Source organism: Actinokineospora sp. UTMC 2448 (assembly GCF_024760565.1).
Classification (GTDB): Bacteria; Actinomycetota; Actinomycetes; order Mycobacteriales; family Pseudonocardiaceae; genus Actinokineospora; species Actinokineospora fastidiosa.
Window position 1 is genome coordinate 1 of the sequence record NZ_CP031087.1, and the last position, 55,868, is coordinate 55,868.

Below are 55,868 nucleotides of genomic sequence, written 5' to 3' on the forward strand. Positions count from 1 at the left end.
ATGTCCGACCACCAGATGAATCTGGGCGTGGTCTGGGAGCAGGTCGTGCGCGAGCTGTCCGCCGGAACACTGTCTCCCTCACAGCGCGCCTGGATGCGGATGACCCGCCCCATCGGCCTGCTCGACGAGACGGCGCTGCTGTCGGCGCCCAGCGAGTTCGCCAAGGAGGCGATCGAGCGCGCGCTGCGCGAGCCGATCACCTCCGCGCTCTCCCGCAGGCTCGGCCGGGTCGTGTCGCTGGCCGTCAAGGTCGACACCGCGCCCGCCCCCGTCCCGCAGCCGGTGCCCGCCCCGATCGAGGTCCCCGTCGCCGAGCCGGTCGCGCTGCCGGTCGACGCGCCCGTCGTGGCGCCCCCGGGCGCCGCGGCCGACGACGACGGCGAGGAGGTGGACGAGGAGGGCGACGCGCTCGCCGCCGTCCACGAGATCTGGCCGACGTTCAACGGCAGCCGCCCGGCGACCGGCCAGCCCTACACCGCGCCCGCGCAGCCGCAGACGTCCAAGACCCGGCTGAACGAGAAGTACACCTTCGACACGTTCGTCATCGGCGCGTCCAACCGCTTCGCGCACGCGGCGTCGGTCGCGGTGGCCGAGGCGCCCGCCCGCGCGTACAACCCGCTGTTCATCTGGGGCGAGTCCGGGCTGGGCAAGACGCACCTGCTGCACGCGGTGGGCCACTACGCGCAGCGCCTGTTCCCGGGGATGCGCGTGCGGTACGTGTCCACCGAGGAGTTCACCAACGACTTCATCAACTCGCTGCGCGACGACCGCAAGGTGGCCTTCCAGCGCCGCTACCGCGATATCGACGTGCTGCTGGTGGACGACATCCAGTTCCTGGAGGGCAAGGAAGGCACCCAGGAGGAGTTCTTCCACACCTTCAACACGCTGCACAACGCCAACAAGCAGATCGTGGTGTCCTCCGACCGGCCGCCCAAGCGGCTGGAGACCCTGGAGGACCGGCTGCGCACGCGGTTCGAGTGGGGCCTGATCACCGACATCCAGCCGCCGGAGCTGGAGACCCGCATCGCCATCCTGCGGAAGAAGGCGGCCCAGGACCGCCTGGCCGTCCCCGGCGAGGTGCTGGAGTTCATCGCCGCCCGGGTCGAGGCCAACATCCGCGAGCTGGAGGGCGCCCTGATCCGGGTGACCGCGTTCGCCTCGCTCAACCGCCAGCCGGTCGAGGTCGGCCTGGCCGAGATCGTGCTGCGCGACCTCATCCCGGACTCCCAGGCCCCGGAGATCTCCGCGGCCACGATCATGGCCGTCACTGCCGAGTACTTCGGCGTCTCCATCGACGACCTCTGCGGCCCCGGCAAGACGAAAGCGCTTGCGGCCGCCCGGCAGATCTCCATGTACCTGTGCCGGGAGCTGACCGACCTGTCGCTCCCCAAAATCGGCCAGACCTTCGGCGGCCGCGACCACACCACGGTCATGCACGCCGACAAGAAGATCCGCAAGGAAATGGCCGAGCGCCGCCGCGTCTACGACCAGGTGCAGGAACTCACCACCCGCATCAAGCAGCGCGCCCGCGGCTGACCCCCGACACGAGCGACGGCCCCCGAGCGGATCCGTCCATCCGCTCGGGGGCCGTCGGTCAGGGGTTACGGCTTGTCGGTCTTCAGCGTGTAGCTGCCCGAGCCGCTGTAGGCGTGCACGCGCCAGCGGTAGTAACCGGCCGTGCCGTTGTACTCGACCTCTTCACTGGCAGCGGGCGTGGTGCCCGACTGCACGTTGGCCCAGGTCGACCCGTTCCACTTCTGCAGGTACAGGTCGTAGTCGGCGCCCGAGGGGCCCGCGAGGCAGCCGCGGTGGGTGCCGGAGGCGCTGCTGTAGTAGTAGCTGCCGTTGGGCTGGTAGACCGAGCCGCCCGCGTTCAGCGAGCCGGTGAAGGTCTCCTCGGAGCAGTTGCCCGGCTCCGGGTCGGGGTCGGGGCCGCCGCCGTCGAGGTCGCCGGTGTAGCCCTCGATCCACGACTTGAACGCCGGGACCTTCATGTAGATGGACGGCGCCTGGGCGCAGGTCGGCTGGCCCTGGCCCGCGCGGCTGGTGGCGCCGCCGAGCTCCCAGCGGTTGTTCGCCCGCACGACCAGCGGGCCGCCGGAGTCGCCGTAGCAGGCGCCCGCGCCGTAGGAGTCGCCGACGCACAGCTCGTAGTTCGGCTGGTAGCCCGCGGTGCAGCCGCTGGAGAGCAGCGTGGTGTCGAGCTGCATCAGCTGGTTCGGGGCGCTGCCGCAGCCGCGGGTCGGGCAGGTCTGCCCGTGGCCCATGATCCGCACGGCGGTGCCCGCGGTCAGCGCGGTGTCGGTGATCTTGATGGGGGTCTGCGTCGACGCGCTGCCGAGCTTCAGCAGGGCGATGTCGTAGCCGCTCGGGCCGCCGATCTGCTGCACGACCGTGCGCGACTCGCCCGAGGACAGGGTGGTCCCGCCGATGCGCACGGAGGTGACGCTGCCGATGCAGTGGTCGGCGGTGACGACCCACAGCGGCGCGATCAGCGAGCCGCCGCAGCCGAAGCGGCCGTTGGACAGCAGCTTGGTGTAGAAGGGGTAGTTCTCCGACGCGGGGTCGCCGCCGATGATGTACGGCTGCACATCACCTGTTGTGGAGCTCGGCGGCGCGGCCTGGGCCGGGCCTGTCAGTGCGATCAACCCGCCGGTACAGGTCGCCGCCGCGGCGAAGGCCGCCGCGATCTTCCGAAGCCGCATTCCGGCTTCTCCTTCCATATGCAGGGATCGCCCCGCGCGCAGGGTTGCGCGAGGCGCACCGTCACTATGCGGTCACGCGACGCGGCGGGAACAATCACACTTGGCCATAGCTTCACTGGATGGCCGGAGGTTTTATTGCGGCCGTGGAGGGCCGGAGCGGAGATCTGTGTCACCGATCGGGTGCGGTTCGGCCATCCACAGCCCTGTGGGTGGCGTCGGGACAGCCTGGGGGCTACTCGGTGCACAACTGGGGATCGCGCTGTGGACAACCGGGCCGGTCTGTGGAGCGCTCGTCCACAGGCTCGAGCTGTCCACGGGCGGGCCGAGTTGTCCACGGGCTCCATGCCCCGGTCGTCCACATCGATCCGCGCCGGGTGACCTGCGAGGACGGGCGTTGTCCACACAACCCACAGCCCTTACTACTACTGCTGTCTTTGCTCTTCCTCCACAAGAACAAAAAGAAGAAACAGGGGATCGCCGAATCTGGGGACAGCGGGCCGGGACCGCCCCTCCCGCTCGCCCGCCCCGACATGACGACCACGCCGTGAACGCTCTACGGTTGGGCCCTACAGCGTGGACAGCCCACCCGGGTCACGCCCCCGGCGTGGTCGACCCGCACGGGCGGTGGAAAGGACTCCCATGAAGATCCGCGTCGAGCGCGACAGCCTCGCCGACGCTGTCGCCTGGGTGGCGCGCAGCCTTCCTTCTCGGCCTCCGGTGCCCGTCCTCGGCGGTGTGCTGCTGGACGCCACGGCGGCCGACGGCGCCGACAGCGCGTCCGGCCTGACCGTCTCCGGCTTCGACTACGAGGTCTCCGCGACGGTCAACGTGCCCGCCACGATCGCCGACGAGGGCCGCACCCTCGTCTCCGGGCGGCTGCTCGCCGACATCACCAAGGCGCTGCCCGCCCAGCCGGTGGAGATCTCCGTCGACGGCGCGCGCGTCGCCATCACCTGCGGTAGCGCCAAGTTCAGCCTGCCGACCATGCCCGTCGAGGACTACCCGTCGCTGCCCGCCATGCCCCAGCACGCCGGTGAGGCCGCGGGCGAGGTCTTCGGCCAGGCCGTCAGCCAGGTCGCCGTGGCCGCGGGCAAGGACGACACGCTCCCGATGCTGACCGGCGTGCGGGTGGAGATCGCGGGCGACAAGCTCACCCTCGTCGCCACCGACCGCTTCCGCCTCGCCATGCGCGAGTTCGAGTGGAAGCCCAGCGGCGACGTCGAGGACGCCGCCGTGCTCGTCCCGGCCCGCACCCTGGCCGACGCCGCCAAGGCGCTCGGCTCCTCCGGGCGCACCGTCGAGCTGGCGCTGTCCTCCGGCGACGGCCTGCTCGGCCTGTCCGGCTCCGGCCGCCGCGCGACCACCCGGCTGCTCGACGCGGAGTTCCCGCGCTACCGCCAGCTGCTGCCCAACGAGCAGAGCTCCAGCGCGATCATCGCCGTCGCCCCGCTGGTCGAGGCGATCAAGCGCGTGTCGCTGGTGGCCGAGCGCGGCACCCAGGTCCGGCTGGAGTTCGCCGACGGCGGCCTGCGCCTGTCCGCGGGCGGCGACGACGAGGGCAGCGCGGAGGAGGAGCTGCCGGTGGAGTTCACCGGCGACCCGGTCACCATCGCGTTCAACCCCGCCTACCTGCAGGACGGCCTGGCCGCCCTGCACGCCGACCGCGCGGAGCTGTCGTTCACCACGCCGAACCGGCCTGCGTTGATCAAGCCGGTCGGGGAGGATGGGGAGGTCACCCCCGGGTACCTCTACCTGCTCATGCCGGTCCGCCTTCCCGGCTGACCCGGCTCCAACCGAGAGGAGCACCGTGCAGCTCGGACTCGTCGGCCTCGGCAAGATGGGCTTCAACATGCGCGAGCGGCTGCGCGCCGCCGGGCACGAGGTCGTCGGCTACGACCGCAACCCCGAGGTCAGCGACGCCGAGTCGCTGGCCGACATGGTCGGCAAGCTGGAAGCGCCGCGGACGGTGTGGGTCATGGTCCCCGCGGGCCAGCCGACCCGCACCGTCGTCGCCGAGCTGGGCGACCTGCTCAGCGAGGACGACCTCGTCATCGACGGCGGCAACTCCCGCTACACCGACGACCGCGGCAACGCCGACCTGCTCGCCGCCGACGGCGTCGGCTACCTCGACGTCGGCGTGTCCGGCGGGGTCTGGGGCCGGGAGAACGGCTACGGCCTGATGGTCGGCGGCGACGCGAAGTTCGTCGAGCGGGCCATGCCGATCTTCGACGCGCTGCGCCCGGAGGGTCCCCGCGAGGAGGGCTTCGTGCACGCCGGGGCCACCGGCGCGGGCCACTACGCGAAGATGGTGCACAACGGCATCGAGTACGGCCTGATGCAGGCCTACGCCGAGGGCTACGAGCTGCTCGACGCGGCCAGCGAGGTCACCGACGTGCGCGGCGTGCTCAAGGCGTGGACGCGCGGCACCGTGGTCCGGTCGTGGCTGCTCGACCTGCTGGTCAAGGCGCTGGACGAGGACCCGAGGCTCAGTGGGATCAGCGGGTACGTCGAGGACTCCGGCGAGGGCCGGTGGACCGTCGAGGAGGCCGTGCGCCACGCCGTGCCCGCCCCGGTGATCTCCGCGGCGCTGTTCGCCCGGTTCGGCTCCCGCCAGCCCGACTCGCCCGCGATGAAGGCGGTATCCGCGCTGCGCAACCAGTTCGGCGGCCACGCGGTGCACAAGGCGGGCCCCACCTCTGGGGCAGGCGAAACACACTAGATGCACGTCCGGCACTTACAGGTGGCCGACTTCCGCTCGTGGGAGCGCGCCGACCTGGACCTGGAGCCGGGCCCCTCGGTGCTCGTCGGCCGCAACGGCCAGGGCAAGACCAACCTGGTCGAGGCGGTCGGCTATGTGGCGACCCTGTCATCGCACCGGGTCGCCGCCGACGCGCCGCTGGTCCGGCACGGCGCGCAGCGCGCCATCGTGCGGCTGGCCGTGGTCAACGACGACCGCGAGCTGACCGTGGAACTGGAGATCACCCCGGGCAAGGCCAACCGGGCGCGGGTCAACCGCGGCGCGGTCGGCAGGCCCCGCGACGTCCTGGGCATCCTGCGCACGGTGCTGTTCGCGCCCGAGGACCTGGCCCTCGTCCGCGGCGACCCGGGCGAGCGGCGCCGGTTCCTCGACGACCTGCTCGTCCAGCGCGCCCCGCGCTACGCGGGGGTGCGCGCCGACTACGACAAGGTGCTGCGCCAGCGCAACGCCCTGCTCAAGAGCGCGGCCGCGAACCGGCGCGCGCGCCGCGCCGACCCGGAGGCGCTGTCCACCCTCGACGTGTGGGACGGCCACCTCGCCGCGCACGGCGCGCAGCTGCTCGCGGCCCGGCTCGACCTCGTCGCCGCGCTGCGGCCGAGGGTCGCCGAGGCCTACGCCGGGGTCGCGCCGGAATCCGCGCCCGCCCGCATCGCCTACCGCGCCGGTGTCGGGCTGCCCTCGGGATACGGCGACGACATGCCCGCGGACCTCGCCGTCGTGTCCGACGCGCTGCTGACCGCCATGGCCGAGCGCCGCGACGCCGAGCTGGAGCGCGGCGTCAGCCTGGTCGGCCCGCACCGCGACGAGCTGGAGCTCGCGCTCGGCGACCTCCCGGCGAAGGGGTACGCCAGCCACGGCGAGTCCTGGTCCTTCGCGCTCGCCCTGCGCCTAGGCTCCTACGAACTGCTGCGCGCCGAGGGCAGCGAGCCGGTGCTCATCCTCGACGACGTCTTCGCCGAGCTCGACCGGGCCCGGCGGGAGCGCCTCGCCGAGACCGCGCTCGCCGCCGAGCAGGTGATCGTCACCGCCGCGGTCGCCGAGGACGTGCCCGAGGAGCTGGACGGCGCGCGGTACCGGGTGGCCGACGGGGAGGTGCAGCGTGTCCGATGACCTCTTCGGCGGCGCGCTGTTCGCCGAACCCGATCGGACTAGCGCCGGACCACAACCGGTGACGAGATCCGGCCGGAAGAACCCCACATCTGGGGACAACCCTGTGGATAGTGTGGATAACACGGTCACCGAGCGAGCGTTCGGCCTAGCGGGCGCGACCGGATCCGGTGAGTCATCCACACCCGGGCGTGAGCCCGGCACAGAGCGTGACGAGGCGTTGCGCGGACCGGACCTCGCCCGCGCCGCCCTCGAGGCGGCCCGCAAGCAGGCCCGCGCCAAGCCGAGGCGCGGTGTTCCACGTGGAACAGCGACCGGCGCGCGCAGGCGTCGCCGCTGGTCGGGGCCCGGCGCCGACGAGCGCGATCCGCAGCCGTTGGGCAGACTTGCCTCCAGGCTGGCCGCCGACCGCGGCTGGTCCGACCAGCTCGCGGGCGGCCGCGTGTTCGGCAGGTGGGCCGCCCTGGTCGGCGCGGAGGTCGCCGAGCACGCCAAGCCGCTGTCGCTCAAGGACGGCGAGCTGACCGTGCAGGCGGAGAGCACCGCGTGGGCCACGCAGCTGCGGCTGCTCCAGCGCCAGCTGCTCGCCCGGATCGCCGCGGGCGTGGGCGCTGGCGTGGTCCGCAGGCTGAAGGTGCAGGGCCCCGCGGCGCCGAGTTGGCGCTACGGCCCCCGGCACGTCCCCGGGCGCGGGCCTCGCGATACCTACGGTTGAAAATCGCGGCTTGAAGTGCCGTGACCGGCGTCCGGACCCGCGCCGCTCTCGATCGGGGCGTCTGTGAGCAAAACAGGCGGGTCCTTGGGCCGCTTCTGAAACGGCGCACCAGTAGTATGGGCGACAGGCACGCGCGGGCCCCCAGACCAACGGCCGCCGCCCACGAAGCAGACCGATCGCCTGAGGAGACACCGCCACGTGGCTGACAAGCAGGAGAACACCTACGGTGCCGGTTCCATCGGGGTCCTCAAGGGTCTGGAGGCCGTCCGACTCCGCCCCGGCATGTACATCGGTTCCACGGCAGAGCCAGGCCTGCACCACCTGATCTGGGAGGTCGTCGACAACAGCGTCGACGAGGCCATGGCAGGCCACGCGACCAGGGTCGAGGTCACGCTGCTGGCCGACGGCGGCGTCCGGGTCGACGACGACGGCCGCGGCATCCCCGTCGACGAGCACCCCGAGGAGAAGCGCTCCGCGCTCGAGGTCGTCATGACCGTCCTGCACGCGGGCGGCAAGTTCGACAGCGACAGCTACGCCGTCTCCGGCGGTCTGCACGGTGTCGGCATCTCCGTGGTCAACGCGCTGTCCACCCGGCTGTACGCCGAGGTCAAGCGCCAGGGCCACGTGTGGCGCCAGGAGTACCGCGACTCCGAGCCGGTCACCCCCGTGCAGCGCGGCGAGGAGACCGAGGAGACCGGCACCTCGATCAGCTTCTGGCCGGACGGCAAGATCTTCGAGACCACCACCTTCAACGCCGAGACCGTCGCCCGGCGCCTGCAGGAGATGGCCTTCCTCAACAAGGGCCTGACGATCTCCCTGCGCGACGAGCGCGTCTCCGACGAGGAGGCGGCCGAGGACGTGGTCGGCCAGGCCGCGCGGGTCAAGGAGCGCACGTTCCACTACCCGGGCGGGCTCGAGGACTTCGTCAAGCACATCAACCACGCCCGCGAGCCCCTGCACCGCAACGTCATCGCCTTCGAGGCCGAGGACAAGGACAAGGGCATCCAGGTCGAGGTCGCGATGCAGTGGAACACCGGCTACAGCGAGTCGGTGCACACCTTCGCCAACACGATCAACACCCCCGAGGGCGGCACCCACGAGGAGGGCTTCCGCGCGGCGCTGACCCGGGTGGTCAACCTCTACGCGCGCGACAAGAAGCTGCTCAAGGAGAAGGACGCCAACCTCGGCGGCGACGACGTGCGCGAGGGCCTGGCCGCGATCGTGTCGGTGAAGCTGTCCGAGCCGCAGTTCGAGGGCCAGACCAAGCAGAAGCTGGGCAACAGCGAGGCCAAGACGTTCGTCCAGGCCACCTGCAACGAGTGGCTGGCCGACTGGTTCGAGCGCAACCCGACCGAGGCCAAGCTGATCGTCACCAAGGCGGTGTCCTCCGCGCAGGCCAGGATGGCCGCGCGCAAGGCCCGCGAGCTGGTCCGCCGCAAGGGCGCGCTGGACATCGGCGGCCTGCCCGGCAAGCTGCGCGACTGCCGCTCGACCAACCCCGAGGAGTGCGAGCTCTACATCGTCGAGGGCGACTCGGCGGGCGGCTCGGCCAAGGACGGGCGCGACTCGCGGTTCCAGGCGATCCTGCCGATCCGCGGGAAGATCATCAACGTGGAGAAGGCGCGCATCGACCGCGTGCTGAAGAACACCGAGGTGCAGAGCCTGATCACCGCGCTGGGCACGGGCATCCAGGAGGACTTCGACCTCGCCAAGCTGCGCTACCACAAGATCGTGCTGATGGCCGACGCCGACGTCGACGGCAAGCACATCACGACCCTGCTGCTCACCCTGCTGTTCCGGTTCATGCGCCCGCTCATCGAGCACGGGCACGTGTACCTGTCGCAGCCGCCCCTCTACAAGATCAAGTGGCAGCGCTCCGAGCCCGAGTACGCCTACTCCGACCCCGAGCGCGACGGCCTGCTCGAGGCGGGCATCGCCGCGGGCAAGAAGATCAACAAAGAGGACGGCATCCAGCGCTACAAGGGTCTCGGCGAGATGAACGCCGAGGAGCTGTGGGAGACCACGATGGACCCGGCCAACCGGCTGTTCCTGCGGGTCAACCTCGAGGACGCCGCCCAGGCCGACGAGCTGTTCAGCGTGCTCATGGGCGAGGACGTCGACGCCCGGCGCTCCTTCATCACCCGCAACGCCAAGGACGTCCGCTTCCTCGATGTCTGATCGATCGATGGCTGATCCGGCGTCCGCACGCCGCGCCGACACACCGCTCGAAGGGATTCACCTGCCGTGACCGAGACCTTGCCGCCGCCAGGCGATCGCATCGAGCCGGTCGACATCCAGCAGCAGATGCAGAGCTCGTACATCGACTACGCGATGAGCGTGATCGTGTCCCGGGCCCTGCCGGACGTCCGCGACGGCCTCAAGCCGGTCCACCGCCGCGTCCTGTACTCCATGTACGACACGGGCCTGCGCCCCGAACGCAGCTACGTCAAGTGCTCCCGCGTCGTCGGCGACGTCATGGGCAACTACCACCCCCACGGCGACTCGTCGATCTACGACACCCTCGTCCGCCTGGCCCAGCCCTGGTCCATGCGCTACCCCCTGGTCGACGGCCAGGGCAACTTCGGCTCCCCGGGCAACGACCCGGCAGCCGCCATGAGGTACACCGAGGCCAGGCTCATGCCGCTGGCCATGGACATGCTGCGCGACATCGGCGAGGACACCGTCGACTTCGCGCCGAACTACGACGGCAAAACCAGTGAGCCCAAGGTCCTGCCCGCGCGCATCCCGAACCTGCTGGTCAACGGCGGCAGCGGCATCGCCGTCGGCATGGCGACCAACATCCCGCCGCACAACCTGCGCGAGGTCGCCGACGGTGTCGTCTGGGCGCTGGACAACCCCGACGCCGACGACGAGGAGACGCTGGCGCAGCTCATGCTGCGGGTCAAGGGGCCGGACTTCCCGACGCACGGGCTGATCCTGGGGACCGCGGGCATCGAGGAGGCCTACCGGACCGGCCGGGGGTCGGTGCGGATGCGGGCGGTCGTCGAGGTCGAGGAGGACGCCAAGGGGCGCACGATCCTCGTCGTCACCGAGCTGCCCTACCAGGTCAACCCGGACAACCTGATCGAGAACATGGCGCAGCTGGTGCGCGACGGCAAGCTCACCGGCATCTCCGAGATCGCCGACGAGTCCAACCGGCGCAGCGGCATGCGCATCGTCATCGGGCTCAAGCGCGACGCCGTCGCCAAGGTCGTGCTGAACAACCTCTACAAGCACACCCAGCTGCAGCACACGTTCGGCGTCAACATGCTGGCCCTGGTCGACGGCGTGCCGCGCACGCTGCGGCTGGACCAGATCGTGCGCCACTACGTGAAGCACCAGATCGAGGTCATCGTCCGGCGCACGCGCTACCGGCTGCGCAAGGCCGAGGAGCGCGCCCACATCCTGCGCGGCTACCACAAGGCGCTCGACCAGCTCGACGAGGTCATCGCCCTGATCCGCCGGTCGCCGTCGGCCGACGAGGCGCGCGTGGGCCTGATGTCGCTGCTCGAGGTCGACGAGATCCAGGCGACCGCGATCCTGGAGCTGCAGCTGCGCCGCCTCGCCGCCCTGGAGCGGCAGCGGATCATCGACGAGCTCGGCGAGATCGAGCGCTACATCGGCGAGCTGAACGCGATCCTGGCCAGCGACGAGCGCCAGCGCCACATCGTGCGCGACGAGCTGATGGAGATCGTCGAGAAGCACGGCGACGACCGGCGCACCCGGATCGTGCCGTTCGACGGCGACGTGTCGGTCGAGGACCTGATCGCGGTCGAGGACGTCGTCGTCACCATCACCCGGACCGGGTACGCCAAGCGCACCAAGACCGACCTGTACCGGGCGCAGAAGCGCGGCGGCAAGGGCGTGCAGGGCGCGGGGCTCAAGCAGGACGACATCGTGGCGCACTTCTTCGTGTGCTCCACCCACGACTGGATCCTGTTCTTCACCAACCAGGGTCGTGTCTACCGCGCGAAGGCGTACGAGTTGCCCGAGGCCAACCGGGCCGCGCGCGGGCAGCACGTGGCGAACCTGCTGGCGTTCCAGCCCGACGAGACCATCGCCCAGGTCATCCAGATCAAGGACTACCAGGTCGCGCCGTACCTGGTGCTGGCCACGAAGAACGGCCTGGTGAAGAAGTCGCGCCTGGCCGACTTCGACAGCAACCGATCAGGTGGTCTCATCGGTATCAACCTGCGTGAGGACGACGAGCTGGTCGGCGCGGTGCTGTGCGCGGCCGACGACGACCTGCTGCTCATCTCCGCGGGCGGCCAGTCCATCCGCTTCCACGCCGACGACGACGCGCTGCGCCCGATGGGCCGGGCGACCTCCGGCGTCACCGGCATGCGGTTCAACTCCGGCGACGAGCTGCTCACCGTGGGCGTGGTCCGAGAGGACACGTTTGTTTTGGTCGCGACCCGGGGTGGGTACGCCAAGCGCACGCCGATCGGGGACTACACGGCCCAGGGTCGCGGCGGCAAGGGCGTGCTCACCATCCAGCACGACGAGCGGCGTGGGAGGCTGGTGGGAGCGCTGATCGTCGACGAGAGCGACGAGCTGTACGCGATCACGTCCTCGGGCGGCGTCATCCGGACCAGCGCCCGCGAGGTGCGCAAGGCGGGCCGCCAGACGAAGGGCGTGCGGTTGATGAACCTGGGAGAGGGGACCACCCTGGTAGCCATCGCCCGCAGCGCCGAGGAGCCCGACGACGCCATCGCCGACGGCGGTGTCGTGGAGGGCGCCGAGGGCGGTGTCGTCGAAGGCGGCGGCGAGATCGATGGCGGTGTCGAGACCGATGGCACAGAGGCGCAGACCGACGCAGGCAGCGAGACGTAGGGGATTTCGCAGGTGACAGCACCCGACAAGCCGGAAGGCACCGAGCCGGAGGGCCCCGCAGAGCGCACCTCGGTCATCGCCGCCGGGCAGACGGACAACGAGGCCGACGACCGCGCCGACGACCAGGCGGCGGTGGCCACCCCGCCGCCCTGGCAGCGGGTCAACGCCGACGAGCAGGCCGGGACGGCGCAGGACGCCACCCAGCACCTGCCGGTCAACGGCGACTCCCCGAGCTGGCCGACGGCGGGCGACAACCACGACGCGGCCACCGTCACGGTGCAGCGCCCCGTGGTCAGCGGCTCCGCGGCGCCCCGGCTTTTCGGGGGCGCACCGGCGCCGAACGAGGTGCAGGACAGCGGCGTGCGCACGGGCGGCTTCGGCACCGGCGGCCTCAGCGGCCTCGGCGCGAGCAGCAGTCCCCCCTCGGCCCTGCGCAGGCCCGGCCGCGGCCCGCGCCGGGCCAACCTGCAGATCAAGCGCTTCGACCCGTGGTCGGTGCTCAAGCTGTCGCTGGTCCTGGGCGTGGCCCTGTTCTTCGTCTGGCTGGTCGCCGTCGGCGCGCTGTACGCGGTGCTCGACGGCATGGGCGTCTGGGACAAGGTCAACGGCATCTCCGACGAACTGCTCAACGCCAACACCGCGGGCGGCGGCGACCCGCTGATCAGCGCGGGCCGCGTGTTCGGCATCGCGGCGATCATCGGCGCGATCAACATCGTGCTGTTCAGCGCCCTGGCGACGGTCGGCGCGTTCGTCTACAACGTGTCCGCCGACCTGGCGGGCGGCCTGGAGGTCACCCTCGCCGAGCGCGAGTGACCACCCGGTTTGGGGCCGGGCGGCGGGCTGCTGTAGCCTTTCGTTCGTTCCCACGGGCCTATAGCTCAGGCGGTTAGAGCACTTCGCTGATAACGAAGGGGTCGGAGGTTCAAGTCCTCCTAGGCCCACCCGGGATGAGGGCGATCCGAGCACACGGGTCGCCCTTCATCATTCCCGGCATCGCCCGACCAGGTGACCGGGCCGGTGGCTAGACTGGGGCGAGCGCCCTTCCCGGGCGGTCCAGAGGTTATGAGGAGGCAGGGGTCGTGAAGAAGGTTCTCGCGCTGGCCGCCATCGTCGGTGGGGTGCTGTTCGTCGTGCGTCGCAAGAGCGCGGCCAAGGCAGAGGCCAACCTGTGGCGTGAGGCCACCGCGCCCGCCAAGTGAGGCTTGTCGGACACGACCCCTCGTGTCCGATTCGGGGACGTAGCTCAATTGGCAGAGCACTGCCTTTGCAAGGCAGGGGTTAGGGGTTCGATTCCCCTCGTCTCCACGTCCGTCTGAACGACAGAAGGCCCAGGTCAGCAGGGTTGTCCCGCTGCCTGGGCCTTCGTCGTCAGCCCGCAAGATCACCCGGCGTGCCCCTCGCGTGCCCCTTCGGCTTGGCCGCCTTCCTGGCCTTCCGCACGGCCTTGCTCATCGAGTCCGCGATCTTCCGATCCGCTTCCCGGGAAGCGTGCTGGTAGATCAGCGCGGCCCGCACCGATGAGTGCCCCATCCGTGCCATGAGTTCGCGCGTGGTCGCCCCCGCCCTGGCCGCGAGGTTGTTGCCGGTGTGGCGCAGGTCATGAAAGTGCACGTCGGTCTTCCCGATCTTCGATTCGGCCAACGCCTTCACCCAGACCTTCCGGAAGTTGTGCCGACTCAGCTTGCCGCCCAGCGGACCGACGAACACGCGGCCGTCGGCTCCCGGTTCCGAGAACTGCTCCACATGCGCTCGAACGTCATCGAGGATCGCCTTCGGAATAGCGACAATCCGGACGCCCGCCTTACTCTTGGGACCTTTGACCAGGCGCCGCCCGCCACGCAGTTCGGCCTGCGACTTCCGCACATGGACCTCGCCCTCCACCAGGTCGACAGAGGTCACCGTCAGCGCCGCCAACTCCCCGAAGCGAAGGCTGGTGAACGCGCCGAGCAGCACCAGGGCGCGATAGCGCGGCGGAACAGCGTCGGCGAGCGCGAACACCTCATCGAGCGTGGGTGCATCGCGTTCCGCGGACCCGTCATCACCGGCCTTCGGAATCCGGCACGGGTTGCGGCGGATCAGCCGGTCATCTACCGCCGTGTTCAGGATCGCCCGAAGAACTCGGTATGCCTTCGCAGTCGAAGCCTTGCCCACGCCCTCGTCTTCGAGCGTCTTCCGCCAGGTCCGGACGCGGCCTTCCTTGAGCTTCGCCAGCTCCACGTCACCGAGGTAGGGCACCACGTGCACCCGAAACGCGATCTCGTACCGCTCCCGAGTCGTCTCTTCCAGCCGTCGCTCAGCGATCCACCGCGACCCGAACTCGGCGAGCTTGATCTTCCCTGCGTCGGGGTCAATCCACTCATCCCGGTTGATCTCTGATTGCTTGTCCGCCAGCCAAGCCGCCGCGTCGGCCTTGGTGTCGAAGGTCTTGTCGGCAGGCCGAAGACGGCCATCTGGCCCGGGGTAACGAGCCTGCCAGCGTCCGGACGGCAGCTTTCGGATACGCCCCCAATCCCGTTTGCCCATCAGGCTGCCCTCCGCGCTTCCACCCGACCAGCGGCGACGAACGCATCTAGGTCGGCTCGGTTGATCCGGACATGTCGCCCGATGTGGTGAAACGCGATCCGTCGTTCCTCGATCAACCGCCGCACGAACCGGATCGTCGTGTTTAGCTCAGCCGCGACTTCGTCCACTGTCAGATACTTCGGTCCCATCTCGTTCCCCCAGGTCAAGCCGCTATCGGTCGAGTTGCTGAAACATCGGTGCCCGCTGCGAGGAGGGCTTTGTCGTATTCGGCGCGCCATCGGATGCGTTCGGAGATGGCGTGCATGAGCAGGTGCGCCCGTGGCGGGGCGTGGGTGTCGCCGGGTGCGAGCTTGCGCCAGATCAGGCGCGAGGTGTCCTGCTCGGGTGGGCGGATGCCGACGCCTTCGAGCATGGAGAGCACGAAGGCGCGTCGGTCGGCCTTGTGTTCGGCGACGGTCTTGCCGGACCACTTGCGTGAGACCAGGACCCGCCGCCCTGGCAGGCCGAGGGTGGAGCGTCGGTGTGCTCGCCCCTTGCAGTGCCCCGGCACCGTCTTGGAGGTCACCCCGAGCGGTTGGATGCCGTAGAGCAGCCAGACCGCGCAGCGCGGCGAGCAGGGCGTCACCGCCAGTTCGGCGTGCAGGCGTTCGTGATGCTCGCGCTGCCGGTCGGTCGTGGCGGTGACGACTTCCCCGGTGGACTTGGTGAGGTATTTGGTCAGGTAGCCGATGTGGCGTCCGGCTTCCTCGGTGCCGCCGAGGATGCCCTTGGAGTGCACCTGTGCCCCGAAGCGCGCGACGTGCGCTGGTTCCTCCACCTGGTCGAGCGCGTCGGCCCAGGCCGTCAGAGGGCGCCGGGTGTCCGGGTCCACGAACCGGCCGTCGTCCCATACCGGTAGGTGTTCGCCGCCGTAGACGAGCTGGTCATGGGCAGGCCACCACACCTGCAAGTAGGTGGCGGCCGTGACCTGCCGGATGGCCTCATGCGGGGTCGAGCCGCGGATCGCCGCGTGCAGGTGCGGAGCCGTCCGCTTCTGCGGCTCGACGGTCGCGAAGTACTGCACGTCCCAACCGACGACCCGGCGGAGGTTTTGCCACCAGCGGTCGACCAGGGAGGCGAAGTGCACCGCGTCCCGGGCCGCGCGCCGGTAGTCGTAGGTGGCGAAGTCGCGCGGAGCGCCGTCAGCTCCGACTGGCCCGTAGGTGTCGCAGGTGAGCGTGACGAACATCGAAGGCCGGTAGCCGCCCGCGTACTCCCGCCCGAGCGTGCGTTTCTCGACTCGCCGTCGAGGCAGGTTCGGGGCGTCCTGCCGCCGCCGCGTGGACCGGACGGGAGCCGTCTTGCGCCCAGGGCCGTCCGGGTTGGGCAGCCTGCCGGTCACTCCCGAGGCGCGTAGTTCCTCATCCACGGCGCGGATGTCCTCGCGGAGGTCGTCCGCATCGACGTCCCCGGCAGCGTCAGCCCGCCGGTACTGGGCCACGAGGTCGGCCCGCAGCTCCAGCAACGCCCGCTCATCCGCCGAGGGTTCCCGACGCCGGTCCACCGGTTCGTCGGTCAGGTGCCAGCCTTCGCGGCACTGGGTCATCCGCAGCGCCCGCGCCTTCCGTGCACACGGCCCGCACACGCTCTCCACGGTGGAGCCGCACGGGACGCCGACGTAGCGCAGGGCCCCGGTGTCCGGGTCGCCGACCTCCATGGTGAACGGCCGTACGCAGACGCCGTGTTGTTCGGCGGTGGCGGTGACGACCTCCAGCGCCAGCGGAGCCCGTACCTTCGTGACCTGTTCGCTGGTCATGCGGCCACCTCCGCGAGGGAGGCCCAGGCCCGCAGAAGGCCGGGGTCGATCTCCGTGCGCCAGGTGTCGCAGCCCTGGACCGGTCGCACGCCGGGAGGCAGGTCCGCGCCGCCCCACACCTGGATCATCAGGCCGTCGGTCAGCCGTCCGAACACGTAGAGGTGCAGGCTGTCCGGGTTGGCGTACCAGGCGCGGGCGGTGACGTCGGTGAGGGTGTCGGCCCAGCCGAGCAGCAGTGCGGACAGCGAGGCCAGCTCTCCACGGCCGCTCAGTTGCAGGGACACGACTGTGCCCACGGACTTCGGGGACAGCGACACCTGCAGCGGCACGGCCAAGCCGCCGAACACGGTCAGGTGCTCCCGCACCGAGTCGAGGACGTCGACCAGGCCGCCCAGCGCGGTCTCGTTCAGCGAGTCGTTGATCATGCTGCGGCACCGCCGTCCGAGTCGAGCGTGAACGGCAGCACGGTCGCCGAGGAGCCGGTGACGTAGTGCCGCAGTTCGGTGATGTTGGTGTCTGTCACGTGGAACGCCCGCGCTCGGACCGGATCCCGCTTGCCGTCCTCCTTCACCCACGCCACGCCGGGTGTCGCTTCCGGAATCTCGTGCGCGTTGCCGCCGCGCGCCCGTACCCCGTCGCCGAGGACCATGTCGACCTGGGCGGCCTCATCGAGGCGCATGGCGATGCGGGTGGTGAACAGGTTGCGGAAGGGCACGATCTCCTTGCGCGGGTCTTGGACCAGGGCCACGACAGCGACCCCGGGCGCGCGGCCTTGCGAGGTGATCGTCTGCAGGGCGAGCTGTGCGCGTTCCTTGAGCTTGCGATCGGTCTGATAGGCGATCACGTCGGCGAGTTCATCGAGCACCAGCAGCAGGAACGGCTCCCCACTGTCGGCCGACCAGCCCCGCCGAATGCCCCGGAACCGTGCCGCCCGCTCCCGCACCTGTTCGGCCACCGACTCCAGCAGCTCAACGGCTTTCGCCCCGTTGCTGTAGACCGGGCCGCCGTGAAACAGCTCCGGGGCCTGCCCCAGCTCCATCCCGCCCTTGGGGTCGATTCCCAGCACCCGCACCGAGCCGGACCGGATCGCAGGCGCCAGAGCCCACAGCAGCGACCACAACACGGATGCCTTGCCCGCGCCCTGCACACCAACGGTGAGGTACTGGCCGCCGAGCAGCCGCAGCGCCCAGGGCTTGCCGGTCTCGGTCCGGCCGATCACGACCCGCCGCAGGTCCACCGTCGAATCCGTGGCCGCCAGCTCAGGCACCGGCAACGCCGAGGCCAGCGGATCAGCGTGCACCAGGTCCAGCTCGATCACACCAGGCTTGACCGCCCTCACCCGACACGAGCGAGCCCGGAACGAGTGCGCCAACCCGGAAGCGCGTAGCTCCCATTGCTCCGGTGCCTGCCCCGGGATCATGCGGACCCGTACCCGGTCGCGCCACCACTCCGAGCGGGTGCGCTTGAGCTTCGGACGCCACTCCCGCCCCCTGGCCTCACCGCACAGCCCGGCCAGCCGGGTCACCGTCCGCCACTGCCAGGCGTACAGCGACGCCCGCCGCAGCTCGGTGCGCATCCACCGCACCCGCCGGTAGAACCCGTGGGGGTCTTGCCGCCACCACACGAACGTTCCGGCCGCGAGCACGAGCACCAGGCCGCCGAGCCACCAGCCGCCGACGAGCCCGTAGAGCGCCAAGCCGACCAGGCCGAGGACTGTCGAGGCTGGGTAGTACCAGATCGACCGCGCGGCCTTGGCCGTCAGCCAGACCAGCACCCAGGCCGCTGCGATGGGCGAGAGCAGCAGTTTCGCCTTCCAGGGCAGCAGCGTCCACCACGGAAGCCGAGGCCGCGCTACCTCAAGCGGAGCCGGGTCAACCCACCGGCTGCCCTTCACCCCGCCCATCACCAACCACCCCGAGCGTTGGCGTCCGAGGGGTTCGTGATCGTTCCGAACTCCAGCCCCAGCGCCCCCGAGCAGCGGGCACACCGGTCGTCACCGGGCAGCAGCCGAGCGAACCGCCTGCACTTGGCGCAGCGGGAGTTTCCAGTCCGGGCCGTACCCCTTGCCGAGGGTGCCCCCGAGTGTTCTACGCTTGCCATTGTCTGACTCCACGTTGGGTTGGACAGACAGAAGCGGCCCGCTTGGCAGCCAACCGATGAGGCCGCTTCTGTCGTTGGTTTGATTGCAGCGCAAGGAGAGCGCGCGGCATCGCCGCACCGCCCTGTGTGCGTTAAGCGTGTTGTAGACAGTCCTATTTGGTGTGTTGGTTCACCACCCAGGTAGGTCCAGAGACGACGTAGGAACCACCCCCGTCTCGGCGATGTAGTCCGCATACCGCCGTTCCCGAATGGCCCAGTAGCCCCGCGCTTCGTGGTGGTGACCGCGATCTACCTCGCTCACCTCCGCATAGACGCGAGCGGCCAGCCGGTGGAACGCTTCCCACTCGGCGGCCGAGGCCGATAGCGACGGGCGCAGCCGTGAGATCGCGTCGTGTGCCTGAGCAAGCGTGGCGATCTCACCCTTGCCGGTGCCCACCCGCAGCTCCACGGTGCTCACGCCGATCCCTGTCCGTCGTCGTCCGAGATCAGCGTGTGCCGCCCGGTCGACTCGCCCGCCTGACGCTTCTCCAAGGCATCGGCGACCTTGGTGGCTTCACGGGCCAGCTCCCGGCAGAACTTGGCCAGGAACCGGGGACCGCCTGGGAACGGCGGAACCCGTAGCGCGAGGTCCCCCGGGTCGAGGAACAGCACGAGGCCCGGAGCCCCGCACACCGGCATCGACACAGCCCCGGCCTGTGGTCCAGGCGTGCTGGTCAGCTTGAGACTCATCCGTCGGTCTCCTGAACTGGTCGGTTGACCCGCCGCGTCTCCACGTCCGCGCGACGGTCGAACTCCTCAGCGGCGATCGAGGCGGCGTGACGAGCCCACAAGGGCACCGCCGACTCAGCGGCAAGGACTCGCCACGCCGCCGCGACCTCCGCATATCCCCGAGCCAGCCGCAGCGCCGCCATGTCGTCAGCACCAGGCTCAGCCGCCGCGAACAGCGCGACCGTTTGCTCGGAGTACGCCACGTTCCAGCGGGCGACAGCCTCACGAGACGCCCGCCCAGGCATCACGCGGCCGTCTTCTGCTCGCCCGAGGAAGCCGCGGACCTACCCCCGCGCGCACCACTAGGAGCCCGCATCCCCGAGGCGCGGAAGCTGTGCGCGATCCGTCCCTTGGCGTTGGCGTACGGCGTGATCGTCAGGTTCTCGAACTCCACCGCCGCGAACGGGAACCCGTTGGCCTTCGGCGGAGGAACCGGCTGGTGATCCGCCACGATCTTCACCTTGAACTCCGCGCCGAACCGTGCCGCTTCCTCGTTCGCGTCCAGCGCCCGCACGACCCACACGAGCCGCCCGGTCTCCTTGTCCCTCTCCTGCTGCTTGGGCGCACCCTGGTTGTCCGAGAACGCCATCGACGGCTCCACACCCAGCACGAACGCACCGAGCGGAAACACCTCCCCGAACTCCACGACGAACCGCGTCGGGATGACGGGCATCACTACCACCTGCCTAACCGGACTAGACGACCTGTACAAGTTCGAACGGTACGACAGCTTGGCTAGACATGTCAAGCAACGCTAGCTCACTAGGTGACCTAGGCAAGTGTGCTTGCGCACCTTCATACTTGGTTGCGACCAAGCGAACCGCAAAGCTCCGCAAAGCGCGCTCGCGGTGTTGCGTCCGCGCACGCAACGCGCCGCCGTGCACGCCACAGAGAGGACAGCCGAGATGGCGTTGGACCCGGACGACCCGCGCCCGCCCTACGTACAGGTGGCGAACGCCCTGAGAGCCGCCATCCTCACCAAGAAGTTCGCACCGGGGGACAAGCTCCCCTCACGCAACGAGCTGGCTCGCACCTACAACGTCGCCCCCATGACCGTCCAGAACGCGCTTCGCGAACTCCGCGACGAGGGCCTGATCGTCTCCCGCCAGGGCAGCGGCGTCTTCGTCCGCGACCGCACCGAGCGCCCCGTCGGCCTACGCCCCCACATCGAACGCGCCTTCGAGGCCGAACACGTCACCATCGACTTCGCAGGCTTCTCCGGCGAAACCCTTCACGGCGCCATGCAGGAACCCCTAGACAAGATCCGCGCAGGCCGCCTACGCCCCGAGTCGATCCACGTTCGCATCCTCATCCCCGACACAACGGCACCTCTGGCCATCCCGTGTCGCGTCGAGGACTTGGCCGACTCACCAGAGTTCCGCGCCCGCGCAACCGCGATCATGCACCGTCACGTAGGAGCAATCACAGACACCGTGAAGGAGTTGGGCGCACTCGGCCTGGTCAGGGAGGCCACCGCCACCGTGCGCGTGCACCACGCGGCCCCGCTCTTCAAGCTCTACGTCATCAACGGCGACGAAGCATTCTTCGGCTTCTACCCGGTCCGCGAACACGTCATCACCTTCGGCGAGAAGCCCACTGCGATCTACGACCTCATGGGCAAGGACGCCATCCTGTTCTACCACTCCGTCACCGACGACGACACCAGCACCGGCAGTCAGTACGTAGAGCAGGCCCGGACTTGGTTCGACAGCATGTGGAACACCGTCTCGGCCGAGTTCACCCCATGAGCCGCGACGTGGACGACTGGGCCGCGGTTCACGCCTGCCTAGCTAAGGCCGATGCCCTATTACTCGACTTCGACGGGCCGGTCTGCTCCGTATTCTCCGGCTTTCCCGCATACACTGTGGCCGACCAACTTCGTGACACCCTCATTCAAGGCGGCCATCGACCCTTGCCAATTGAGGTTCGCCAATCCCCGGACCCGTTCGAGGTCTTGTACTACGCCGCCACTCTTGGCGAGGAAGAAACACGTTACGTCGAGGCAGCGTTCACGGCGCATGAGTGCGAGGCGATCCAGACAGCCCAGCCGACACCTGGAGCGCATCATTTTATTCGAACCTGGCATAACTCGGGTCGCCCGTTGGCGATCGTAAGCAACAACAGCCGGGCCGCCATCGAAACTTACATCTCGCTCCACAACCTTGGAGCTCAGGTAACCGCCGTAGCGGCCCGCGACTTCATTGACCTGAGTCATCTCAAGCCATCGCCCTATCTCCTGGTAGAGGCACTGGCCCGTATGAAGGTCGAGGCTGATAACGCTGTCTTTCTCGGCGACTCGGCCACTGATATTCAGGCGGGACGAGGAGCGGGAGTCAAATGCATTGCGTTCGCTAATCGTCCACATAAAGTTGATAGTTTGGGCAGACTCACTCGCATTACAATTACCCGCTTCCCTCTCGCGGGCCCTTATTGGGTGGAAAGTAGGTACGAAGTCGAATGATGAGACCTAGCTTCTACGCGATTCTCTTCATCGCGTCCATTGTCGCTCTAACCATTGTACCCGCGAACAACAACGTAATGGTAGGACTGGTTTCAGGGGTGGCCACGACGTTGATTGTTCCAATCATCGATCTGGTACTCACAAATCGACGCGAGCTCTCAATCGCGTTGCGAACGAAAGTTAAGTGGAAACAACGTGTAAGGGTGTCGGCATCCTACTTGCTAAGAATCCGCATCGATGATCGGTATCTTCTTGTGCGAGGTTCACGTTATCGTTCCCAAGCTCAGCCGGTGGGAGGCGTGTATAAGTACTTGAAGTCGGCCGAAAAAGTATTAAGCGGCTTTTCAGCAGTTAGTGACGACTTGATACCAATCGACAGCGTGAGTAAAGCGGACCTCAGAGTGAAGATTCCTGCCACCAACGTCACCAAGTTCATCAAATGGTTTGAAAGTCGGGATGATCGCGAATACGGGTTCTGGCGAGAGTTCTACGAGGAGCTAGTCGAGCCTGGGTACCTACGACAAGTTGACTTTCCATACGTGACCGGCACCTTCGTCCGCCAGAAACGCCTTTTCCGATTTAGCGAGTTTGCTCAATGCTATGAGCTTCTGATTGCCGACGTATTCGAAACTGACCTCACCGAGCGTCAGCGTGATCTCATCAAGCAGGCTGTGAGCGACCACCCCGATGAACTGTTCTTGGCGACTGCAGATCAGATACACCGCCGCGGAGCAGTACCGGGAAAAGCGAGCCAACTTCTGGACATCCCGCCAACGGCACAGTGGACACTCTAAGGCATCAGTCAGCGAACAACTCACGATGAAGGTTAACGAGCGACGGGAGCTTCGTCACTGAGGTGAGATACCCGATGACGCGCGCCAAGGACGGTCCACGTTTCGCGTAACGGTTGACCGTTGACAGATCTAGTTGACCCGCCCTTTTCAATGCGACCAAGTAACCGCGGATCATCGCGTGATCATTATCATTTTGGGCGGAAGTACGAATCCAGGCCAGGTCGACCGAGTCGCGCTTCCTAGCTAGTACGTTTGTGGCAATTATTCGCAGGTAGTCATGCTTGTTTCGGTCTCGGGCCACACTGCGGGCTGCATCTACCCAAGCCGTACTGATGCTTTCGCGAGGACACGCCAACATAAGCGCGAAGAGATAGTACATCACGTATGGGTCGAGACTGCTTTCCTCGTTCGTCAAGTACGCATCAATGGCCTGTCGTACCTCAATCTGGTCAACAAAATGACTCAGGTACTCAGCCACAACGTGCGCCACCGGGCTGAGTGCGTCGAGACGGCCGAGGACCTCCTCTATGAGCTTCGAATCTCGTATTCGAGACAACCTGTAGAGGCTAAACTTGGTTGCGCGGAGATCCAAGCCTTCACTTTTCTTTAGTTCCTGATTCAGCATTGCCCGAAGCAAGGGTCTGGCTTGTCGATATCGTCTGGTGTCGAACAGATACGTTATGTGGTCGCGCATACTATTCAGGTCGGCATTAAGGGCATCCTTGCCCATAAGCAAACTTGTCTTCTGGGAGCTAGCGATCAACCCTCGCTTCTTGCACTCCCGCTCGAACAATCGCATTGCGGCAATGGATTGGCTTCGAGTGGCCGCCACGATACGGACATCATCCATGTAGCGGGAATAGTTGAATCCTGCCTCAAGCATGGCTCGGTCAACTGGAAGCATGTAGAAATTGCCGAGTACCCGCGAGACATCTGGCCCTTGTACCAAACCGTGGCCGGGAGAGGTCTCCCACTGGCTAAGCATGGCCTCAAGGGGTGTAAGCCAGTCTGCAGATACGCCCAAAGCGCGTAAGTCGTTCAACAAGTACTCATGTGTGACAGTGTCGAAATATGAAGCTAAGTCAGTCTTTATGAGCCATTCGTTACCTTGCTTGACCTGCCTTCTTACGTATCGACCCCATTTTTGCCATTGGTTGACACCCCTCTTGAGAAGGTATGAGCTGACGGCGTCATCGATCCTTGATGAGAAGACGACGCTGGGCAGTAATCTGTCGATTGCGATGGCGAATCGACGTACAGCTACGTGGTAACTCAGCCTATCGTGCAGTGATAGGAGATGCCCCGTCCTGGCGAAGAACGGTGTCTTCGGGACTTCAACACTGGTGACGGAGTCGAACCGAAGGTCACGTAACCGCTCGATTGACTCCGATATGAGGACAAACCTGTTCTGTAGAAGGTCTGCGTGGCGGACTATGTCAGGGATCCAAACCTCTTTAAGATCCTGTGCCTCTATCTCAGTTAACGCTGTCGCAAACTCCAAGCGTTGGGGAGAGATGCTTTTCCCGCCTTCTGTAAGCGCGCTTGATAGGAGCATCTCATCCACATAGATGTGACCGCCGTAACTAAGTGATGGAAGAACACCTGTTTCGCACCACCGACGGACCATGTGCAGCGGAATGTCGAGCATCCTTGCTACGACCCGTAGTTCGACTGGCCGCACTCCGCTGCTCCTGTCCACTAGAAGGCGGGTTGATTGCTTGCTGAAGATACCTCTAGAGGATCAAGGCCGCGCCGCCTGCGCGACGCGGCGCGGTGTGCCTGTCCCGCTGGCGGCGTGGTCCGTATCCATCGCGCCACGGCGCGGGCTCCCGCTTCGCTCCGCCCGCGCGGACGCGCGGCACGGCCTGGGTGCCCAGTCCAGTACGCGCCGCGCCACGCAGGCGACACGGCATCAAGAGCCGAACGAGCAGGCAAGGCGCTTCCACGTCGCCGCGATCGTCTAACGCCGTGAGCACGGCATCAAGAGCGCCTGCGGCGTCGCTACGCGATGGAGCGCAGCTCCACTCTTGACACCGCACTCCCAGCGCTAGGAGCGGCCTGTACGAAGAAGCGGGGGCGAGTAAGCCCCGCGGTTCTGACCCAGCTTGTCGTCTCACCTCAAGGAGCCCGCAAGGCGCCAGAGCCGGTTTCACCCAGGCCCGAACCAGGGGGTCATGTGGACCAGGCACGCCCTTATCGAGGACCGGACGACCTACGAGGAGACGAAGCGAGCCAGCCGCCGGAAGGCCAGCGAGCCGCGGAAGCGGCCAGCGCCCCGCCCGATCAGCACGACAAGGCTGCGCCTGGTCACCCGCTACGGACATGTGCGAGCAGCCCACGAGTCGGCGTGCCCCCAGCGTGCCCCTTGCGTGCCCGGAGCAGGGGGAACTCGCGGGGAACAGCAGGAAGCGATCCAGGGCGGATAGCTCACCGTGGCCGCATGAACGCCCGCAGGTAACATCCAGTAGCCGTCCGGACATTTGCAAGGCAGGGGTTAGGGGTTCGATTCCCCTCGTCTCCACACCTGAACGACCGAAGGCCCAGTAGCCGGGATCGCCCCGCCTGCTGGGCCTTCGTCGATCACCGGGCCGCCTGCTCGACGTCCTGCAGCGCCCGACTGCCGAGGATGCTCAGTCGTTCGAGGGCGGGTCCGTCGCCGTTCCTGGGCCCACCAACTGACCCGGGGCGGGATCACACGTCGACGGCCAGGCGGTCGGCGAGGTGTTGCACGGGTGTTTGGCGGCGCTTGGCGCGTTCTGCCAGTTCGCGGACTGTTTGGCGGCCCAAGGTGTGGTAGCGCAGCCACTCCGGGGCGGTGCGCTCGGCTGCCAGGAGTTGGTCGACCGCGGCTTCGTCGTGGTCGAGTTCGCTGTGGGCGATGGCGAGGTCGAGCAGGTGGCGGGCTCGCCAGGTCGGGGAGACCCAGCCCTGTCGCGGCACCTCCTCGGCGAGGGTCAGCGCCTTGTCGAACTGTTCGCTCTCCACCGCGGCGTTGACCGCCGCGATACCGGCGTTGGTCGGACCGAACGGGGTGGCGTAGAGGTTGAGGTCGCTGCCGATCCGGGCGGCCGCGGCGCGTGCCAGGCTCAGGTGTTCGTCGCTGCGCCCGACCCGCTTGTCGCGCACGGCGGCGCTGGCGGCGCGCAGCAGGAGAATGCCCCAGACGGCCAGGCGTTCGGGCGGGTCGCGGACGAAGTCCGGACCCATCCGCTCGGCTTGGCGCAGTGCAGCGGTCTCGGCGTCGGCGAGCCGACCTTGCTTGAAGAAGACCCAGGACAGGGCCGAGACGTTCATGGCGTGGAGCAGCTCGTCGTCGGACTTCTCGGCTGCTTCCTGAGCGCGGATGAGGCCGATATAGCCGATGTCGGCCTTGCCGAGCCCGGTCATCATGGTCGAGGCGATCTGGAGGACTTCGGACAACAAGCCGTATGCCGCCACCTGGTCCTGACCGGAGAGCGCCCGGGTGGCGGCCCGGGTTTCGGCCATCAGTCCGGGCAGCATGGCCCCGAGCTGCGCGAAGCTGCCGTGCTGGCGGACGTGCTCGGCTTCCTTGAGCGCGCTGCGCAGGTGCTCGATGGCGGGCGGCTCATCGTCGAAGACGTTGTCGTCGCCGAGTCCGGGAAAGTGGTCGAGGGCGCTCAGCTCGTCCCGGATCGCGAGGATGCCCACCGCTGCCTCGTCGACCGTCGCCTGGATCGTGCCTGCCTGCCCGAGGAGCCTGGGAAGCTCGATGTCCAACGCCCGTGCCAGGCGGGTCAGCGAACTCATGCTCGCCGTGTGCCGCACCTCCTGCTCCAGCTTCCGCACCAGGTCGACGCTGACCTGCGCTTTCTCGGCCAACTGCTCCTGGGTGAGCAGGCGGCGGGTCCGCGCCCGCTTGACGCGCGCGCCCAGGCTCACGTCGTTGCTGGTCAAGAGGCCATCACCTCCGGTCGGATGGTTCCACGGTACGGCCGATCGCGGCGCCGATGAAGGCAGGGAATCTCGTGGCCCGCTTCCGGGTCGTCTTCGGGGTAAACCCCGATTCCGCGCGGCGGTCGCGCGCTTACGTTGGGGTGTATGCAGAACGCGATTGTGTCTACTGTGGCCGTTCTTGGGTTGACCGCCGGGTTGCCCGCTCCGTCCGGGGAACTGCCGGTGGGGGTCGGCTCGCTACGGGTCGTCGATCGGGAGCGCGGGGATCCGTTGGGGGGTGTGGACTATCGGGAGCTGATGGTCGACATCCGGTATCCGGCGCGGTGGGAGGCGGGGGAGGCGGCGGCGCAGTTCGGGGCCGGGGAGGCGGCGGCGTTCGGGGAGTTGGCCGGGCGGTTCAACTACGGGGTCGAGCCGGGGGGTTTCGACTGGGCCGCGACGCGCACGCACGCCTACCGGGACGTGCCGGTCAGGGAGGGGCGGTGGCCGGTCGTCATCTACTCGCCGGGGTTGGGGGACGCGCGGGCCTGGAACACCGGGTTGGTGGACGACCTGGTCAGCCGCGGCCACGTCGTCATCACCATCGACCACACCTACGACTCCTCCGGCGTGCAGTTCCCGGACGGGCGGGTCGTGCGGAGCGTGTTGTTCGACGCGGAGCCGTCCCGCGAGCTGATCAAGACCGTGCTCGACACCCGGGTGGCCGACCTGCGGTTCGTGCTCGACCAGCTGCCGCACGTGGCGGCGCGGTTCCGGATGGATCTGCGCCGGGTCGCCGTGGTCGGGCACTCGGCGGGCGGGGCCGCCGGACTGCAGGCCATGTACGAGGACGCGCGCATCAAGGCGGCGGTCAACTTCGACGGGCAGCTGTCCTACGCGTTCACCGACGACGGCAGCGACCTCATCCAGGTCGCCCAGGCGGGCCTCTGCCGCCCGTTCCTCCTCGTCGGCGCCGGACCGCCCAAGCCGTCGTGGCGGGCGCTCATGGCGCACTCGGAGGGCCCGCACAGCGCCCTCAGCGCGCCGCACGCCACGCACGCGTCGTTCACCGACGCGGAGGCGCTGCTGCGGGGCGACCCGCACGGGCTCGTCGAGTGGAACCGCCGGGTCGTGGCCGACTTCCTCGACCGCGCCATCGGCTAGCGCTGGTTCCACGTGGAACCAAGGCGGCCTGCGCCGGTCCCCGCGCAGGCCGCCTGACGGTCACGCGGGGATGAGGAAGCCGTCGTTGGCCTGCTCCGCCGACGACGCCGTCCGGATCTTCGCCAGCGCCGTGTCCAGCGCCCAGCGGCCGGGGCCGATGACGGCGATGACCAGGAACGCCCAGCAGAACAGCGCCGAGAGCTCACCGCCGTTGGTCAGCGGGGAGAGGTCCTTCGGCTGGTGCGCGACGAAGTACGCGTAGGCCATCGAGCCCGAGCACAGCAGCGCCGCGATTCGGGTGGTGAGGCCGACGAGCACGAGCGCGCCCGCCACCAGCTGGATCACCGCCGCCCACCAGGTGGGCCACTGTCCGATCTCCGGGGTGACACCGCTGCGCGGCGTGCCCATGAAGCTGAACAGGGTCGCGGTGCCGTGGAACGTGAACAGCAGCGCGATGACGATGCGGAACATCTCCAGCACGTGGGGTTTCGATCGCTCGATCAGGTCCATTGTCGGTTGCCCTCTCTGGTCAATCGGCAGGGTGCTCACTTTCTGGTGGCGTAGGCCACACTTGGAGTAATGCCTATCGCGATCGTGCGGTTCAATGAGTGGCGTGGATCACACTCGACTGGGTCTGGTTGACTGCACCCGCCATGAACCGAGTCCTCCTCGTGCTCCCGCTGGTCGCGGTCGCCGCCTGCACGGCGAACCCGGCGCCGGGACCCGCGCCCACGACCCCGCCGGAGACCACGACCACCGCGAGCCCGCCCGCCGAGGCGCCGCCCGCGCCGGAGCCGTCGGCCGACGGACCGTGCCCGTACCTGGAGACCGAGGAGGTGGCGAACGCCAACGGCCAGCGGGTCGGGAGCGTGAAGACCTCCGACGGCGACCCGCCGAGCTGCTTCTTCTACCGCCCCGACGGCAGCGTGCAGCTCACCGTGCGGATCTACAGCGGTGACGAGGCGGCCGCCAAGGCCGTCGTCGACGAGGCCGCGCCGGTGGACAGCTCCAACCCGGCCAACGCCCCCGCCGGGTGGAAGGGCGGCTCGCTCGCCGGGGACGACGGCGCGCTGTACGCGGTCGCCAAGGACGGCACCGCCGTCGTCGTCAGCACCAACCAGGAGCAGACGATCAAGGCGCGCCGGATCACCGAGACGGTCATCAAGAATCTGGGCCTCTGACGCAAAACGGGCCGCGCCCCCCACTGGGGGAGCGCGGCCCGTTTCCGTGATCGGGCTAGTTCTGCTTCTCCGCCGTGATCCGCACCTCGGGCTTGGCCTGCCCGTTGCGCTCGGCCGAGGTCTGCTCGGGCATCGGCGTCGGGACGACCGGCGTGACGACCTCCTCCTCGGTCCGCTTCTTCCCGCGCAGCGCCACGACGGCGCCCGCCGCCATCGCGACGGCGGCGATCAGCCACGGCCAGCGCCGGGGCCCTCGGTTCTCCTTCGCCGCGGCCTTGGCAGCGGCCCGCGCCGCCTTGACCTGCTCGCGCAGTTCCGCGCGGTAGGCCTCGACCTGCGGCTTCAGGTCCTTCTTCAACTGCTTGGCCTGGGCGCGCAGCGGCTTCACCGCGCCTGCCGCGCCCCGCCCCGCCCGGCTGTTCCCGGCGTTCTTGCGGGCCTGCTTCGCGGCCTTGGCCAGGTCCTTGCGGGTGCGCGCGGCCGTCTTCGCCAGGCGCTTGCGGGCCCGCTTCCCGGACTCCTGCAGCTCCTCGCGGGCGACCAGGGCGCTCTCGGCGAGCGCCTCGGCCACCTGCTGCGGGGCCAGGCCCCTGGCCGCCAGCCTGTGCTCGGCGGCCTGCGCCGCCTCGGCACCCGCCGCGCGGGCCTGGGCGGCACCCTGGCGCACAGCGCGCCAGCCGGTGCCGACGGCCTTGCCCACCGTCTCTCCGGCCCGGGTCATCGCTTCACCTCATCTGTCAAGAAGGGTCGGTAACGGATAAGTGACGCGCTCAATCCTGCCCCTAACCGACCGATCCCGCTGAAGATGGCACGATGGGGCGGTGGCAGACAGCAACGAATCGCTCGTCGGGACCAAAGTGACCGCCACCCTGCACACCTCGCTGGGTGACATCCGGGTCAACCTTTTCCCCGACCACGCCCCCAAGACCGTGGCCAACTTCGTCGGCCTCGCGGAGGGCACCAAGCAGTACACGGACAAGAACGCCAAGGGGGGCACGTCCGGCCCGTTCTACGACGGGTCCATCTTCCACCGGGTGATCTCCGGCTTCATGATCCAGGGCGGTGACCCGACCGGCACCGGCCGAGGCGGCCCCGGCTACAAGTTCGCCGACGAGTTCCACCCCGAGCTGCAGTTCAACCGGCCCTACCTGCTGGCGATGGCCAACGCGGGCCCGAACACCAACGGCTCGCAGTTCTTCCTCACGGTGGGCCCGACCACCTGGCTGAACTTCAAGCACACGATCTTCGGCGAGGCCGCCGACCAGCAGTCCCGCGACGTCATCGACGCGATCGGCCGGACCACCACCGGCCCCGGCGACCGCCCGGTCGAGGACATCGTGATCAACAGCATCACCATCGAGCGCGCCTAGCCTCGTGGCGACCCCGCACGGGGCGCAGGCGGGCCTGCCCGTCTGCGCCCGGCACCGCGACCGGCCGACCGGCCTGTCCTGCACCCGCTGCGGCCGACCGGCCTGCCCGGAGTGCCTGGTGGACGCGTCGGTCGGCTACCAGTGCGTGGACTGCGTCGAGCAGGGCCGCCGGACCACCCGGCAGGCCACCACGGTCGCTGGCGCGCGCACCGACGGCAAGGTCGTGCTGGTCCCGATCCTCATCGCGGTCAACGTCGCGGTCTTCCTGCTGACCGCGGTCCTGGCGCAGAGCGTCACCGAGAACGGCGACTCGCCCTTCTTCCGCGCGCTCGTCGGGTTCGACCCGTCGATCACCGATGGCCAGCCGTGGCGGCTGCTCACCGCGGGGTTCCTGCACTTCGGGCCGTTCCACGTGCTGGTCAACATGATGTCGCTGTGGTTCCTGCGCGACACCGAGCTCGTGCTGGGCAGGGCGCGCTTCCTGGCGCTGTACCTGCTGGCGCTGCTGGGCGGCAGCGTGGCCGAGTACGTCTTCGGCGACATCGGCGGCCAGCTCGCGGGTGCCTCCGGCGCTGTCTACGGCGTGCTGGGCGCGCTGGTGGTGCTGGTCATCCGGCTCCGGCGCGGACAGGCGACGCAGCTCATCGTCTACGTGCTGGCGCTGACCCTCATCACCTGGTGGGTGATCCCGAACGTCTCGCTGCTCGGGCACCTCGGCGGGCTCGTCGTCGGCGCGGCGCTGGCGGTCGCGTTCGTCTACGCCCCGCCAGCGAACCGGCTCGCGCTGCACATCGGGGCGTGCGCGCTGGTGGTCGTGGCGCTCGCGAGCCTGTACGTGCTGCGCCAGGGCCAGCTGGCCGAGCTGGTGTTCTGCACCGACCCGACCGCCATGATCTGCTACATCACGCGCTAGACGACGTCAGGTGCGCAGGCGGACCAGGGCGTCGGCGACGTCCTCCGGGTCCGCGCCGAGGTCGAGCCGCCCGAGCAGGACCAGGGCGGGCGGCTCGGCGTTGTCGGCGTCCAGCTCCACCGCGGTCGACACGCGCCCGAGCCTGCGCGTGCGGACGAGCCGCACGTTCACCTCGGCCCACCGCCAGTGCCTGCTGCCCGTCAGCCCGCGCACGGTGAGGCCGTCGCGGTCTGCCGACAGCCGCGGCCGCGCCACCGTGCCGAACAGGGCGATCAGGCCCAGCATGACGGCGGCGACGAGCAGCATGAGTCCGCCGCGCCGGTCGTCGACCAGCAGCGCGGCTGCCACCGCCCCGGCGCACAGCGCCCAGCCCACCGCCACCGCGGCGGGGTCCGGGGCCCAGGACGACCGGTGCTCATCCATGGTTGTCCACAGCAGTTATCCACACTGGGGATGACTTACATCCATGTGGTTCAGCCGGTAGGGGCCGAACGGCGCAGTCCTTGAGACCCCGAACGGGGGTACGGGGCGACGGACTGTGGATGGCCGCCTACCGCCAGCGCATCGTCATCAGCAGGCCCGCGATCATCAGCGCGAACCCGATGGCGAAGTTCCAGTTGCCGAGGTCGGCCATGAAGGGGATCTTCTCCCCGGCGATGTAATTCACGACCAGCCACGCCAGGCCGAGCACCATGATGCCCAGCATGATGGTGATGTAGAGCGGGTGGGACGGTCCGGCGGGCTTGACCTTCACCGCTGTCCGGCGGTCGGCCGGAGGGGTGTAGGCGGCCTTCTTGCGGACCTTCGACTTCGGCATGCTGTCCTCGCCTGGCTGGGAACTTCGGGTGCGCGCGGCATGGGCGCAACTCGCGCCGATGCAACACGTTAACGTAACGGAGCAGGTGGCCGGATCACCAGTCGCCAACAATCCTGCGGAGGAATTCGGATGAGCACGGTCGCGCCCACGGCGCCGGAGGGCGGCGGTGCGCGCTCGGTGGTGCGCGGGGTCGGCGAGGTGTTCATCACACTCGGCCTGGTGATCCTGCTGTTCGTGGTCTACGAGGTCTACGTCACCGACATTTTCTCCGCGGCCAAGCAGCGCGAGGCCACCTCCGCGCTGGACGACCGCTGGGGCACCCCGGCCGACCCCGAGCGGGTCGAGCGGTTCGACGGCCTCGACGAGGGCGCGGGCTTCGCGAAGATGTTCATCCCCGCCTTCGGCGCGGACTACTCCTTCACGATCCTGGAAGGCATCACCGAGAAGACCCTGGAGATCGGCCCCGGCCACTACCCGGACACCGCCTACCCCGGCGAGCCCGGCAACTTCGCCGTCGCGGGCCACCGGGTGGGCAAGGGCGCGCCGTTCAACGACATCGACCTGCTGAACTCCTGTGACGCCATCGTCGTGGAGACCCGCTACAACTGGTTCGTCTACCGCGTGCTGCCCAAGGCCGACGAGGTCGCCGACTGGGCGGGCACGCGCGCCGCCGACCCGAGGTGCGCGGGCGTCTCGCCGCTGGGCGCGCCGTACGACAACGTCGTCGGCCAGCGGATCGTCAGCCCGGGGCAGGGCGAGGTCGTGGCTCCCGTGCCCGGGCTGCCGGGCGCGGAGAACAGCGTCGGCGAGCAGGTCACCCTGATGACGCTGACCACCTGCCACCCGCGCTTCTCCGACCGCGAGCGGCTCATCGTGCACGCGGTGCTGGTCAAGCAGTGGGAGAAGGACCCGAACAACCCGGGCGCGCTGCCGCCGGAGCTGAAGGAGACCGTCTGATGTACGGCTGGATCTGGCGGCACCTGCCCGGCCCGTTCGCGGTCCGGGTCCTGACCGCGGTGCTGCTGATCGCGGGCGTGGTGGCGCTGCTGATGTTCGTGGTGTTCCCGTGGATCGAGCCGAAGCTGCCGTTCAACGAGGTGACGACCGAATAGCCAGCCGCCCGAGCAGGCCGACGGCGAACACGGCGACACCCGTGACCACCGACCAGGTCGGCAGGGTGACCACCAGCAGGACGCAGCCCGCCAGCCCGGCCGCGGGCAGCGGGCCGCGCCACTTCCGGTACGCGCAGGCGTTGGCGACGGCGTAGTAGACGAGCACGCCGAACGACGAGAAGCCGACCACCCCGCGCAGGTCCGCGACGAGCACGAGCCCGCACACCACCGCGCCGACGGCGACCTGCGCGACCCTGGGCACCGAACCGTGGACGGCGGCCAGCCCGCCCGGCAGGTCCCGCTCGCGGGCCATGGCCAGCGTCGTGCGGCCGATCCCCGCGATGAGCCCGAGCAGTGCGCCCAGGCAGGCAGCCGCCGCGCCGACCCGGACGACCGCGGCCCACCCCGGCAGCCCGGCCGCGCCGACCAGGTCCACCAGCGGCGCGGCCGACGCCGCCAGCCGGGCCGGGCCGAGCACCAGCAGCAGGGTCGACCCGACGATGAGGTAGATGAGCACGGCCGCGCTCAACGCGGCCAGCACCGCGCGCGGGATGGTGCGGGCGGGGTCGCGGACCTCCTCGCCGAGGGTGGCGATCCGGGCGTACCCGGCGAAGGCGAAGAACAGCAGCCCGGCGGCCTGGAGGACGCCGAGCGGGCCCGAGGGCGCCCACTCGATCGCGCCGACGGCGGGCACGGACACCGCGACGGCGCCCAGCAGGACCACCAGCACGATCGCCAACAGCACCTTGGTGACCGCGGCCGTGCGGGTGATGCCGAGGCAGGTCACCGCCGTCAGCACGACGACCGCGCCCACCGCGGCGGGCCGCTCGAACCCGGGCGCGGCGTACGCGGCGAACGTCATCGCCATGGCCGCGCAGCTGGCCGTCTTCCCGACCACGAAACCCCAGCCCGCGACGAACCCCCACCACGGCCCGAGCACCTCGCGCCCATACAGGTAGGTGCCGCCCGACGCGGGATAGACGGCCGCCAGGCGCGCGGACGCGTTCGCGTTGCAGTACGCGACGAACCCGGCGATCCCCAGCGCGACGAGCAGCAGACCGCCCGCCGCCGCTGCGGCCGGGGCGAACACCGCGAAGACGCCAGCGCCCAGCATCGAGCCGAGCCCGATGGCGGTGGCGTCCACAACCCCCAGTTCGCGGCGCATACGAGGATGCTTCCATCCGCATGTGGCCGGTAGGTTGACGGCATGCGCGTCCTCGTGGTCGACAACTACGACAGCTTCGTCTACAACCTGGTCCAGTACCTGGCCCAGCTCGGCGCCGACTGCACGGTCTGGCGCAACGACGCGCCCGAACTCGCCGCCCCCGGCGCCCTCGACGGCTTCGACGCCGTGCTCGTCAGCCCCGGCCCGAGCACGCCGGAGCGCGCGGGCCACAGCATCGACACCGTCCGCCGCTGCGCCGAGCGCGCGCTGCCGGTCCTCGGCGTCTGCCTCGGCCACCAGGCCATCGGCGTGGCGTGGGGCGCCACCGTCGACCGCGCCCCGGAGCTGCTGCACGGCAAGACCAGCCAGGTCGAGCACACCGGCGGCGGCGTGCTGGCCGGGCTGCCCAGCCCGTTCACCGCCACCCGCTACCACTCGCTGACGGTGCTGCCGGAGACGATCCCGGACGCGGAGTTCGAGGTCACCGGCCGCACCGCGACGGGCATCGTCATGGCCATGCGCCACCGCACGCTGCCGGTCGAGGGCGTCCAGTTCCACCCGGAGTCCGTGCTGACCGACGGCGGCCACCGCATGCTCGCCAACTGGATGGCGGCGGCGGGCTTCCCGGTCCCCGAGCACCGGGTCGTGGAGCTGGAGAAGCAGATGCGCGCCCTCACCGCAGCGCTGTCCTGAGCGCACACCCTCCCCCGAACAGAAGACTGTGGCCCCCGTCCGAGGACGGGGGCCACAGGTCGTCAGGGGCTAATTGCCGTTGCCGCCGCCGGGCAGGCAGCCGAACTGCTGCTCCTCGTGGACGAACACCTGGATCGTGCGGTCCTTGTCGATCTCCTCGCCCGGATTCGGGCTCTGGTTGAAGATCTTGCCGATCTCCTCCTCGTCACAGGTGTCGCGCACCTTGTTGACGTTGAACCGGCCGGTCCAGCCGCCGCCCCGCAGGGCCTGCTCGGCCTCGTCCACGGTCATGCCGGAGAGGTCGGGCATCTCTAGCGGCTGGTCGACCTGGTCGCCGTTGGAGACGTCGAGCACGACGGTGAAGCCGGGCGCGACCTCGCCGTCCTTGGGCGCCTGGTTGACGACCGTGCCCGCGGGCTGGTCGGAGGAGACGTCGCGGCGCTGCGGCTCGAGACCGGCCTCCTTGAGGTTGCGGGCCGCGGTCTCGTAGTCCTGGCCGATCACGTTCGGGACGGAGACCTTCGCCTTGGCCTTGCCGATCGTCAGCGTGACCGAGGTGCCGACGTCGACCTGCTGGTTGGCGGCCGGGTTGGTCTTGACGACCTTGCCGACCTTGCTCTCGTCGTCGACCTCTTCCTCGGCGACGGTCGGCGAGACCTGCAGCTTCGCCTCTTCCAGCGCGGTGGTGGCCTCTTCCTGGGTCTTGCCGATCACGTCGGGAACGGCGACCTTGCCCGGCTTCACGCCGACCCGGTAGGTGACCGTGTCGCCCGGGCTCACCTCGGTGCCCGCGGCGGGCGTGGTGCCGATGACCCGGCCGATGTCGTTCGCGCCGCACTCGCCGGGCTGGCCGTCGGCGGTCTGCTCGCACTTGACCTCGACCCGCTCGACCTTCAGCCCGGCGGCCTCGAGCTGCCTGCGGGCGTCGGCCTCCAGCTGGCTCACCACGTCGGGCACCGCGACGGTCTGCGGCGTGGTGGGCGCGTCCTCCTGGTTCAGCAGCCAGAACAGCAGGCCGACCAGGGCGGCGACCAGCAGCGCGGCCAGGACGACCGCCCAGGTCTTGCGCTGCTTGCGGCGGCGCTCGTCCTCGTCGTCGTAGTAGTCGTCGTAGTCGTCGACCAGCGCCTCGGGACGGTGCCGCCCGCCGCCGGAGGTCGGCATCGGCCTGCCCGCGCCGAGCACGGCAGTGCGGTCGTCCTCGGTCATCACCATCGGCGCGGACGGGCGCTGGCCCGACAGCACGCGCACGATGTCGGTGCGCATCTCGGCGGCCGACTGGTAGCGGTTGGCCGCGCCCTTGGACATCGCCTTGAGCACGATCGCGTCCAGCTGCGGGCTCACCCGGGGGTTGAGCTGCGACGGCGGCCTCGGGTCCTCCCGCACGTGCTGGTAGGCGACCGCCACCGGGGAGTCCCCGGTGAACGGCGGCTCGCCGGTCAGCAGCTCGAAGAGGACGCAGCCGGTGGCGTAGACGTCGGAGCGGGCGTCGACGGCCTCGCCGCGCGCCTGCTCGGGGGAGAGGTACTGCGCGGTGCCGATGACCGCGGCGGTCTGGGTGACCGCGGCCTGCCCGTCGGCGACCGCGCGGGCGATGCCGAAGTCCATGACCTTGACCGCGCCCGAGCGGTTGATCATCACGTTGGCGGGCTTGACGTCGCGGTGCACGATGCCGTGCCGGTGGCTGAAGTCCAGGGCGGCGCAGACGTCGGCCATGATCTCCATGGCTCTCTGCCCGGACAGCGGCCCCTCGGTCTTGACGATGTCGCGCAGCGTCCGGCCGTCGACGTACTCCATCACGATGTAGGGCAGCGGGCCCTGCTCGGTGAGCGTCTCGCCGGTGTCGTAGACCGCGACGATGGCCGGGTGGTTCAGCGCGGCGGCGTTCTGCGCCTCGCGGCGGAACCGCTCCTGGAACTGCGGGTCGCGGGCGAGGTCGGCGCGCAGCACCTTGACCGCGACCTCCCGCCCGAGCCGGACGTCGCGGCCCCGGTGGACCTCGGACATGCCGCCGTAACCGAGAGTCTCACCGATCTCGTAGCGGTTGGAGAGCAAACGCGGTGTGGTCATTGGTGCGTCGTCCCGCTCCTAGTCATGTCCAAATCCTGACGTTGCATCGGCGATCACCGCGACCCGGCTTGGGGCCTGCAGAAGATTGTGACCGTATCGCCGCGGTAGACCGCGCCCTCCGGCGACGACCCTACGACGAGGCAGGCCGCCCGGTTGCGCGGCGGCGTGCCCTCCTCGGTGCGCACCTCGACCTCGACCCCCAGCGCGATCAGGTCCTCCGCCACGGTGAGCGCGCTCTTGCCCAGGTACGGCGCGGGCACGAACGCGACCGGCGGGTCGGCCATGCCGGGCGGGCCGCCGGGCTCGGTGTCCTCGGTCTCGGAGTCCTGCGGCGCCGCGGTGGTCGTCTCGACGTCGCGGCTGGGCGAGGTCATGCCCGGCGAGCCGCCGTCGTCACCGTCGAGGATCGCGGGCAGGCCGATCGCCAGCGCCGCGATCAGCGCGACGGCCAGCACCACGATCGTCACCCACAGCCCGGTGCGGCCGCGCTGCCGGGGCGGCGCGGGCGGTGGCGGCGCGAACGCGCCGGTGCCCTGCACGGGCATCATGCCCGGATGGGTGTGCCCGGCCCTGGGCATGGCGTAGCCGGACGGCGCGGGCAGCGGGCGGCCCGCGCGCACGGCGGCGACCGCGGCGGCGAACTCCCCGCCGCTGCCGTAGCGGCGGCGCGGGTCCTTCACCAGCGTGGCCTCGATGACCGCGCGCGCGCCCGGCGGCACGTCCGGCGGCAGCGGCGGCGGCGCGTCCCGGATGTGCATCATCGCCACCGTCACCGCGTTCTCCGAGAGGAACGGGCGGTGGCCGGTCAGGCACTCGTAGCCGACCACGGCCAGGGAGTACACGTCGCTGGCGGGCTCGGCCTCGTGGCCCAGCGCCTGCTCGGGGGCGATGTAGTGGGCGGTGCCCATGACCATGCCCGAGCGGGTCACCGGCGCGGCGTCGGCCGCCTTGGCGATGCCGAAGTCGGTCAGCTTCACCACGCCGGACGGGGTGATCAGGATGTTGCCCGGCTTGACGTCGCGGTGGACGTACCCGCGCTCGTGCGCGGCCTGCAGCGCGAACCCGGCCTGCTCCAGGATGTCGAGCACGCGGTCGGCGTTCATCCGGCCCTCGCGGGCCACGATCGCGGCCAGCGGCTCGCCCTCGACCAGCTCCATCACCAGGTAGGCGGTGTCCTTGGGCCCGTCGACGACGGCCGCGGTCTCGCCGTAGTCGTGCACGGCGGCGATGCCCGGGTGGTTCAGCGACGCGGTGGTGCGCGCCTCCGTGCGGAAGCGGTGCAGGAACTCCGCGTCGCCGCACAGCTCCGGCTTGAGCACCTTCACCGCGACGGCCCGGTCCAGCCGGGTGTCGGCGGCCTCCCACACCTCGCCCATGCCGCCGACCGCGATCCGGCGGCTGAGCCGGTAGCGGTCGGCCAGCAACTGCCCCGAGGTGAGCATGTCAGCGCCTCCCGAGGGCGGCGCCGATCGTGGCCCTGCCGATCTGCGCGGACAGCTTGCCGCCGGTCGCGGCCACGTCCTTGCTCTCCACCACGACCGCCACCGCGATCTGCGGGTCCTCGGCCGGGGCGAACGCGACGTACCAGGCGAACGGCGGGGTGTTCTTCGGGTCGTTGCCGGTCTCGGCGGTGCCGGTCTTGGACGCGATGGTCAGCCCGTCGATCTTGCCGCCGCCCCCGGTGCGCTCCTCGGAGGCGATCATCATCTGGGTCAGCTGGTCGGCGCTGTCGCCGGACATGGCCGAGCCCAGGCTCTCCTCGTCGAAGTTGCCGATCTCCTGCAGGTCGGGGGCGAGCACCTGCTGGACCAGCTGCGGCTTCATGACCTCGCCGTCGTTGGCGATGGCGGCGACGATCATCGCGTTCTGCAGCGGGCTCAGCCGCACGTCGCGCTGGCCGATGCCGCTCTGGTACAGCGCGTTCTCGTCGGCGACGGTCATGCAGCCGCCCTCGACGCGCGGCCCGAGGCAGGACTGCACGACCGGCATCGGCACGGTCAGCTCGCTCTCCCCGACGCCGAACGCCGCCGCCTGCTCGACCAGCCGCTCCTCGCCGAGGTCGTGGGCGATCTGGGCGAACGCGGTGTTGCACGAGTGCGCGAGCGCGGTCTCCAGCGTCACCGTGGTCCGGCTGCCCGCGCAGAAGCCGCGGTTGTAGTTGCGCAGCTCGGAGCCGCCGACCTGGATCTTGTCGGTGGCGGTGACCTGGTCCTCCCTGGTCAGCCCGTCCTCCAGCGCCGCGGCGGCGACGACCAGCTTGAACGTCGACCCGGGCGCGTAGGTCTCGCTGATCGCCCGGTTGAGCATCGGCTTGCTCTTGGTCTGGTAGGAGTTCCACGCCTCCACCTGCGTGTCGCGCGAGTGCGCTGCCAGCGGGTTCGGGTCGTAGGACGGCGTGCTGACCATGGCCAGGATCTGCCCGGTCTTGGGGTTGAGCGCCACCACGGACCCGGCGAACCCGTTCTTCTCCATGGCCTCGTAGGCGGCCTTCTGCGCGGCCGGGTTGATCGTGGTGACGACGTTGCCGCCGCGCGGGTCCCGGCCGGTGATCAGGTCCGACAGCCGCCGCACGAACAGCCGGTCGTCGGAGCCGTTGAGGATCTCGTCCTGGTAGCGCTCCAGGCCGGCGGTGCCGTAGTTGATCGAGTAGTGGCCGGTGATGTGGCTGTACATCGGGCCGTTGGGGTACTGGCGCAGGAATCGGTAGCGGTTGTCGGTGGGCAGCGACGTGGCCAGCGCCACCCACTTCTCGTCGGCGTTGAGCACCAGGATCTTGCCGCGCTCGCGGGCGTACTCCTCCAGCAGGACGCGGCGGTTGCGCGGGTCCTCGCGGTAGTCGTCGGCCTTGATCACCTGGATGTAGGTGGAGTTCAGGAGCAGCAGCACGATCATGGCGAGCATGGCCATGCCGACGCGGCGGAGCGGGGTGTTCATTTCGGACGCTCCACCAGCACGGTGCCCGCCTCGGCGATCGGGGTCTGCGGAACCGGCTTGCGCGGCGCCGGGGTCTGCGGCCGGCGGGCCGCGTCGGAGATGCGCAGCAGCAGCGCGACCAGGATGTAGTTGGCCAGCAGCGACGAGCCGCCCAGGGACAGGAACGGCGAGGTCAGACCGGTCATCGGGATCAGCTTGGTGACGCCGCCGACGACCACGAACACCTGCATGATCAGCAGGAACGACAGGCCGCCGCCGAGCAGCTTGCCGAACGAGTCGCGCACGGCCAGCGCGCTGCGCATGCCGCGCATGGCCAGCAGCGTGTAGACCAGCAGCAGCGCGGCGAGGCCGATGAAGCCCAGCTCCTCGGCGATCGCGGCGATGATGAAGTCGGAGTTGGCCAGCGGGACCAGGTCCGGTCGGCCAGCGCCGAGGCCGGTGCCGCCCATGCCGCCGGTGCCCTGCCCGAACAGCGCCTGGGCGATCTGGAAGCCGCCGCCGTCCTGGTCGTAGGTCGCCAGCGGGTCCAGCCAGTTGGCCACGCGCTGCTGGACGTGCCCGAACAGCTGGTAGGCGATGAGGCAGCCCGCGACGAACAGGCTCAGCCCGGTGACCACCCACACCGCGCGCTCGGTGGCCACGTAGAGCATCACCAGGATCGTGCCGAAGAACAGCAGCGAGGTGCCCAGGTCCTTCTGGAACACCAGGACGCCGACCGAGACGCCCCAGGCGAACAGGATCGGCCCGAGGTCGCGGGCGCGCGGCAGGTCGACGCCGAGCACCCGGCGGCCCGCGGCCATGAACAGGTCGCGCTTGGAGACCAGGAAGCCAGCGAAGAAGATCAGCAGCAGGATCTTGGCGAACTCGCCGGGCTGGATCGACAGGCCGGCGACCCGCAGCCAGATCTTGGCGCCGTTGATCGGCGGGGCGATCGCGCTGGGCAGCACCGCGGGCAGGGCCAGCAGGAACAGGCCTGCCGCGCCGACCATGTAGCTGTACTTGGTCAGCGTCCGGTGGTCGCGCACGACGCGCAGCACCACGAGGAACAGCACCAGGGCGAGCGCGGTCCAGGCGATCTGCTTGGGCACGTCGTTGTTGAACTCCCGGCCCGCCTGCAGCGCGCGTTCGGCCAGGGCCAGGTCGATCCGGTAGATCATCACCAGGCCGAGGCCGTTGAGCACGGCGACGCACGGCAGGATCAGCGGATCGGCGTACGGCGCCCAGTGCCGCACCGCGGCGTGCGCGACGCCGAAGAGCGCCAGGTAGGCCAGCCCGTACCAGACGATGCGGAAGGTGAGCTGCTGCTCCTGGTTCGCCTCGACCAGCATCAACGCGACGGACACGATGAAGGCGGCGAACCCGAGCAGCACCAGCTCGGTGCCGCGCCGGGTCGGCGCCTTGTCCTGGTCCGCGCCCTGCCCGGTCGCCGGACCCGCTTTGCCCTGGACCGGAAGCGCCATCAGCCGCCGCCGTCCCGGGGTTCGCGGCAGTTCACGCCCGGCTGGGGCGTGCGCTCGACCGTCGACTGGGCCGTGGTGCCGGGGGCCTGGGTCGTCGCCGTGCCCGCGGTCGTGGTCGGCGCGGCCGCAGTGGTCGTGGTGGTCGCGGTGGTCGTGGTGGCCTGGCCGGTCGGCTGCGCCGATCCGCCCGCTGGCCCGGTGGCAGGCTGCTCGGGCGTCTGCTGGGCGGTGAAGTCGGCGCAGGTGGGCAGCCAGAACTTGTGCCGCAGCTCGCTGAGGAACCCGCGCGCGGCGGCGACGCTGTCGAAGGAGTTGGAGCCGTTGCGGACCTCGTCCTTGCCGAACTGCTCCATGTCGTCGACGAACAGCCGGTCGCACTGCGGCTCCACGCCGCACGAGCCCTCCAGCTGGCTGTTCAGCGACAGGCCGAGCACGCTGCCGCGCACGCCCTGGAAGACCGCGACCTCGCCGTCGGCGCCCTCGCCGACGAAGTACTGGTTGTTGACCCACAGCCGCGCGGCGACCGCGCCCGCGACGAGCAGGATCAGCACGATGACGGAGATCACCACCGCGCGCACGCGCTTGCGGCGCTTGAGCCGGGGGTCCGGCGGCGGCGGGGCCAGCGGGTCGCGGCGCGGCTCCTGCGGCCGGGGCGGGTTCAGCGCGCTGGCCCGGGAGGCCGCCGAGTCCGGCGGCGGGGTGGCGTCCTGGCCGTTGCCCGCTGCCCCGCCGACGATCGGGTCGTTGTCGCCGTAGTCGACGTCGAGCACGTCGGCGACGATCACGGTGACGTTGTCCGGGCCGCCGCTCTTGAGCGCGAGCTCGATGAGCCGGTCGGCGCACTCCTGCGGGTCCGGGATCTGGATCGCCTCGGCCAGCGTCTCGTGGCTGACCGGGCCGGACAGCCCGTCGGAGCACAGCAGGTAGCGGTCGCCTGCGCGGGCCTCGCGGATGGTCAGGCTCGGCTCGACCTCGTGGCCGGTCAGCGCCTTGAGCAGCAGCGAGCGCTGCGGGTGGGTGGCCGCCTCCTCCTCAGTGATCCGGCCCTCGTCGATGAGCGACTGCACGAACGTGTCGTCGTGGGTGATCTGGCTGAACTGGCCGTTGCGGCGCAGGTAGACGCGCGAGTCCCCGACGTGGACGAGGCCGATCCTGGTCCCCGCGAACAGGATCGCCGACAGGGTCGTGCCCATGCCGTCGAGGTCGGGGTCGCCCGCCACGAGCTCGGCGATGGCGCTGTTGCCCGCCAGCACCGCCTCGCGCAGCTGGCCGAGCAGGTCCTCGCCGGGCTCGTCGTCGTCGAGCGGGGCGAGCGCGGCTATGACGACCTTGCTGGCCACCTCGCCCGCGACGTGGCCGCCCATGCCGTCGGCCAGGGAAAGCAGGCGTGGACCCGCGTACACGGAGTCCTGGTTGTTCGAACGGACCAGGCCCCGGTCGCTGCGGGCCGCGTAGCGAAGCACAAGCGTCATGAGCGCAGCTCGATCACCGTCTTGCCAATACGGATCGGGACTCCCAGGGGAACCCGAAGGGGTGCGGTGACCTTAGCCCGGTCCAGATACGTCCCGTTAGTGGAGCCCAGGTCTTCCACGTACCAGTCCGTCCCGCGCATCGACAGCCGGGCGTGCCGGGTGGAGGCGTAGTCGTCGTCGAGGACGAGCGTCGAGTCGTCCGCCCGGCCTATCATGATCGGCCTGCCGTCCAGGGAGATCCTGGTGCCCGCGAGCGCGCCGTGCGTGACGACCAGCTGACGGGGCGCCTTGCCCCGGGTCTTCTGACCCGACTTGCGGAATCCCGGCATCGCCACGCGCAGCCCGGAGGCGGCGTAGATGTCCGAGCGCACCACCCGCAGCGCGGCCAGCACGAACAGCCAGAGCAAGGCCAGGAAGCCCGCTCTGGTCAGCTGCATCACCAACTCCGGCACTTGTCGCGACCGCTCCTGCTTGTGGTGGACATGGCTTGGCGACCACCGGGGCCCTGGTGGCCCCGCCGGTCGGATAGACGTGCGGCCAGCCCGATGCGTTGCGCTCGGACCGCGGCCGCGATCAGCCCTGGGTCCGGAACACCAGCGACGAGTGGCCGATCCGGACGACGTCGCCGTCGGCCAGCTGCCACGTCTGCACCGGGGTGCCGTTCACCGTGGTGCCGTTGGTGGAGCCCAGGTCGGCGAGCGTGGCGCTCTGACCATCCCAGGTGATCTCCAGGTGGCGGCGCGACACGCCGGTGTCGGGCAGGCGGAAATCGGCGTCCTGGCCGCGGCCGACCACGTTGCCGCCCTGCTTCAGGCTGTAGTTGCGGTTGGACCCGTCGTCGAGCTGCAGCGACGCGGAGAGCTGGCGCGGGCCGGTCTGCACGGCGGGCGGCGCGTAACCGGGCTGCCCGTAGCCCTGCTGGCCGTAACCCTGGTCGTAGCCGCCCTGCTGGCCGTAGCCCGCCTGCTGCCCGTAGCCCTGGTCGTAGCCCTGCTGGCCATAACCCTGCTGGCCGTAACCCTGGTCATAGCCCTGCTGGCCGTAGCCCTGCTGGCCATACCCCTGGTCGTAACCGCCGCCTTGCTGTCCGTAGCCCTGCTCGTAGCCCTGCTGGCCGTAGCCCTGCTGGCCGCCGTAGCCCTGGTCGTAGCCGCCCTGCTGCTGCTGGCCGTAACCCTGGTCGTAACCGCCGCCTTGCTGGCCGTAGCCCTGCTGGCCGTACTGATCGTTGCCGTACTGGCCTTGCTGCCCGTACCCGTACTGCTGGTTCTGCTGGCCGTAGGGATCGCCCTCGGGCTGGTGGCCGTAGCCGGGAGGCTGGCTCATGGATCGGTCTCCTGCGTTGCGGGGGGATGCCTGCCGTCTTCCGTCCGAAGCTGACGCTCCCTCGGACTGACGCTGCACGTCGGGGTCGACGGTAGAGCGGGTTCGGAACTGTCCGGTGTGCAGCCCGTCGGAGCGCTCCAGGGAGACTACGACCTCGCCGTACGTTTCCCACCCGTTCTCGGCGAGATGCTCGGCCACGCAGTCCGCGAGCAGCGTCGTCATCCGACCCTCGTCACCGGAGAAGTTCCGGTGGTCGTCGGGCCCGAGCACAACCACGTAGTGGTTGGGGGCGAGGAGCCGTCCACCCGCCAGTTCGCGGATGTTGGCCTCACCTTCGCGCTGCAGCGCCTGCGCCAGCTCCTGCGGCACGACGTTGCCACCGAACACGCGCGCGAAGGTGTTGCCGACGACATCCTCCAGCCTGCGGTTAAGCCGCTGTCCGATGTTCATGGCACCTCCTTCCCGAGCGGGCTCCTGACCCGATCGTATCCGGGTAGGCGACCCCGGACACGGGTATGTGCGACCCACCTTCGAAGCCGTGCTAGAGTTCTGCACGTCCCGCCAAGGACACCACTCGGGCGAGTGGCGGAATGGCAGACGCGCACGGTTCAGGTCCGTGTGTCCGAAAGGACGTGGGGGTTCAACTCCCCCCTCGCCCACACGATAAAGCGCCTCGCGGCAGCGGGGCGTTTTTTCTTTGCCTTCCGCACGCGGACAGTGACTGGCAGTATTGGGTCGAACGCGCGCTGTCTGCAGCCTGCCGAGTGGCGCCGCGTGAGCCGCGCTACACCCTCGGTTGGCGTATTGCTGCAGGTGGGTGCCCGGTCACCCGGTTGGTCGCACAGTCGGGGTGAAGTCCGGATGTCGCTCATCGACCGGTTATCGCCCGCTTTCCGCCGCCGGTCGCAGCGCCCGCGTCGTGGTCTCTGATTCACCCCGTCCCGGCTGGTACTCCAGTGAGGTACCAATCGACCCCCCTGCCGACCGGACCCCCGGTCGGCGACGGGTGGCAGATGAAGGGTGGATTTCGTGAGCGGCACCCCAGGGCGCACGGCGGTCAGCGAGCACCTCAACGCGCTGCCCGCGCAGCTGGCGCCGCCGGTGGAGCTGCCCGGCACGGTGACCGAGCTCGCCGAGGGCGCCGCCGCGGCGCTGGGCTGGGCCGGGACGGTGCTGCCGGAGACCATCCTGCTGGGCAGGCGCGTCTGCCTGGTGGCCGAGCTGCTGCCCGACGTGCACGCCGAGCGGATCTGCCTCGGCCAGGAGCCCGTGACGGATCGCACAACCGTCTCCACGTGGGCGTGGCCCGAATTGGCCGGTCGGGTCCCCGAGCCCGCCGTGCGCATTGTCGGCGCCATCGCGGTCGCCCGGCACTGGCGCACCGGACTGGCCAACGCCGTGCCGTTCCTGCGCTACGGCGACGCCGCCGTCGTGCTCCCGACCACGGCCGTCCTCTCGCACGACTACCTGGCCAACTGCCTGCCCCGCGCCCGCGCGTACGGCGTGGCCGTGCTGGCCGCCGAGCCCGACGGCGACGCCTGCGGCACCGTGCAGGTCGACCTCCCCGGCCGCACCGACCGCGCCTTCCCCGAGGTCGACGCGCTCTACCGGTGGGTGTGCGAACTGGCCTACGAGCAGGTGCTCGAGTCGGTGGTCACGTCCGGCTGACCGTAGATTCGGTCCCATGCGCATCGCCATCGCCGGTGGCCACGGCAAGATCGCCCTCCTGCTGACCGCGCTCGCCGCGGGCCGCGGCGACGACGTCGTGGGCATCGTCCGCAATCCCGACCACGTCGCCGACGTGCGCGACCTCGGCGGGGACGCCGTCGTGGCCGACCTCGAACAGGCGACCGCCGAACAGGTCGCCGCGGTGCTCGCGGGCGCGGACGCCGTGGTGTTCGCCGCGGGCGCCGGTCCGGGCAGCGGGGCGGCGCGCAAGGAGACCGTCGACCGCGACGCCGCCGTCCTGGTCGCCGACGCGGCCCGGATCGCGGGCGTGGTCCGCTTCCTCCAGATCAGCGCGATGGGCCTGGACCGCACCGACGTCGAGCCGGTGTTCGGCGCCTATCTGCGCGCCAAGGCCGCGGCCGAGGACGACCTGCGCTCCCGCGACTTCGACTGGACGATCCTGCGGCCGGGCAGGCTCACCGACGAGGCGCCGAGCGGTCGGGTCACCCTTGGCGAGTCCGTGCCGCCCGGCGACGTCACCCGGGCCGATGTCGCCGCCGTGCTCCTGGCGCTGCTGGACGAACCGGCGAGCGCGGGCATGACGCTGGAGCTGGTCGGTGGACCGACCCCGATCGCCGAGGCGGTTCAGTCGGCGATGGGGCCCAACACGCGGTCGGTGTAGGGGTTGCGGAACAGCCCGCCGGGGTCCACATCGGACCGCACGCGGCGGAAGTCGGCGAAGCGCGGGTACCGCTCGGCGAGCGCGTCGGCGTCCATCGTGTGCATCTTGCCCCAGTGCGGCCGCCCGCCCGCGGCGCGCGCGATCGCCTCGAACAACGCGAAGTACTCCCGGTAGGGCATGCCGACGAACTGGTGCGCGGCGAGGTAGGCCGAGTCCCGCCCGTAGGCCGTCGACAGCCAGACGTCGTCGGCCGCGGCGACCCGGACCTCCACCGGGAACATCACGGGGTCGGCGAGCGCGGGCACCCTGCGCCGCAGTTCGGCCAGCACGTCCTTGAGCGCCTCGCGCGGGATGGCGTACTCCGACTCGACGAACCGGACCTTGCGGGTGGTGACGAAGACCCGGTGCGAGACGTCCTGATAGGACCGTTCGGAGAGCACGGAGGCGGAGAAGCGGTTGATGGGCCGCACGAGCCCGGGCACGGCCCGCCCGATCCGGCAGAGCGCGCCGAACGCCGCGTTCTCCATGACCTCGTACTCGATGAACCGGCGCACCGGCCCCAGCGGCCTCGGGGCGCTCCCGGCGGGCATGCGGTTGTTGCGCTTGGTCAGCGCCTTGGCGGCGTAGGGGAACCAGTAGAACTCGAAGTGGTCGTTGGCGGCGCAGTGCTCGTCGAGGCCGTCGATCACGTCGTCGAGCGGTTCCGGGCGTTCGACGGCCGACAGCGTGAAGGCGGGCTCGGCGCGCAGGGTCACCGCCGTGATGACGCCGAGCGCGCCCAGGCCGAGCCGGGCGGCGGCGAACAGGTCGGGGCGCTCGTCGGCCGAGCAGGTGACGACCGAGCCGTCGGCCAGCACCAGTTCCAGCCCGGCGACCTGGGTGGCCAGGCCGCCGAAGCGCGCGCCCGTCCCGTGCGTGCCGGTCGAGATCGCGCCCGAGACCGTCTGCGCGTCGATGTCGCCGAGGTTGGTCATGGCCAGGCCGAGCCGGTCAAGGTCGGCGTTCAGCGCGCCCAGGGTCGTTCCCGACCGGACGGTGACCAGCCCGGTCTCCCGGTCGGCGGCGATGATCCCGGTCCACCGCGACAGGTCGAGGGCGATCCCGTGCGCCGCGCCGACGGCGGTGAACGAGTGGCCGCTGCCGCGGGCGCGGACCGTCAGTCCGGACTCCGCCGCGGCGGTCACCGCCGCCGCGATCTCGGCGACCGAGCGCGGCAGCCGCACCTCGGCGGCCACGGCGCGCTCGGTGTCCGCCCAGTTCCGCCAGGCCCTGGTCATGGCCGGAGAGTATGTGAAACGACTTCACATTTCAAGGGTTCCTGTCGTACGGTGGCGCCGTGGACCAGCGCACGCTCGACGCCGCCACCGCTCACCTCGACCCGCCGTTCGCCGTGGTCGACCTCGCGGCGTTCGACCGCAACGCCGCCGACCTCGTCCGCCGCGCGTCCGGCAGGCCGATCCGGGTGGCGAGCAAGTCGGTGCGCTGCCGTCCGCTGCTGGAACGGGTGCTGAGGATGCCCGGATACCGGGGCATCATGGCCTACTCCCTCCGCGAGGCGCTGTGGCTGAACCGGACCTGGGCGGGCACGGAATTCGCCGACACCGACATCCTGGTCGCCTATCCCACCGCCGACCGGGCAGCGCTGCGCGCGCTCGCGGCCGACGAGAACGCGCGCGAGCGCGTCAGCGTGATCGTGGATTCGGTGGCGCACCTGGATTTCCTCGCCGACACCCTTGGGTCCGATCATCCGCCCATTCGCGTGTGCCTGGAGTTCGACGTCTCCTGGCGGCCGCTGTTCGGCAGTTCCCGGGTTCATGTCGGCGCGCTGCGTTCCCCGGTGTTCACCCCGAACGCGGCCCGCGCACTAGCCCGGGAGATTGTTCGACGGCCAGGAATTTCACTCATTGGTGTGATGGCCTACGAAGGGCAAATCGCGGGTTTGGGTGACAAGCCCCCGAGCAGGGCCCGTGCCGCCGTCCTCCGGTGGATGCAGCGGCGGTCCGGCGCCGAACTCGTGCGCCGCAGGACGGCCGCGGTGCGCGCGGTCGAGTCGGTGGCCCCGCTGGAGTTCGTCAACGGCGGCGGCACCGGCAGCGTCGAGCTGACCAGGGACGACCCGTCGGTCACCGAGATCGCGGCCGGGTCGGGCCTCATCGGACCGGCGCTCTTCGACGACTACCGCTCGTTCGCGCCGGATCCCGCGCTGCTGTACGCGGTCTCCGTCGTGCGCAGGCCGGGTCGCGGGGTGGCGACCGTGTTCTCCGGCGGGTTCCCGGCGTCCGGCCCGGCCGACAAGGCCCGCCTTCCCCGCCCGCACCTGCCGAAAGGGCTGCGGCTGTCGCCGATGGAGGGCGCGGGCGAGGTCCAGACCCCGCTGCTGGGCGCGGCGGCCGACCGCCTCGCCGTCGGCGACCGGGTCTGGCTGCGGCACGCCAAGGCGGGCGAGCCCGCCGAGCGCTTCACCGAGTACCACCTGGTCGACGGCGACCGGACCACCGCCGTGCCGACCTACCGGGGCGAGGGACGGAACTTCGGCTAGCCGCGCCAGCTCTCCAGCTGCCCGGATAGATACGCCCGCACCACCATCTTCGCCTCCGAGATGACCGTGTCCTCGGGGAAGAGGCTGCGCCGGAACGCGAGGTTGAGGATGCTGTCGGCGATCTCGTGCGCGACCGCGACCGGCAGCCGGATCTCGGCGAGCGGGACGCCGAAGCGCTCGGCGAGGAACGCGGCGATGTCGTCGGCGATGACGGTGTTGTTGTCCCGCTCGCTGTCGATGAGCCGCAGGTCGACGACGTCGCCGAAGCGGATGCGCCGGAAGCCCGGGATCTCCCGGTACATCTCGACGTAGAGGTCGAAGATGAGGTCGGCGCCGAGCGACCAGTGCTCGACCGGCGTCTCGTCGAAGCGGCGGGCCACCTCGGCCATGAAGTGCGCGAGGTTGCGCTGGGTCAGCGCCTGCACGACGGCCCGCTTGTCGGGGAAGAACTGGTACAGCGAGCCGACGGCGACCCCGGCGCGCTCGGCGATCAGCGTGGTCGTGACGCCGTCGTATCCCAGTTCATCGATCAGATTCGCGCACGCGTCGAGCATGCGCTGCACGCGCTGGGCGCTGCGCTGCTGGACCGGCTGCCTGCGTAGCGGGGTCGGGCTCGCCACCGCGTCTCCTCCCGGATCGGTGGCCTTCCATTTTGCCCGCTCGGAGCGCCGCTGTGGGCCGAAAGCGAGTGGTACCGCGGACCGGTGCTGGTCGGGGGAGGGAGTACAGCAGCACCGGTCCGCGGGGATCGCGGGGCGGGTCAGGCGGCAGGCCGGTCCACCACGTTCGGGGGCACGGATGCACCGACCCGCCTGCCTGGGCGACGGCCCGCCGCGCCGCTCGTGTCCGGGGTGGCGACGCGGCGGGCCGCCGGGCTATCGGGCGCCCGCCGTGGCGCGCCGCAATGCGTGGCGCGGGGGCTGCTGCGGTGCGAGACCGCCCGCGACCAGGTGTTCGTACGCCGCGCGCCAGACCGGGCACGGCGCCTTCTGCTGGCGCCACCGGCTGGAGCAGACCGGGCAGTTGCCCTTCTCGTCCGGCTCGTGGGCGCTCAGCATCGCGCGCCAGCCCTCGGTGAGCCGGGGCAGCTCGGATCGCGCGACGGACAGCAGGGAGGGGGCATCGGCCCGGTTGGCCAGTTCGGTGAGCATGTCCAGGCGCTCCCACACGGCGCTGCGCAGGACCTGGCCGAGTATTTCGTCCACCTAACGTCACCGTCACCTTTCCGCCTGTTCGGCGGCTTCCTTGAGGGCGGTCCGCAACTGGCCGAGCTGGCCGGTGGTCAGAACCGCCGTCTCGCCGGGAGGTCCGACGAGGACGACCGTGTCTTTCTCGACGAGCACGGTGAGGCAGCGGTCGCGGTTGACCACGTCGCCGCAGGAGACCCGCCAGACCCGGCGCCCGTCGGCGGACACGTCGCGGACCGCGTTCGGTGCCGACCGGAGCAGTTCCACGACTTTGGTTTCCCTCCGTGCTCTTGCGCTTACCAGGAACTACATTGAGGTGCGGAAGACGGGATTGGAGAGACGCAGCGCTGATCGGCGGCTGTTCCACGGTAAGCGGTCACCGGTCTTCGGTCGGACCGATCAGGTTCGCCGAAGCGCACTTCTCGCGGTTCGTGAAGTGCGCTTACTCTGCGCTTGACGCCCGATGGACTGTGAGGGGGCGGAATGAACTCGATCGGCGCACAGGGTTCTCCCATTTCAAGTGACACGTGGGAAGACCCGGAGATGCGCGCCGCGCTGGCCGCGCGGGAGATCAGCTCCGTCTACCGGCTGCTCAGGCGCACCGGAGTCTCACAGCGCCAGATCGCCGCGATGACCGGCCAGTCGCAGTCCGAGGTGTCGGAGATCCTCAAGGGTCGGCAGGTCATGGCCTATGACGTGCTCGCCAGGATCGCCGACGGTCTGGGTGTCCCGAGGGGATACATGGGCCTCGCGTACGACGAGGTCACCGCGGTGCGAGTCGCGGTGAGTCGCGAGGCCGCAGACTCTGAGGAGAGCGAAGAGGTGAAGCGTCGGGAGTTCCTGGCACACGCCGCCGCCGTGACGGTGGGCGCGAACGTGCTGGGCACCAACTCCGGCTCCTGGGTGGCCAGTCCCGAGCACACCCCAGGGCCGGGTCGCATCGGCATCACCGACGTGCGTCAGGTGGAGGCGGCGACGAGAGCGCTGCGATCCCTGGACTACCAGTACGGCGGCGGTTTCTGTCGGGACGCCGTGGTCGCGCAGCTGTCGTGGGGGCAGCAGATGCTGACCGCGTCGGGCACCGAGCACGTGAAGCGGCGTCTGCACGTCGCGCTCGCGGATCTGCACAACCTGGCGGGCTGGACGTCCTTCGACATCGGACTCACCGACTCCGCCCGCAGCCACTTCGGCAAGGCGCTCGTGCTGGCCAAGGAGGGCGGCAGCGAGCCGCTGGTGGCCAACATCCTCTACCGGATGGGCCGCGTCTACCTGCACAAGAAGGCCCCGGACGACGCGCTGAAGATGTTCCAGCTCGGCCAGATCGCCGCCCAGGAGTCCGGCTCCGAGCTCGCGGTCGCGGTCATCTGCGCCAACCAGGCGTGGGCCTACGCGATGCTGGGCCGCAAGGACCAGACGATGAAGCTCATCAACCGCACCCGCGACGAGTTCAGCCGGGCGAACCTCGCCGAGGCCGACGACTGGGTCAAGTTCTTCAACGAGACCGACGTCCACGCCATGATCGGCACCGTGCACACGGTGCTGGCCAGCACGGTGGACCCCAGCCACACCAAGTTCGCCATCCCGGCGCTGTCGCGGGCCATCGAGGGCTACGGCGACGAGATGACCCGCAGCAAGGCGTTCAACCTGGGCGCGCTGGCGGTCAACCACCTGCTGGAGGGCGACGTCGACCACGGGGCCAGGATCGGCCGCCAGGCCGTGGAGCTGGCCGAGAACCTCAAGTCCAGCCGGGTCATCGACCGGCTGGAGCCGCTGCGCGACGAGGCGCTCAAGCGCGTCAACAACTCCGACGCGCGTGATCTGGCCGAGCAGATCTCCAAGCTGCACAGCGTGGCGTGAGCGGCCCGGCCCCGTCGTGCCAGTGGTCAGCGAGGGCCTGTTCACCAGGGAGAACCTCCGGTCCGCCCTGGCGGCGGTCTGCGAGCACGTGGGCCTCGACCCGCTCGGCGCGCGGCTGCTGAGGTTCACCAACAACGCCGTCTTCCTGCTGGCCACCGCGCCGGTCGTGGTGCGCATCGTGGGCTCGGTCGCGCTGCGGCACCGGGTGCGCAAGGTCGTCGACGTGGCCCGCTGGTTCGCCGAGCACGGCGTCCCCGCGGTCCGGCTGGTCGGCGACATCACCCAGCCGGTCGTCGTCGGGCACTACACCGCGACCCTGTGGCACGAGGTCAAGCCGCACGACTGCCCGGCTGCGCCCGCCGACCTGGCGCGGCTGCTGCGCACCGTGCACGCCCTGCCGCCGCCTGCCGGTCTGCCCGAGTGGGACCCGCTGGACGACGTGCGCAGGCGCATCGGCGAGGCCGACGGCGTCGACGACGGCGAGCTTGCCTTCCTCCGCGAGCGCTGTGCCGAGGTCGCCGAGCGGCTGACCGCGGTCGAGTACGCGCTGCCCAGCGGGTTCGTGCACGGCGACGCCCACCTGGGCAACCTCATCCCGAGCCCGGCCGGTCCGGTGCTCTGCGACTTCGACTCCAGCTGCGTCGGCCCGCCCGAGTGGGACCTGACCCCGCTGGCCGTCGGGGTGCGGCGCTTCGGCGAGCCGGTCGCCCGGTACGCCGAGCTGGCCGACGCCTACGGCTTCGACGTGATGGCCTGGCCGGGGTTCGCGGTGCTGCGCGAGGTGCGTGAGCTGAAGCTCACGACCAGCGTGCTGCCGATCATGGCCAGTAGTCCGGAAGTGCGCCCTGAGCTGCTGCGGCGGCTGCGCGACTTCCGTCTCGGTAACACTTCCACGACCTGGTCCCGCTACACCTGACCACCGGGTTAGCCCGATCAGCGGTTGTGGGCTGTTAACAAGCTGCGTTGTGTGAACGACAGCACTGGCGACGGGGTCGGCCATGAGGGGGCGGTTCTCAGGTGTTCGGGAAGGCGCGGCGCGCCCGGCAGGCCCTGGCGGCCGCCCGCGTCCTGGATGACGTGGTGGAGAGCCAGCTGGCCCTGGTGGCCCGGCTGCCCGAGGAGGCCAGGAAGCGAGCGGCCGAGCATCTTGCCGAGATGGTCTTGCTCGCGCAGGCGTACCGGCACTACGCGCAGGGCTGGATCGATCGCCGCGAACTCGACCGCCGCGCCCGCGCCGCCGCCGACAAGCTGGTCCTCATGCGCAGGCCGAACCCGATCCGAGTGCATCTCACCGAACCGGACTGACCATTCACCGTTGCGCCGTTCGGGGTCCTGCGGGTTGCATCGGTATGCCTTCAGACCGCTGAACGGCACGAGTGGTCGATGAAAGGAGTTGTCCACAGCCCCTGTGGACAGTCCTGTGGACAACGTTCAGGCGGCCGGGACCCGGGTCAGCACGACGGCGAGGCCGAACGCCAGCCCCATCACGGCCAGCTCCGCGCCCGCCCAGGTGACCAGCGCCGTTCGCCGGTGCGACCGGATGCCGGGCAGCAGCCGGAACCGGATGTGCGCGCCCAGCGCGCCGAGCGCGACCAGGCACCCGAGCTTGAGCAGCACGACGACCCCGTAGCCGGTGGCGAACAGGTCGAACCGCGGCGCCAGCTCGATCACCGCGTTGAACACCCCGGACAGACCGACGACCAGCACGCAGACGGTTGCCAGTCGCGAGAACCTCGGCACCGCCCTGGCCAGCAACGACCGGTTGGCCGCCAGCAACACGACGACCGCGCCCAGGCCCCCCGTCCACGCCGCGGCCGCCATGACGTGCAGCTCCATCGAGATCATCGTGACGTCGTGCCACCGCCACCCGGTCGCGTGCCCGGTCACCGGCAGCGGCAACAAGGCGAACAACGCCACCGCGGCCCGCAGCTCCGCGGGCACGGAGTCGCCTTTCCGCACCGCCAACCCGCACAACACCGCGCTGACCAGTGCTAGGCAGGCGACGAACACCAGTGCCTTGCCCGCCCCGACCGTGGCGACGTAGTCCGCGACCGCGCCGAAGGAGACGTCCGCGCTCGCCCGCAACTCGGCGGTCTGCAACACGAGCGCGACCACCGCGGCGACGGCCCACACCACCGAGGCGGCCACCGCCGCCCGCCGGGCCAGCGCCATCGTCGGCTCCGCGTTCCGCGGCCGGTCGAACCCGACCAGCATCGGCAGCAGGCACAACCCGACCGTGGCGACGGCGGCGAGGTCGAGCAGCAGCCGCGCCACCGGCAGCCCCGCCCGCACGACCAGCCCGGCGTCGGGCAGACCGGGGATGGGCTCGACCGCGGTCACCGCCGATCCGACAGCGACGCCGACGAGCCCGGCGAGGCCGAGCAGGACCACCAACCAGCCGACCCGGCCTGTCACAACCCTCACCTCGGCGATGTGCTCCTGTCGAACCTCAACCACCCGCTCCAACGGCCCGGCGGCCGCGGGGCGACCTCCCGCCCGGCGCCCCGGAGCGCTCGGCCGGGAAGGACCCGGCCGAGCGCCCCCACCTCAGCGCGTGGATCCGCCGCCGAGGCGCATCGCCGTGACGACGCCGACGCCCAGGAGGACGACCGCGCCGACGATCCACACCCACACCGGGACGCCGCCGCCGCTCTCGGGCGTGGTCGTGTCCGGGGCCGGGGTGGTCACCTCGGCGGGCGTGCCGTTGCCCGCCTTGGTCAGGGTGAACCGGATCTCGCCGCGGACGGGGTGGCCGTCGGCGGAGAGGATCTGGTAGCCCACCCGGTACTCGCCAGCGGGGCCCAGCTCGCGGACCGGCACCGTCACCTTGTTGTCGCTGACCGTCGGCTCCCCGCCCTGCCACTGCGTGTCCCCGGGCCCCACGATGACGACGGTGTTGAGGTCCTTGCTGCCCTGCACCGCCTGGTCGAATGTCAACTCGACCGTCGCGGGCCCGGTCTCCACCGACGCCTTGTCCGCCGGATTGCTGCTGACCAACTGATTGTGCGCGAACGCCGTCCCAGCCGACCCGATCAGTCCGAACAAGACAACCAACGCGACCGCGAGAACCCGCCGAACACCACTTGCATAGCCCCCACCCACCCTGGGGGGTCGGCCCTTGTCCAGTCTACCGGCGCGGGGGGCGCTGGAGGGGGTGTGCGGTGCGGGCTGTGGATAACCGGGCGGGGTGTGGACAGTGGGGGCGAGGAAGGGGGGCATCGTGCTATGCCTCCGTGCGGGTCATGCGGCGGGCGCGGAGGGTGGCGCCCGCGCCGATGCCCAGGCCGAGGGCGCCGACGGCGAGGCCAGCGCCGCCGAGCCAGCGGGCTGTGGTGTCCTCAGTGGACTCGGCGGCCGCCGGGGTCGTCGGGGACGACGCCGGGGTGGCGGCGTGGTGGTCGTCGCCTTCGCCCTTCGGGGCGAGCTTGACCACCGGGGCCGGGCGCTCGGGCTCGTCGCCGTCGGTCGGCGGGGCGTCCCAGGCGACGACCTTCTCGTTGTCGTAGGTCTGGATGGCCGGGATGACCAGCTGGTCGGTCTCGGGCATCGGGCCGCCGCTGACCTCGAACTCGCCGAACTCGCCGGGGCCGATGCGGGTGCCGGACTCGGCGGTCCAGGTCACCGTGCTGACCGCCTCGGTGATCTCGCGGCCGTGGACGGTGATCGGCTGGGCGAGCTTGGTCTTGGTGACCTCGGCCTTCCAGCCGGGGACGGGCTTGGTGCGCAGCGATGTGATGGGTGTGTCCTGCGGCAGCCGCAGTTCGAGCTTCACCGTGCCCGCCGTCTCGTCCTCGTTGGGGACCCG

53 protein-coding genes, 3 tRNA genes and 2 pseudogenes (1 of these 58 running past the window's edge) are annotated in these 55,868 nt (G+C 70.0%); 28 read left to right on the plus strand and 30 right to left on the minus strand.

Annotated elements, in window-relative coordinates:
• Window positions 1-1,536, plus strand: coding sequence for a chromosomal replication initiator protein DnaA (gene dnaA / locus Actkin_RS00005; RefSeq protein WP_189209012.1), 1,536 nt, complete (start codon window positions 1-3; stop codon window positions 1,534-1,536).
• Window positions 1,537-1,601: 65 nt separating this feature from the next.
• Here dnaA and Actkin_RS00010 read toward each other — a convergent pair whose 3' ends face one another.
• Window positions 1,602-2,705 (minus strand): S1 family peptidase, encoded by a 1,104-nt coding sequence (locus Actkin_RS00010; protein WP_258905372.1) that lies wholly within the window; start codon window positions 2,703-2,705, stop codon window positions 1,602-1,604.
• A 639-nt stretch (window positions 2,706-3,344) separates the two neighbouring features.
• Here Actkin_RS00010 and dnaN point away from each other — a divergent pair.
• The 10 genes and pseudogenes from dnaN (at window position 3,345) to Actkin_RS00060 (ending at window position 13,423) form a co-directional block, all read left to right on the plus strand.
• Window positions 3,345-4,487 (plus strand): DNA polymerase III subunit beta, encoded by a 1,143-nt coding sequence (dnaN, locus tag Actkin_RS00015; protein WP_189209011.1) that lies wholly within the window; start codon window positions 3,345-3,347, stop codon window positions 4,485-4,487.
• Between the two features lie 25 nt (window positions 4,488-4,512).
• On the plus strand, window positions 4,513-5,424 hold the full coding sequence (gene gnd, locus Actkin_RS00020; RefSeq protein ID WP_258905373.1) for a phosphogluconate dehydrogenase (NAD(+)-dependent, decarboxylating): 912 nt from the start codon (window positions 4,513-4,515) through the stop codon (window positions 5,422-5,424).
• Complete coding sequence (gene recF / locus Actkin_RS00025) at window positions 5,425-6,573, plus strand: DNA replication/repair protein RecF (protein WP_258905374.1); 1,149 nt, start codon at window positions 5,425-5,427, stop codon at window positions 6,571-6,573.
• Window positions 6,574-6,790: 217 nt separating this feature from the next.
• Entirely contained in the window at window positions 6,791-7,285 is a 495-nt protein-coding gene (locus Actkin_RS00030) for a DciA family protein (RefSeq protein WP_189209008.1), read from the plus strand.
• Between the two features lie 198 nt (window positions 7,286-7,483).
• Window positions 7,484-9,463: a DNA topoisomerase (ATP-hydrolyzing) subunit B gene (gene gyrB / locus Actkin_RS00035; RefSeq protein WP_189209007.1), complete on the plus strand. Its 1,980-nt coding sequence runs from the start codon at window positions 7,484-7,486 to the stop codon at window positions 9,461-9,463.
• 66 nt (window positions 9,464-9,529) lie between these two features.
• A complete protein-coding gene (gene gyrA, locus Actkin_RS00040; protein ID WP_189209006.1) occupies window positions 9,530-12,118 on the plus strand; it encodes a DNA gyrase subunit A in 2,589 nt (862 codons plus the stop codon).
• 12 nt (window positions 12,119-12,130) lie between these two features.
• On the plus strand, window positions 12,131-12,931 hold the full coding sequence (locus tag Actkin_RS00045) for a DUF3566 domain-containing protein (protein ID WP_396122916.1): 801 nt from the start codon (window positions 12,131-12,133) through the stop codon (window positions 12,929-12,931).
• 54 nt (window positions 12,932-12,985) lie between these two features.
• A tRNA-Ile gene (locus Actkin_RS00050) sits at window positions 12,986-13,059 on the plus strand.
• 138 nt (window positions 13,060-13,197) lie between these two features.
• A pseudogene (locus tag Actkin_RS00055) lies at window positions 13,198-13,314 on the plus strand (DLW-39 family protein); the annotation flags it as partial.
• 36 nt (window positions 13,315-13,350) lie between these two features.
• Window positions 13,351-13,423 (plus strand) — tRNA-Ala (locus tag Actkin_RS00060).
• A gap of 63 nt (window positions 13,424-13,486) precedes the next feature.
• Here the strand turns inward: Actkin_RS00060 and Actkin_RS00065 are convergent.
• The 8 genes from Actkin_RS00065 to Actkin_RS00100 form a co-directional block, all read right to left on the minus strand.
• Window positions 13,487-14,641, minus strand: coding sequence for a tyrosine-type recombinase/integrase (locus Actkin_RS00065; protein WP_258905375.1), 1,155 nt, complete (start codon window positions 14,639-14,641; stop codon window positions 13,487-13,489).
• On the minus strand, window positions 14,641-14,919 hold the full coding sequence (locus Actkin_RS00070; RefSeq protein ID WP_309569096.1) for a helix-turn-helix domain-containing protein: 279 nt from the start codon (window positions 14,917-14,919) through the stop codon (window positions 14,641-14,643). Before Actkin_RS00070 ends, Actkin_RS00065 begins: the two co-directional genes overlap by 1 nt.
• A complete protein-coding gene (locus Actkin_RS00075; protein WP_258905377.1) occupies window positions 14,844-16,436 on the minus strand; it encodes a replication initiator in 1,593 nt (530 codons plus the stop codon). Before Actkin_RS00075 ends, Actkin_RS00070 begins: the two co-directional genes overlap by 76 nt.
• Window positions 16,433-16,861, minus strand: coding sequence for a hypothetical protein (locus tag Actkin_RS00080; RefSeq protein ID WP_258905378.1), 429 nt, complete (start codon window positions 16,859-16,861; stop codon window positions 16,433-16,435). The genes Actkin_RS00075 and Actkin_RS00080 overlap by 4 nt, the downstream gene beginning before the upstream one ends.
• Window positions 16,858-18,339: an FtsK/SpoIIIE domain-containing protein gene (locus Actkin_RS00085; protein WP_258905379.1), complete on the minus strand. Its 1,482-nt coding sequence runs from the start codon at window positions 18,337-18,339 to the stop codon at window positions 16,858-16,860. The genes Actkin_RS00080 and Actkin_RS00085 overlap by 4 nt, the downstream gene beginning before the upstream one ends.
• Window positions 18,340-18,705: 366 nt before the next feature.
• Window positions 18,706-18,993 carry an AMED_5909 family protein gene (locus Actkin_RS00090; RefSeq protein ID WP_258905380.1) on the minus strand — a complete coding sequence of 96 codons (288 nt, stop codon included), beginning with the start codon at window positions 18,991-18,993 and terminating at the stop codon, window positions 18,706-18,708.
• On the minus strand, window positions 18,990-19,265 hold the full coding sequence (locus Actkin_RS00095; protein ID WP_258905381.1) for a hypothetical protein: 276 nt from the start codon (window positions 19,263-19,265) through the stop codon (window positions 18,990-18,992). The genes Actkin_RS00090 and Actkin_RS00095 overlap by 4 nt, the downstream gene beginning before the upstream one ends.
• A gap of 283 nt (window positions 19,266-19,548) precedes the next feature.
• A complete protein-coding gene (locus tag Actkin_RS00100) occupies window positions 19,549-19,977 on the minus strand; it encodes a plasmid replication, integration and excision activator (RefSeq protein ID WP_258905382.1) in 429 nt (142 codons plus the stop codon).
• Window positions 19,978-20,209: 232 nt separating this feature from the next.
• Here Actkin_RS00100 and Actkin_RS00105 point away from each other — a divergent pair, with 232 nt between their 5' ends.
• The 3 genes from Actkin_RS00105 (at window position 20,210) to Actkin_RS00115 (ending at window position 22,559) form a co-directional block, all read left to right on the plus strand.
• Window positions 20,210-21,052, plus strand: a complete 843-nt coding sequence (locus Actkin_RS00105; protein ID WP_258908081.1) for a GntR family transcriptional regulator — start codon at window positions 20,210-20,212, stop codon at window positions 21,050-21,052.
• Window positions 21,049-21,765 (plus strand): HAD family hydrolase, encoded by a 717-nt coding sequence (locus Actkin_RS00110; protein ID WP_258905383.1) that lies wholly within the window; start codon window positions 21,049-21,051, stop codon window positions 21,763-21,765. Before Actkin_RS00105 ends, Actkin_RS00110 begins: the two co-directional genes overlap by 4 nt.
• 98 nt (window positions 21,766-21,863) lie before the next feature.
• A complete protein-coding gene (locus Actkin_RS00115; RefSeq protein WP_258905384.1) occupies window positions 21,864-22,559 on the plus strand; it encodes an SMODS-associated NUDIX domain-containing protein in 696 nt (231 codons plus the stop codon).
• 4 nt (window positions 22,560-22,563) lie between these two features.
• Here Actkin_RS00115 and Actkin_RS00120 read toward each other — a convergent pair whose 3' ends face one another.
• Window positions 22,564-24,240: a reverse transcriptase domain-containing protein gene (locus Actkin_RS00120; protein ID WP_258905385.1), complete on the minus strand. Its 1,677-nt coding sequence runs from the start codon at window positions 24,238-24,240 to the stop codon at window positions 22,564-22,566.
• A 1,010-nt stretch (window positions 24,241-25,250) separates the two neighbouring features.
• Window positions 25,251-26,474: a helix-turn-helix domain-containing protein gene (locus Actkin_RS00125; protein ID WP_258905386.1), complete on the minus strand. Its 1,224-nt coding sequence runs from the start codon at window positions 26,472-26,474 to the stop codon at window positions 25,251-25,253.
• Window positions 26,475-26,753: 279 nt separating this feature from the next.
• On the opposite strand from Actkin_RS00125, the gene Actkin_RS00130 reads away from it, so the two are divergent.
• Window positions 26,754-27,617, plus strand: coding sequence for an alpha/beta hydrolase family protein (locus tag Actkin_RS00130; protein WP_258905387.1), 864 nt, complete (start codon window positions 26,754-26,756; stop codon window positions 27,615-27,617).
• Window positions 27,618-27,677: 60 nt separating this feature from the next.
• On the opposite strand, the gene Actkin_RS00135 is transcribed toward Actkin_RS00130, so the two are convergent.
• Window positions 27,678-28,127, minus strand: a complete 450-nt coding sequence (locus Actkin_RS00135; RefSeq protein ID WP_189209003.1) for a DoxX family protein — start codon at window positions 28,125-28,127, stop codon at window positions 27,678-27,680.
• Between the two features lie 143 nt (window positions 28,128-28,270).
• Here Actkin_RS00135 and Actkin_RS00140 point away from each other — a divergent pair, with 143 nt between their 5' ends.
• A complete protein-coding gene (locus Actkin_RS00140; RefSeq protein ID WP_189209002.1) occupies window positions 28,271-28,798 on the plus strand; it encodes a DUF2020 domain-containing protein in 528 nt (175 codons plus the stop codon).
• Window positions 28,799-28,853: 55 nt separating this feature from the next.
• Here Actkin_RS00140 and Actkin_RS00145 read toward each other — a convergent pair whose 3' ends face one another.
• A complete protein-coding gene (locus tag Actkin_RS00145; RefSeq protein ID WP_189209001.1) occupies window positions 28,854-29,519 on the minus strand; it encodes a hypothetical protein in 666 nt (221 codons plus the stop codon).
• A 100-nt stretch (window positions 29,520-29,619) separates the two neighbouring features.
• Here Actkin_RS00145 and Actkin_RS00150 point away from each other — a divergent pair, with 100 nt between their 5' ends.
• Both Actkin_RS00150 and Actkin_RS00155 read left to right on the plus strand, forming a co-directional pair.
• On the plus strand, window positions 29,620-30,168 hold the full coding sequence (locus Actkin_RS00150) for a peptidylprolyl isomerase (RefSeq protein ID WP_189209000.1): 549 nt from the start codon (window positions 29,620-29,622) through the stop codon (window positions 30,166-30,168).
• Between the two features lie 4 nt (window positions 30,169-30,172).
• Entirely contained in the window at window positions 30,173-31,081 is a 909-nt protein-coding gene (locus Actkin_RS00155; RefSeq protein ID WP_189208999.1) for a rhomboid family intramembrane serine protease, read from the plus strand.
• Window positions 31,082-31,087: 6 nt separating this feature from the next.
• Here Actkin_RS00155 and Actkin_RS00160 read toward each other — a convergent pair whose 3' ends face one another.
• Window positions 31,088-31,504, minus strand: a complete 417-nt coding sequence (locus tag Actkin_RS00160; RefSeq protein WP_258905388.1) for a PH domain-containing protein — start codon at window positions 31,502-31,504, stop codon at window positions 31,088-31,090.
• 127 nt (window positions 31,505-31,631) lie between these two features.
• Window positions 31,632-31,898, minus strand: a complete 267-nt coding sequence (gene crgA, locus Actkin_RS00165; RefSeq protein WP_189208997.1) for a cell division protein CrgA — start codon at window positions 31,896-31,898, stop codon at window positions 31,632-31,634.
• Window positions 31,899-32,027: 129 nt separating this feature from the next.
• Between crgA and Actkin_RS00170 the strand changes: the two genes are divergently transcribed.
• Window positions 32,028-32,855 (plus strand): class E sortase, encoded by an 828-nt coding sequence (locus Actkin_RS00170; RefSeq protein WP_258905389.1) that lies wholly within the window; start codon window positions 32,028-32,030, stop codon window positions 32,853-32,855.
• Window positions 32,855-33,010 carry a hypothetical protein gene (locus Actkin_RS00175; protein WP_189208995.1) on the plus strand — a complete coding sequence of 52 codons (156 nt, stop codon included), beginning with the start codon at window positions 32,855-32,857 and terminating at the stop codon, window positions 33,008-33,010. Before Actkin_RS00170 ends, Actkin_RS00175 begins: the two co-directional genes overlap by 1 nt.
• Here Actkin_RS00175 and Actkin_RS00180 read toward each other — a convergent pair.
• Window positions 32,988-34,175 (minus strand): APC family permease, encoded by a 1,188-nt coding sequence (locus Actkin_RS00180; protein WP_258905390.1) that lies wholly within the window; start codon window positions 34,173-34,175, stop codon window positions 32,988-32,990. The two genes, Actkin_RS00175 and Actkin_RS00180, sit on opposite strands and share 23 nt — an antisense overlap.
• A 42-nt stretch (window positions 34,176-34,217) precedes the next feature.
• Here Actkin_RS00180 and Actkin_RS00185 point away from each other — a divergent pair, with 42 nt between their 5' ends.
• Window positions 34,218-34,868 (plus strand): aminodeoxychorismate/anthranilate synthase component II, encoded by a 651-nt coding sequence (locus Actkin_RS00185; protein ID WP_258905391.1) that lies wholly within the window; start codon window positions 34,218-34,220, stop codon window positions 34,866-34,868.
• A gap of 69 nt (window positions 34,869-34,937) precedes the next feature.
• Here Actkin_RS00185 and pknB read toward each other — a convergent pair whose 3' ends face one another.
• The 7 genes from pknB to Actkin_RS00220 all read right to left on the minus strand — a co-directional run bounded on the left by pknB (window position 34,938) and on the right by Actkin_RS00220 (window position 44,580).
• Window positions 34,938-36,938, minus strand: coding sequence for a Stk1 family PASTA domain-containing Ser/Thr kinase (gene pknB / locus Actkin_RS00190; RefSeq protein ID WP_189208992.1), 2,001 nt, complete (start codon window positions 36,936-36,938; stop codon window positions 34,938-34,940).
• A 53-nt stretch (window positions 36,939-36,991) separates the two neighbouring features.
• Window positions 36,992-38,380, minus strand: coding sequence for a serine/threonine-protein kinase (locus tag Actkin_RS00195; protein WP_258905392.1), 1,389 nt, complete (start codon window positions 38,378-38,380; stop codon window positions 36,992-36,994).
• Window position 38,381: 1 nt separating this feature from the next.
• Window positions 38,382-39,872: a peptidoglycan D,D-transpeptidase FtsI family protein gene (locus tag Actkin_RS00200; protein ID WP_189208990.1), complete on the minus strand. Its 1,491-nt coding sequence runs from the start codon at window positions 39,870-39,872 to the stop codon at window positions 38,382-38,384.
• The gene (locus Actkin_RS00205) at window positions 39,869-41,332 is read right to left on the minus strand and encodes an FtsW/RodA/SpoVE family cell cycle protein (protein ID WP_189208989.1); all 1,464 of its coding nucleotides are present in this window, start codon (window positions 41,330-41,332) and stop codon (window positions 39,869-39,871) included. Before Actkin_RS00205 ends, Actkin_RS00200 begins: the two co-directional genes overlap by 4 nt.
• Window positions 41,332-42,804 (minus strand): PP2C family protein-serine/threonine phosphatase, encoded by a 1,473-nt coding sequence (locus Actkin_RS00210; RefSeq protein ID WP_258905393.1) that lies wholly within the window; start codon window positions 42,802-42,804, stop codon window positions 41,332-41,334. Before Actkin_RS00210 ends, Actkin_RS00205 begins: the two co-directional genes overlap by 1 nt.
• Window positions 42,801-43,256: an FHA domain-containing protein FhaB/FipA gene (locus tag Actkin_RS00215; RefSeq protein WP_189208987.1), complete on the minus strand. Its 456-nt coding sequence runs from the start codon at window positions 43,254-43,256 to the stop codon at window positions 42,801-42,803. The genes Actkin_RS00210 and Actkin_RS00215 overlap by 4 nt, the downstream gene beginning before the upstream one ends.
• Before the next feature lie 121 nt (window positions 43,257-43,377).
• Entirely contained in the window at window positions 43,378-44,580 is a 1,203-nt protein-coding gene (locus Actkin_RS00220) for an FHA domain-containing protein (protein ID WP_189208986.1), read from the minus strand.
• A 126-nt stretch (window positions 44,581-44,706) separates the two neighbouring features.
• Here Actkin_RS00220 and Actkin_RS00225 point away from each other — a divergent pair.
• The 3 genes from Actkin_RS00225 (at window position 44,707) to Actkin_RS00235 (ending at window position 46,480) form a co-directional block, all read left to right on the plus strand.
• A tRNA-Leu gene (locus Actkin_RS00225) sits at window positions 44,707-44,789 on the plus strand.
• A gap of 370 nt (window positions 44,790-45,159) precedes the next feature.
• The gene (locus Actkin_RS00230) at window positions 45,160-45,798 is read left to right on the plus strand and encodes a hypothetical protein (RefSeq protein WP_258905394.1); all 639 of its coding nucleotides are present in this window, start codon (window positions 45,160-45,162) and stop codon (window positions 45,796-45,798) included.
• A gap of 16 nt (window positions 45,799-45,814) precedes the next feature.
• Entirely contained in the window at window positions 45,815-46,480 is a 666-nt protein-coding gene (locus tag Actkin_RS00235) for an NAD(P)H-binding protein (protein ID WP_258905395.1), read from the plus strand.
• Here the strand turns inward: Actkin_RS00235 and Actkin_RS00240 are convergent.
• Window positions 46,444-47,757 (minus strand): FAD-linked oxidoreductase, L-gulonolactone oxidase family, encoded by a 1,314-nt coding sequence (locus Actkin_RS00240; RefSeq protein WP_258905396.1) that lies wholly within the window; start codon window positions 47,755-47,757, stop codon window positions 46,444-46,446. The genes Actkin_RS00235 and Actkin_RS00240 overlap by 37 nt on opposite strands.
• A 59-nt stretch (window positions 47,758-47,816) precedes the next feature.
• Between Actkin_RS00240 and Actkin_RS00245 the strand changes: the two genes are divergently transcribed.
• On the plus strand, window positions 47,817-49,019 hold the full coding sequence (locus tag Actkin_RS00245) for an alanine racemase (RefSeq protein WP_229786577.1): 1,203 nt from the start codon (window positions 47,817-47,819) through the stop codon (window positions 49,017-49,019).
• Here the strand turns inward: Actkin_RS00245 and Actkin_RS00250 are convergent.
• The 3 genes and pseudogenes from Actkin_RS00250 to Actkin_RS00260 form a co-directional block, all read right to left on the minus strand.
• Window positions 49,016-49,639: a TetR/AcrR family transcriptional regulator gene (locus Actkin_RS00250; RefSeq protein ID WP_373292320.1), complete on the minus strand. Its 624-nt coding sequence runs from the start codon at window positions 49,637-49,639 to the stop codon at window positions 49,016-49,018. The genes Actkin_RS00245 and Actkin_RS00250 overlap by 4 nt on opposite strands.
• A gap of 255 nt (window positions 49,640-49,894) precedes the next feature.
• Window positions 49,895-50,224: a hypothetical protein gene (locus Actkin_RS00255; protein ID WP_189208982.1), complete on the minus strand. Its 330-nt coding sequence runs from the start codon at window positions 50,222-50,224 to the stop codon at window positions 49,895-49,897.
• A 12-nt stretch (window positions 50,225-50,236) separates the two neighbouring features.
• Window positions 50,237-50,422: pseudogene (locus tag Actkin_RS00260) on the minus strand (hypothetical protein); the annotation flags it as partial.
• 267 nt (window positions 50,423-50,689) lie between these two features.
• Here Actkin_RS00260 and Actkin_RS00265 point away from each other — a divergent pair.
• The 3 genes from Actkin_RS00265 (at window position 50,690) to Actkin_RS00275 (ending at window position 53,368) form a co-directional block, all read left to right on the plus strand.
• A complete protein-coding gene (locus tag Actkin_RS00265; RefSeq protein ID WP_396122917.1) occupies window positions 50,690-52,063 on the plus strand; it encodes a helix-turn-helix domain-containing protein in 1,374 nt (457 codons plus the stop codon).
• A gap of 22 nt (window positions 52,064-52,085) precedes the next feature.
• Window positions 52,086-52,979 (plus strand): phosphotransferase enzyme family protein, encoded by an 894-nt coding sequence (locus Actkin_RS00270; protein ID WP_396122918.1) that lies wholly within the window; start codon window positions 52,086-52,088, stop codon window positions 52,977-52,979.
• 101 nt (window positions 52,980-53,080) lie between these two features.
• Window positions 53,081-53,368 carry a hypothetical protein gene (locus Actkin_RS00275; protein ID WP_189208979.1) on the plus strand — a complete coding sequence of 96 codons (288 nt, stop codon included), beginning with the start codon at window positions 53,081-53,083 and terminating at the stop codon, window positions 53,366-53,368.
• 126 nt (window positions 53,369-53,494) lie between these two features.
• Here the strand turns inward: Actkin_RS00275 and Actkin_RS00280 are convergent, their stop codons facing one another.
• The 3 genes from Actkin_RS00280 to Actkin_RS00290 form a co-directional block, all read right to left on the minus strand.
• Complete coding sequence (locus tag Actkin_RS00280; RefSeq protein ID WP_258905398.1) at window positions 53,495-54,478, minus strand: CopD family protein; 984 nt, start codon at window positions 54,476-54,478, stop codon at window positions 53,495-53,497.
• Window positions 54,479-54,610: 132 nt separating this feature from the next.
• The gene (locus tag Actkin_RS00285) at window positions 54,611-55,165 is read right to left on the minus strand and encodes a copper resistance CopC family protein (protein ID WP_396122919.1); all 555 of its coding nucleotides are present in this window, start codon (window positions 55,163-55,165) and stop codon (window positions 54,611-54,613) included.
• Window positions 55,166-55,286: 121 nt separating this feature from the next.
• Window positions 55,287-55,868: the 3' portion of a YcnI family copper-binding membrane protein gene (locus Actkin_RS00290; protein WP_258905399.1), read on the minus strand. Its footprint extends 135 nt past the window's final position; only the last 582 of its 717 coding nucleotides appear in the window; its start codon lies off the right edge, out of view; the stop codon is at window positions 55,287-55,289.

Excerpts from the sequence above, each read along its gene's own strand:
- dnaA (WP_189209012.1), top strand. The coding sequence starts at position 1 with ATGTCCGACCACCAGATGAATCTGGGCGTGGTCTGGGAGCAGGTCGTG.
- Actkin_RS00010 (WP_258905372.1), bottom strand. The coding sequence starts at position 2,705 with ATGCGGCTTCGGAAGATCGCGGCGGCCTTCGCCGCGGCGGCGACCTGT.
- dnaN (WP_189209011.1), top strand. The coding sequence starts at position 3,345 with ATGAAGATCCGCGTCGAGCGCGACAGCCTCGCCGACGCTGTCGCCTGG.
- recF (WP_258905374.1), top strand. The coding sequence starts at position 5,425 with ATGCACGTCCGGCACTTACAGGTGGCCGACTTCCGCTCGTGGGAGCGC.
- Actkin_RS00065 (WP_258905375.1), bottom strand. The coding sequence starts at position 14,641 with ATGGGCAAACGGGATTGGGGGCGTATCCGAAAGCTGCCGTCCGGACGC.
- Actkin_RS00070 (WP_309569096.1), bottom strand. The coding sequence starts at position 14,919 with ATGGCGCGCCGAATACGACAAAGCCCTCCTCGCAGCGGGCACCGATGT.
- Actkin_RS00075 (WP_258905377.1), bottom strand. The coding sequence starts at position 16,436 with ATGACCAGCGAACAGGTCACGAAGGTACGGGCTCCGCTGGCGCTGGAG.
- Actkin_RS00080 (WP_258905378.1), bottom strand. The coding sequence starts at position 16,861 with ATGATCAACGACTCGCTGAACGAGACCGCGCTGGGCGGCCTGGTCGAC.
- Actkin_RS00085 (WP_258905379.1), bottom strand. The coding sequence starts at position 18,339 with ATGGGCGGGGTGAAGGGCAGCCGGTGGGTTGACCCGGCTCCGCTTGAG.
- Actkin_RS00095 (WP_258905381.1), bottom strand. The coding sequence starts at position 19,265 with ATGAGTCTCAAGCTGACCAGCACGCCTGGACCACAGGCCGGGGCTGTG.
- Actkin_RS00100 (WP_258905382.1), bottom strand. The coding sequence starts at position 19,977 with ATGCCCGTCATCCCGACGCGGTTCGTCGTGGAGTTCGGGGAGGTGTTT.
- Actkin_RS00105 (WP_258908081.1), top strand. The coding sequence starts at position 20,210 with ATGGCGTTGGACCCGGACGACCCGCGCCCGCCCTACGTACAGGTGGCG.
- Actkin_RS00110 (WP_258905383.1), top strand. The coding sequence starts at position 21,049 with ATGAGCCGCGACGTGGACGACTGGGCCGCGGTTCACGCCTGCCTAGCT.
- Actkin_RS00135 (WP_189209003.1), bottom strand. The coding sequence starts at position 28,127 with ATGGACCTGATCGAGCGATCGAAACCCCACGTGCTGGAGATGTTCCGC.
- Actkin_RS00140 (WP_189209002.1), top strand. The coding sequence starts at position 28,271 with ATGAACCGAGTCCTCCTCGTGCTCCCGCTGGTCGCGGTCGCCGCCTGC.
- Actkin_RS00145 (WP_189209001.1), bottom strand. The coding sequence starts at position 29,519 with ATGACCCGGGCCGGAGAGACGGTGGGCAAGGCCGTCGGCACCGGCTGG.
- Actkin_RS00160 (WP_258905388.1), bottom strand. The coding sequence starts at position 31,504 with ATGGATGAGCACCGGTCGTCCTGGGCCCCGGACCCCGCCGCGGTGGCG.
- crgA (WP_189208997.1), bottom strand. The coding sequence starts at position 31,898 with ATGCCGAAGTCGAAGGTCCGCAAGAAGGCCGCCTACACCCCTCCGGCC.
- Actkin_RS00170 (WP_258905389.1), top strand. The coding sequence starts at position 32,028 with ATGAGCACGGTCGCGCCCACGGCGCCGGAGGGCGGCGGTGCGCGCTCG.
- Actkin_RS00175 (WP_189208995.1), top strand. The coding sequence starts at position 32,855 with ATGTACGGCTGGATCTGGCGGCACCTGCCCGGCCCGTTCGCGGTCCGG.
- Actkin_RS00180 (WP_258905390.1), bottom strand. The coding sequence starts at position 34,175 with ATGCGCCGCGAACTGGGGGTTGTGGACGCCACCGCCATCGGGCTCGGC.
- Actkin_RS00185 (WP_258905391.1), top strand. The coding sequence starts at position 34,218 with ATGCGCGTCCTCGTGGTCGACAACTACGACAGCTTCGTCTACAACCTG.
- pknB (WP_189208992.1), bottom strand. The coding sequence starts at position 36,938 with ATGACCACACCGCGTTTGCTCTCCAACCGCTACGAGATCGGTGAGACT.
- Actkin_RS00195 (WP_258905392.1), bottom strand. The coding sequence starts at position 38,380 with ATGCTCACCTCGGGGCAGTTGCTGGCCGACCGCTACCGGCTCAGCCGC.
- Actkin_RS00200 (WP_189208990.1), bottom strand. The coding sequence starts at position 39,872 with ATGAACACCCCGCTCCGCCGCGTCGGCATGGCCATGCTCGCCATGATC.
- Actkin_RS00205 (WP_189208989.1), bottom strand. The coding sequence starts at position 41,332 with ATGGCGCTTCCGGTCCAGGGCAAAGCGGGTCCGGCGACCGGGCAGGGC.
- Actkin_RS00210 (WP_258905393.1), bottom strand. The coding sequence starts at position 42,804 with ATGACGCTTGTGCTTCGCTACGCGGCCCGCAGCGACCGGGGCCTGGTC.
- Actkin_RS00220 (WP_189208986.1), bottom strand. The coding sequence starts at position 44,580 with ATGAACATCGGACAGCGGCTTAACCGCAGGCTGGAGGATGTCGTCGGC.
- Actkin_RS00235 (WP_258905395.1), top strand. The coding sequence starts at position 45,815 with ATGCGCATCGCCATCGCCGGTGGCCACGGCAAGATCGCCCTCCTGCTG.
- Actkin_RS00240 (WP_258905396.1), bottom strand. The coding sequence starts at position 47,757 with ATGACCAGGGCCTGGCGGAACTGGGCGGACACCGAGCGCGCCGTGGCC.
- Actkin_RS00265 (WP_396122917.1), top strand. The coding sequence starts at position 50,690 with ATGAACTCGATCGGCGCACAGGGTTCTCCCATTTCAAGTGACACGTGG.